Consider the following 56612-nt stretch of genomic DNA (forward strand, 5'->3'; position numbering starts at 1 on the left):
GGTGCGTGATGTTCAGGCCGTTGAAGCCGAGGTTCCTGGCACTGCGCAGCAGCTCTCCCACGGAGTCGCCGGGAAGGCCGAGTTCCACGAGGTCGATGGGCCGGTAGAGGTAGCGCAGGCCCTGGACATCCCCTTCGCGCTCGTGCATGGGCGGGGTGAGTGACGGCATCACACCATCGCCGACCAGTCCCACCAGGTAGGACTCAGTTCGATTACTCATCCGTGCAGCTCCTTTGGTACGGCACCGGGCAGGAGCAGTGCGCCAGGCGGGTGCTGCTGCTGCGGTGTTGAAAGTTACGGTACATCATTTGTTCTATCAGCGCACTCTTGTTCCACATACGAACAAATAGCCGAGTCAGCGTTGCGGCAGGCGGGCCGCAAGCTCGGCGGCCGCCTCCTGCAGCAGCGGGACGCACGCCGCCAGTTCCTCCAGGCCCATGCGGAAGACGGGGACCGCCGTTGCCAGGGAAGCGAAGGCGTGGCCCTGGGAGTTGAGAAGCGGAACGGCGACGGCACGCATGCCCATCTCGTTTTCCTCGTCCATCACGGCATATCCTTGGCGCCGGACCTTATCGATTTCCGCGCGGAAGGCGTCCAGATCCGTGATGGACTTTTCCGTGAGCTGCTCCAGCGGGAGATCCTCCAGCAGCCGTTCGCGGTCGGCGTCCTCCGCAAAGGCAACCAGCACTTTTCCGACGGCGGTAGTGGAGAGGGAGCCCAAGTGGCCGGGGTCGCTGGTCACCCGGAACATCTGCGGACCGTCCACCTTGTTGACCGTGAGGTGGTGGTGGCCGTCGCGGACGCTGAGGATGGTGGCCTCGCCCGTCTGTTCGGTGACCCGGCGGAGGACCGGCATGGCCGTGCCGGCGAAGCCGTGATGGTTGGAGACCCGCTGGCCCAGCTGGAAGATCCGCAGGCCCAGGTGGTAGCGGCGGCCGTCCGGTTCGTAGTCCACGAAGCCGTCGCGGGTCAGGGACCCCAGCAGGCGGTAGGTGGTACTGAAGGGCAGCTCGGCCCGTCGGGAGATCTCTGCGGCACTGGCCCCGCGCGGCTCATCGCCCAGAAGGACCAGGAGGCCCAGGGCCTTCCCCACCATGTCCGTGCGGTCCGCTTTGGCCGCCTTGGCCTCAGGAGGGGTGTCAGCAGTTACGTCGTTGTCCGCTGTGGCTTGGTTCACACTCATGGATCGATGCTCCCACATAGTGAGAGTTATTTCTAGATAGTGATTATTTTCTTGACAGGTGACCGCACTCACAGTCACTATTGCTGTATCGCACAAGTAGCTCCCACCATGTGGCTACTGCCCGGGTTATCCCGCACCAATGCCGAGCCGCGCCTCCACCTGAAGGCAGCGCCGGCCGCGAGCCCCCCTGATCCATCCGCGACAAAGTCGTCACATCTAAGGAACTCCATGAGCCAGACACTTCCGTCCGCCGAGCCAGGCATTGCCGCCCCGGCCGGGACGCCGAAGAAGGCAGCCCTCGCCAGCTTCCTGGGCAGCGCCGTCGAATATTACGATTTCTTCATTTTCGGATCCGCAGCAGCCCTGATCTTCCCCACGGTCTTCTTCCCCAATGCTGACGCGAACGCGGCCATCATGTCCTTCGCCACGTTCGGTTTCGCCTATGTGGCGCGCCCCGTGGGCGCCGTGATCCTGGGGCACTTCGGTGACAGGGTGGGCCGGCAGAAGGTCCTGATGTTCACCCTCCTCCTGATGGGTGCCTCCACCTTCCTCATCGGCTGCCTGCCGGACTTCAACACGGTTGGCTGGTGGGCTCCCGCCCTGCTGGTGCTGGCCCGGCTCTGCCAGGGCCTGTCCGCCGCCGGGGAACAGGCCGGAGCCTCCTCCATGACCCTTGAGCACGCCCCGGACAACCGGCGCTCCTTCTTCACCTCCTGGACCCTCACGGGCACCCAGGGCGGCCAGATCCTCGCAGCCCTGGTCTTCATCCCCGTCCTGGCCCTCCCGGACGAGATCAAGTACGGCATAGGCTGGCGCATCCCGTTCTGGCTGAGCGCCGTGGTGGTTGTTGTTGCCTTCTTCATCCGGCGCACCCTGCACGAGCCGCCGGCCTTCGAGGAAGCCCAGAAGACCGCCCAAATTTCCAAGCTCCCGGTTGCCGACCTGCTCAAGGCCCACTGGCGCGACGTCCTCCGCGTGATCTGCTGCGCCTTCATCGCCGCCGTCTCCACCGTGTTCGGCACCCTCGCCATCAGCTATGCCAAGACCGTGGCGGGCGTCGACGGCACCACCACCCTCTGGCTCGTGGTCGGCGCCAACTTCGTGGCCCTGGGCACCCAGCCGCTCTTCGGCATGCTGGCTGACAGGATCGGCCGCAAGCCCGTCTTCATTTACGGGGCTGTGGCCAGCGCCATCCTGACGCCCGTCTTCCTGCTCAGCCTGGAATCCGGCAGCGTGCCGCTGATGTTCCTGGCCGCCATCGGCTTCTTCTCCTGCGGCTACGCAGCCTCCAACGCCGTCTGGCCGTCCTTCTACGCCGAGATGTTCAGCACCAAGGTCCGCTTCTCCGGCCTGGCCATCGGCACCCAGCTGGGCTTCCTGATGGCAGGGTTCGCACCTGCAATCGTGGCGGCCATGGGCGGGATCAGGCCCGGCGGCTGGGTCCAGATCAGCATCTTCACCGCCGTGATCTGCGGCATCGCGGCCATCTCCGCCCTGACTGCCAAGGAGTCCTACAAGACCCCCACCACGCAGCTCGGCCTCAAGTAGAACCCCGCCCGGCTGGAAGTACCGTCCAGCCCGGTTTTGGAACCGGAAAGCCCGCCATTCCCCCCATATGGCGGGCTTTTCCCCGTTGAAAAATGGGCTGTTCCGGCGCCGCCCGGGGCAGCAGGCACGACGTCGGGTGGCCGGGGACGCCGGCGGCCTCCCCAAAACCTAGGGCCGGCCGGCCTCCAGCACCGACGCCAGGTCAAAACTGACCGGCTCCTCCAGCTGCGCGTACGTGCACGATTCCGGGTCCCGGTCCGGCCGCCAGCGGTTGAACTGGGCCGTGTGCCGGAACCGTTCCCCCTCCATGTGGTCGTACCGCACCTCCACCACCAGCTCCGGGCGGAGGGGTACGAAGGACAGGTCCTTGCCGGCGCTCCAGCGGCTGCCCTCGGCGTTGCGCGGCGTCCGTTCCCCCTCCTCCTGCTTGGCCCACGCCCACGGGTGGTCATCGAAGGTGGTTACCAGCGGCTGGAGCTGCTCGTACAGCTCCTTGCGCCGCTTCATGGGGAAGGCGCCGATCACGCCCACGCTGGCCAGGCCGCCGTCGTCCTTGTACAACCCCAGCAGCAGCGAGCCGACCACATCCGGCCCGCTCTTGTGCAGGCGGTAACCGGCCACCACGCAGTCAGCGGTGCGTTCATGCTTGGTCTTGAACATCACCCGCTTGTCCGGCTCGTACCGGCCGTCCAGGCGCTTGGCCACAACGCCGTCCAGCCCGGCGCCCTCGAACTGGCGGAACCACTGCTCCGCCGTATCCTTGTCCGTGGTGGCGGCGGTGAGGTGGACCGGGGCCTTGCTCGCCGCGAGCGCCTTTTCCAGGGCCGCACGCCGTTCGGTGAAGGGCCGGCCGGTGTAGTCGTCGTCACCGAGGGCCAGAAGATCGAACGCCACGAAGGAGGCCGGTGTCTGGGAAGCGAGCAGCTTGACCCGGCTGGCTGCGGGGTGGATGCGCTGCTGCAGGGCGTCGAAATCGAGGCGGTCGCCGGAGGAACCGACCAGGATGATCTCGCCGTCCACCACGCAGCGTGGCGGCAGGTTCTCCTTCAGCGCCTCAACAAGCTCGGGAAAATAGCGCGTCATGGGCTTCTCGTTGCGGCTGCCGATCTCCAGCTCATCGCCGTCCCGGAAGATGATGGACCGGAATCCGTCCCATTTCGGCTCATAGCTGAGGTCCCCGCCCCCTGCAACACCAGGAATGCCGCTGACGGCCTTGGCGAGCATGGGCGGGACGGGCGGCATCACGGGAAGTTCCATGCTGCCCATTCTTGCCCGGGGACGTGCCCCTGCGTAACCCCGCCCCGCGGGCTCACCCCGCCAGCAGCCACACGATGAGGATCAGGGACGGCGCCGCTGCCGCCGTTGACAGCAGGACCGTTTCGCGGGCCACTGCGACCCCGCGCCCGTACTTGCCGGCGAACAGGAACACGTTCTGGGCTGTGGGAAGGGCGGCCATCAGCACCACGCCCAGGAGCATGTGCTGGTCCAGGTTGAAGATAAAGCGTCCGACGGCGAACGCCACCGCGGGCATCACGGCGGACTTCAGCGCCGTGGCCGTCAGGATTTCGGCCGTGTGCCCGCCGCTGCGCAGCATCCGGGTGCCGTGCAGGGACATGCCGAAGGCGAGCAGCACCACCGGAACGGCAGCCCCGCCCAGGAGGGAGAGGGGTGCCATCACAGGTGGAGGAAGTTCCACCCGGAACGCGGCCAGGACCACGCCGAGCAGGGACGCGATGATCATCGGGTTGCGGAAGGGCTGGGAGAGCAGCAGCCTGGGCGACACCCGGCCGGCGGCGGAGAGGTCCAGCAGGGTGAGGACCACGGGCGCCAAGAGGAGGAGCTGGACCAGCAGGACCGGTGCCACCGGGGTGGCGTCGCCCAGGGCGTACAGCATGATGGGGATGCCGATATTGTTGGCGTTGACGTAGGAGCTGGCCATCGCGCCGACGGCGGTCTCAGCCAGCGGCCGCCGGAACCACAGCCTGCTGGCCAGCACGTACAGCAGCGCCGTGGCCGACGCCGTCAGAATGGCCAGCGGAACGTAGGCGGAGAAGACCACGGTGAGGTCCGATTCCAGGACCACCGTGAACAGCAGGACGGGGTTGGTGATGAAGAAGGCAGTCCGGGTGAGCGCCGAGACCGTGGGTTCCCCGCCCAGCCCGCAGCGAGCGGCAATGTAGCCCACGGCGATGACGGCGCCGATTACCGCCAGCCCCACCAGCACACCGCCCACGAGTGGTACGTCCTTCCAGCTCCGCCGCCTGCGCAGGAATTCCGGGATGCGCAGTAATACAGGCTTCAAACTTATCTGACAAGTGGCGCCGGGCAGGCCAGCCCTCGACACGGCACCCCTGCGGACGGTAGAGGTTAACGATGGTTACTGTCGGCTTCCACGCCTCACACGAACAGATCAGTCCCGCCCAGCTGCTCAAGGACGTCCAGCACGCGGAACAGGCAGGATTCGATGCCGCCATGTGCTCTGACCATATTGAGCCGTGGTCCGCCCGGCAGGGCCACTCCGGGTTCGCCTGGTCCTGGCTGGGCGCGGCGCTGGCCACCACCAGCCTGCGCTTCGGTGTGGTGACCGCCCCGGGCCAGCGGTACCACCCCGCCATCATCGCCCACGCCTCGGCCACCCTGGCCGGCATGTTTCCGGAACGGTTCTGGATGGCCACCGGGAGCGGCGAGAACATGAATGAGCACGTCACCGGTGACGCCTGGCCGCCGAAGGAAACACGGCAGCGCCGGCTGGAGGAGTGCGTTGAGGTGATCCGCCGGCTGCATCGCGGCGAGGAGGTCACCCACCACGGCCTTGTCACCGTTGAACAGGCCCGGATCTGGGACGTGCCGGACTCCCCGCCGCCGATTATCGCACCGGCCATCAGTGTGGAGACCGCCCGCCGCTCTGCAGCCTGGGCGGACGGCCTGGTCACCATCAACCAGCCGGCCGGCAAGCTCAAGGACATGCTGGCGGCATACCGGGACAACGGCGGCCGCGGCAGGACCGCGCTGCAGGTGCACCTGTCCTGGGCCCCCCGTGAACAGGACGCGGCAGCCATTGCGCTGGACCAGTGGCGGACCAACACCTTCGCCCCGCCGGTCCCGTGGGACCTTCCCACGGCCGGGCATTTCGACGGCGTGAGCGGGCATATCGGCGAGGACCAGGTCCGGAAGGCGGTCAACGTCTCGGCAAGCCTGGACCAGCACGCCGAGTGGCTGGGGGCGTACGCGGCCCTGGGCTTCGACGAGCTCTACCTGCACTTCGTGGGGCAGGAGCAGGCCCCGTTCATTGATGCGTTTGCGGCAGATGTCCTTCCGCAGCTGCAGGGCTCGAAGGTCCAGGCGCCGGCGCAGGCACCCGCATGAGGCTCGCCGAAACTTCGGACCTGTGGTGGAAGAACGCCGTGGTCTACTGCCTGGACGTGGAGACGTTCTTTGACGACGACGGCGATGGCACCGGCGATTTTGCCGGACTGACCCAGCGCGTGGACTACCTCGCCGCACTGGGCGTGACCTGTATCTGGCTCATGCCGTTCTACCCCTCCCCGGACCGCGACGACGGGTACGACGTGACGGACTTCTTCGCCGTGGATCCCCGGCTGGGCACCATGGGGGACGTTGTGGAGTTCATCCGGGCGGCCAAGGACCGTGGAATGCGCGTCATCGCCGACTTCGTGGTGAACCACACCTCGGACCAGCACCCCTGGTTTGTCGAGGCCAGGAAATCCAAGGACAACAAATACCGCGACTACTACGTGTGGCGGAGCGACACTCCCCCGGACACCTCCTCGGAGGTGGTGTTCCCTGGCGAGGAGGACTCGCTGTGGGAAAAGGATGAAGCCACCGGCGAGTGGTACCTGCACATGTTCGCCAAGCACCAGCCGGACCTGGATGTCACCAATCCCTCCGTCCGGAACGAGATTGCCAAGGCGATGGGCCTGTGGCTGGAACTGGGCCTGGACGGCTTCCGCCTGGACGCGGTGCCCTTCTTCCTGGAGACCCGCGGCCAGCCCAAGGACGAGGCCGCGAACCTGGATCCGCATGAGTACCTGGCCGCACTGCGCAGCTTCGTGAGCCGGCGCAACGGCAGCGCCATCCTCCTGGGCGAGGTGAACCTGCCGTACAAGGAGCAGCTTGAGTACTTCGGCGGTCCGGACGGGAACGAACTCAACATGCAGTTCGACTTCATGTCCATGCAGCACATCTATCTGTCGCTGGCACGCCAGGACGCCCGTCCACTGGCGGAGACGCTGAAGAGCAGGCCGCCGCTGCACCCGGACAACCAGTGGGCCATGTTCGTGCGGAACCACGACGAACTCACTCTGGACAAGCTCAGCGACGGTGAGCGGGAAGAGGTCTTTTCCGCGTTTGGGCCGGAGAAGAACATGCAGATCTATGGCCGCGGCCTGCGCCGCCGCCTTCCCCCGATGCTTGGCGGCGACGCAGGGCGCATCCGCATGGTGTACTCGCTGATGTTCGCCCTGCCGGGCACTCCGGTGCTCTTTTATGGGGAGGAGATCGGCATGGGAGAGGACCTCCGGCAGAAAGGCCGGGCTTCCGTGCGCACCCCCATGCAGTGGAACGGCGAAAAGAACGCCGGCTTCTCCACGGCCAAGGTATCGGACCTGGTGGCGCCGCTGGCCCGGGGAGAATACGGTCCCGGGCACGTCAACGCCGCGGCCGCGAAGAGGGATCCCGGCTCGCTGTTCAACTTCTTGGTCACGCTGATCCGCCGCTTCCGCGAATCGGCGGAGCTGGGCTGGGGCGAGTTCGCCATCATCGACCAGCCAGAGCCTGCAGTCCTTGCCCACACCTGCAGTTCGGACGGCGGCACACTGGTGCTGCTGCACAACTTCGGGGAGGCCCCCGTGAAGGTAAACGGCACAGTGGCCCCGGAGGACGGGCCAGCGAATGCGTTCCGGGACGCCACCCTGCTGGACCTGTTCGACGGCGACAACATCACCCTGGATCCCGACGGCGGCTTCACCGTTGAACTGGAACGTTACGGATACCGCTGGTACCGCCTCCACCGCAAAGGCGACAGGCTGGCACCATGAGGTGGGTGGTCCCGCTGCTCGTCGTGGTGCTCGGCGGGGCCGTCTTCGTGCTCGGCGGCGCCGATGATTCCCCGGGCCTGCAGGGCATCGGTGCGGTGCTCGTGGCCGGTGGGGTCACCCTCGGCGTCCGCGGCGTGCGCCGGGACCGCCGACGGTAGGCAGCAGTCTTGAAGCACCACGCAACTGTGCCGGAACCGCACCACGGCCAGGCGCCCGGACCGTAGACGGGACGCCGTCGCCGTCCGTGTGTGAAAAAATCAACCATGCGCCCCATGCAGCACTCCAGCAAGCTCCAAAACGTCCGGTACGAACTCCGCGGACCCATCCTCCAGGCCGCCAAGGCCATGGAGGCGGAAGGGCACCGGATCCTCAAGATGAACCTTGGGGACACCGCGCCGTTCGGCCTGGAAACGCCGGAGTCCGTGGTGGTGGACATGATCCACCACCTGAGGGGCGCCCAGGGATACAGCGACTCGAAGGGGATCTTCTCAGCGCGGACCGCCATCTCGCAGTACTACCAGACGCGCGGCCTGATGCAGATCGGGGTGGAGGACATCTTCATCGGCAACGGCGTCAGCGAACTCATTTCCATGTGCCTGCAGGCGTTTATGGAAAACGGCGACGAGATCCTGGTGCCGGCACCGGACTACCCGCTGTGGACCGCAGCGGTCACGCTGACAGGGGGCAAGCCGGTGCACTACCTCTGCGACGAAGGGGAGAACTGGTGGCCGGACATGGCCGACGTGGAGGCCAAGATCACCAGCCGCACCAAGGGGATTGTGATCATCAACCCCAACAACCCCACGGGCGCCGTCTATCCGCGGCACATCCTGGAGCAGTTCGCGGCCTTGGCCCGGAAACACCACCTGGTCCTGTTCTCGGACGAGATCTACGAGAAGGTGCTGTATGAGGAGGCCCAGCATATCCACACCGCGGCCGTGGCCGAGGACGTCTGCTGCCTGACGTTCAGCGGGCTGTCCAAGGCGTACCGCATGCCCGGCTACCGGGCAGGCTGGGTTGCCGTCACCGGGCCACTTGCCGCCACCGCCGCCTACCGGGAAGGACTGGAACTGCTGGCCTCCCTGCGGCTGTGCCCCAACGTTCCGGCCCAGCATGCCATCCAGACCTGCCTTGGCGGCTACCAGAGCATCGACGCCCTGGTGCGGCCCGGAGGCAGGCTCCGTGAACAGCGCGATCTCGCCTACCAGCTCCTGACCGAGATACCGGGCGTGACGTGTGTCCCCGCGGCGGGCGCCATGTACCTGTTCCCCCGCCTCGATCCGGAGCTCTACCCCATCAGCAGCGACGAACAGTTTGTCCTGGACCTGCTGAAGGACCAGAAGATCCTCGTCTCGCACGGTTCCGCGTTTAACTGGCCGACGCCGGACCACTTCCGGTTCGTGATCCTTCCGTCCGTCCTGGACATCCGGGAGGCTGTGCACCGCATCTCCACCTTCCTGGCGGCATACCGCGCCAGCGTGGAACTGCCGTAGGGCCCCTTAAGGCCGCACCGCCGTCGGGCCCTGCCCGCCTGTTCTGCCGTGGTGCCCGGGAAATTCGGTTCGGGAAACAGCTCCGGCGCGAAGAACTAACCCGCGCCTAACCGCGGGGAAACGCGGGCGCAACATTGCCCCGGCACACTGGATTCTGCAGGCAAGAGCCGGCACCAGCCCCAGCCAGGAGGCCCCGCCATGAAGCAGAAAGCGACACCACATGTGACACGAGTCCGCGCCCTGGACCAGCTCCACCGCGGCGACGAGATCGAAGCCCGCCTCTCCGTGGGCCCTTCCTACGACGACGTTGTGATCCGCCGCGGAAGTGTCCAGGAAACCGCGCCCGGCATCGGCGTGGTCTGGATCCTGGACCGGCTCACCGGCCTGCGCAAAGCGATCAATACGGACGAATGCAGCGTCTGGCGGCTCGCCTGAAACTGTCGGGATCCGCGGCCCGGGTGTAGCCAGCAAGGGCTGCCCGCCGCACCGGAACCTTCGGCACCATAGCCGTTCAACCCCCGGCTACCGACTGGATGACCAGTACTTCCTGGCCTGGAGCCACCTCGGTTTCCAGGCCCTGCAACCGCCGCACCTCGTCCCCGCCGACGTACACATTCACGAAGCGCCGCAGCGCGCCGGTCTCGTCACGGAGCCGCCGGGCCAGCACTGCGAAGTCCGAGGTCACCGCATCGAGGAGCTTTCCCACCGAAACCGGCCCGTCGGCGGGCGCAGTCAGGACGGACTGCCCGCCGGCCAGCGGCTGCAGAACGCTGGGAAGCACCACCCTGATTTCCCGCACGCTGCTGTCAGGCACCTGAGATCACGGCTGCCCGGACACAGAGCACATCCGGGAGATGGGACACAACCTCCCGGAATGTCGCCCCTTCGTCCGCACTCGCGTAGACCGAGCCGCCGCGCGTCCCAAAATAGACCCCGGCCGGCTCCGCTGTGTCCACCGAGGCAGCATCGCGCAGGACGCTGTTGTATTCCCCGGCGGGCAAGCCGTTGCTGAGCCTTTTCCAAGTGGACCCGGCGTCGTCCGTGCGGTGGACGGCCAGCTCGCCGTCCGGCGGAATGCGTTCGCCGTCCGCTTTCAGGGGGATGACCCACGCCGTGCCCTCCCGGCGGGGATGGGTGAGCATCACAAAGCCGAAATCCGCCGGCAGTCCCTCCGCGATGGAGTTCCAGCTGTCCGCGTTGTCATCCGTGCGGTAGACGCCGTGGTGGTTCTGGGCGTAGAGGCGGCCGTCGACGGCGGCATCCGCTGCGATCTTGTGGACGCACTGCCCGAACTCCGGGTTGGGGTCGGGCATGAAGTAGGCCGAAATGCCGCGGTTGCGCGGCTCCCAGGAGGTGCCGCCGTCGAGCGACCGGTAGACGCCTCCCGTGCTCATGGCCACGTGCACCGTCTCCCCGGCCGGATGGACCACGATGGAGTGCGCGGCGGCACCGCCGTAGCCCGCGCCCCACTCGCTGCGGTGGGGATGGTCCCACAGCCCGCGGTTCAGTTCAAAGTGTTCACCGCCGTCGGTGGATTTCCACACGGAAATGGGCTCCGCTCCCGCCCAGACGACGCCCGGACGTTCCTCCGCGTCCGGATAAATCTGCCAGATGCGCTCCAGCGCGGCACCCGTGTCCTCCGGAAACCTGACGGCGCCCTGCTCGGGCTCAGACCATGTGGCACCCAGGTCATCGGAGTGCGCAACGGTGGGCCCCCAATGCTCACTGCGGACGCCCACCATGATCCGGGTCCGGCCCTCCCGGGTGTCTATGCCGATGCTGGGGATCTCACTCATGAGGAAGTGCGGGCCAGTGAAAGACCATTGTTGCCTGTCACTGCTGGTGGCCAGCCAGAGGCCCTTTTTGGTCCCGATCGCTAAGACAAAACTCTCTGCGGTTGCCATGCCCACCATGCAACCACCGAGCACAGCAGCCCGCAATGGTTATTTTGTGTCACCGCGGGCCTGCCGAATCCTAGTCCACGAACTCCGACTGGGTTTCGATAAAGTCCCAGTCGGCCGGGGTCAGGACGGCCGCTGGATTGTCCGGATGGGGGCCGCCCGCTTCCGCAATCCCCTGGAGCACCGGAAGGGGCAACTCCTCGGCCCGAAGGTTTTCCCGCAGCCATTCCTTGCTTGCCAGGTCCAGGTCCAGCCACCACATGTAGATTTCCATGACTTCATGCACCTTTCGTATGTTCCAACGTTAGGCCCGGGCGGATGCGCGGACAAGATACACCCGCGGGAGGCAGGTAGCCAGTGCAGGGCGACCCCGATGATGCGGGTACCCGCAAGTAACCGCATCGTCCGGTCGCCGGAAAAGACGAGTACCCCCTACTCAGGACCGCCTCCAGCCCCCACCCCTAGCCTGAAAACTCAAGCAAGCTGACCGTGTTGCTGGGGCATTCGGCGCAAGTGCTGGCCTCCTCATCATGGTCCGTTTCACCATTCAAACCTGGGGAGAAAACAATGAAACGTACCTTTGTGACTGTGGGGGTCGTGGGACTGGGCCTGCTCAGCGTTACGGCACCGGCCATGGCAGCGCCTGAAAGAGTCATCGTCTGCCACAGCGACGGAAGCAGCTGGACGCCGCTGGAATTCAACATCAACGGCCTGAATGGCCACGACCAGCACCCGCTGGACATCATTCCGCCTACCTCCGAGTCGCCCGGCAAGAACTGGACCAACGCCGGAAAACTTCTCTACGTCGAGAAGTGCGCGGCGTTGCCGCCGGGCGAAACACTGCCGGAGGAGCCGGCTGAGGAGGAGCCGGTGGTGGAAACACCTGTTGTGGAGACGCCGGTGGTGGAAACACCTGTTGTAGAGACGCCGGTGGTGGAGACACCTGTTGTTCAAACACCCGCCGGGGAGGCGCCCGCGCTGACTCCTGCTGCCGAACAGTCCGTGGTGGTTCCGCCGGCAGCAGCGCCCGGTGCGGCTCCGCAGGCAGCGGCACCTGTTGCGCCTGCTCCGCGGGCAGCCGTCCAGCAGCCAACCGCTGTAACGGGGGCCACCAGCCTCGGTACCAACCAGGGGTACAACGCCCAGACCGCCGTCGGTGGTTCCGGCAGCATTCCGTCATGGCTGGCCGGGCTGGGAGCGTTGGCGGCAGCGGGAGCGGCAGTGGCTCTCCGCCGCCGGTCCCGTCCGTTCACCACGGCCGGCTGACACAGCCACACCGCAGCCCCCGGCTCGTGGCTCGGTGAGCACGGACCGGGCCGCGGCCCTTGACAGGGAAGGCGTCCCGCCAGTGCCCGGCGGGGCGCCTTCCCTCCTCTCGTCTATTCCTCCCTTCGTCAAAATATCGAGGAGCACCATGGCCAAGGTCCCCAGCCGGCACGCAGTGGGCGCGAAGCGCGCACCGCGGCGCTGGAACCGTGGGGACCTGGCCATTCTCATGTGCGGCATCCTGGCGTTCCTGTCCATCAGCTTCGGCGCACCGCTCCTGACGCACTCAGCCCCTGGTGGCAGCGCGCAGGGGTCCATAACGGCGGCGAAGCCAACCGCCGCCGGCGTCCCGGCCACGGACCCGGCGCCCATCGCGGTTACGGGTCCAGCGGAAGGAACCGCCGCGCCTTTCGACTCCACCGCCAGTCCTGCCCCGGCCCCCCTGCTGCCCGAAGCCGCCGAGCCGCTCCGTATCCGGTACCCGTCCGCCGGCTTCGACGTCCCTGTCCACCGCCTGGACCTGGACAGCGACGCCCGGGCCAAACAGACCGTTGTGCCGCCCGAAACCAAGGACGGCTACTGGCTGGCGCCCTTCGGCACCCCCGGCCACGGTTCGGCCAACACCACCTACGTCATCGGACACAGCTGGGACGGCGCGGAGGCACCCTTCAACCACCTGAGTTCAGCGGCAGCAGTGGGTGACCGGTTTGAGGTGGACACGGCTGCCGGCACCATCGCCTACCAGGTGGACACCGTCACCACGTACCTCAAGGCCACCCTCAAGGACAGCCCCGTTTGGGAGATCGTGCCGAACCGGCTGGTCCTGATCAGCTGCTACACGGAGGACCCGTGGGGAAAAAACGTGGTTGTCACGGCCTCGCCCGCCATTCCCTGACGGCCCGAAAGGCACGCGCTCTCCACCCGCCCTATCCAAGAGCATTCAAGGAGGCTGAAAATAAGCTATGAGCCCGGAACAGATGAACAGCAACCCTCCCCTGGTGGTGGGCATCGCACCCGGACAGCACGTTGAGGTCCTGCAGACCGCCGTCTCACTCGCCGCCCGCCTGGGGACGCGGTTGCTCTGCGCCTATGTGGACGAGGCCAGCTTCCTGGTGGACTGGGACCCTGCGCGGCCCGCCCACCGGCTCTCCCTGCACCCCGACACGGACGACGCAAACATCGGTGCCGTGGCGCTGGAACTCAAGTCCGCAATCGAAGCGGCGGTGGCCGGCGTCCCGCCCGGTACTGCGGCGGCGGAATGGACCCTGCAGACCCTCGCCGGGGATCCCGCCCGCGCCCTCGCCCGGCTCGCAGCCGAAAACGACGCGCCGATGATCATCGTGGGAACCTCTGAGCGTGGCTTCTCCCATCGCCTGGCAGAAGCCCTCAGCGGGTCCGTGGGTGCCTGGCTCACGCACCACCAGAGCAGGCCTGTCCTCATAGTTCCCTACCGGATGCCTGCCCACGACGACCGGCCGTGAAACTAAAGCGAAAGTACTTATTCGGGGTGCTGGCGGACCGGACTACCAGCCAGTAAGCTGATTCAAGCAAGACGGGTTCCAGCAGGATGGAACCCGGGTATTGCCCAAAAGCTGCTCCGGAGTGCGTATCCCCCAATAACGCACTCCGGAGCTTTTTTGTGCCCGGGTTGGGAAGACGCCCCGAGTACTATATACCCCCCAGGGGTACTTGTGGGTATACCCCAAGGGGGTATATGGTGTGGTCATGAGCGGAATCGAAGAAGCAGTCAGCGGACACACTGCGGACCTGCAGCCGCCGCACGGCTATACGGGCAACAAGGAGGCCTACCTCCGCCGGCTCAAGCGCATCGAGGGCCAGGTCCGCGGGATCGCGCGCATGGTGGATGAGGACAAGTACTGCATTGACATCCTCACCCAGGTTGCGGCCGTCACCAAGGCCCTGCACGCCGTCAGCCTTGGCCTGGTGGAAGAGCACATCGGCCACTGCGTAGTGGGCGCGGCTTCCGAACCGGACCCGGCAGCCCGTGCCGACGCTATCGACGCCAAGGTCAAGGAAGCCGCCGACGCCATCGGCCGGCTGCTCCGCTGACAAAGAACCTACCCAACAAGCGCCGGTTACCGCCGGCAAACCTGAAGGAGCAGCCATGAGCACCACCTCCCCCACCACCACACGGGTCAGCGTCTCGGGAATGACCTGCGGCCACTGCGTTTCGGCGGTCAGCGAAGAACTCGAAGCGCTGGCCGGCGTCGAAGAGGTGTCGGTGGAACTGAACGCCGGAGGCATCTCCACAGTGACCATCACCTCCAGCTCGGAGCTGTCCCCTTCAGAGATCGGGGAAGCGGTCGCCGAAGCCGGCTACCTCGTCGTCGCCAACGAAGCCTAAGAACGCCACTGAAGCAGGGAACCCCATGAGCAACCAGGAACTCCTCCGCCGGCCCGCCACCCGGGTGGTGGAACTCGACATCGAGGGCATGACCTGCGCCTCCTGCGTCAACCGGGTGGAGAAGAAACTTGGCAAGCTCGACGGCGTGCAGGCCTCGGTCAACCTGCCCCTGGAATCAGCCCACGTGACGGTTCCGGCAGGCATCACTGACGAGCAGATCACGGCAACAGTGGAAGCCGCGGGGTACAAGGCAACCGTCCGCCAGCCACTCAAGCAGGGCCAAGGCCCTGCAGGTGAAACCGGGGACCTGTCCGCAGCGAAGCTTCGCCCCCGCCTGATCCTTGCCGCGGTTCTGACAGTCCCCGTTTTCGTCATCTCGATGGTGCCGGCAGCCCAGTTCCCGCACTGGGGCTGGGTGGCAGCCCTCCTGGCCCTGCCTGTGGTGACGTGGGCAGCGTGGCCGTTCCACCGGGCCGCGGCGGTCAACGCCCGCCACCTCGCGTCCACCATGGACACGCTGGTGTCCATCGGTGTGACGGCGGCGTACCTGTTCTCCGCGTGGCAGCTGTTTGCGGATCCCCGCATGACTGAACATCCGGGGATGGAAGGCATGGAAACCGGCGGCCTCTACTTTGAGGTGGCCGCCGTCGTCACCACGTTCCTGCTCCTGGGCCGCTTCCTTGAGGCCAATGCCAAGCAAAAGGCCGGCGATGCCCTGCATGCACTCCTGAACCTGGGCGCCAAGGATGCCACCGTCCTCCGTGACGGCAAGGAACAGCGCATCCGGGCCGACCTCCTGCAGGTGGATGATGTCCTGGTGGTCCGCCCCGGCGAAAAGATCGCCACCGACGGCGTGGTGACGGATGGGGACTCGGCCGTGGACGCTTCACTGGTGACCGGCGAATCGGTGCCCGTGGAGGTAGGCCCGGGAAGCCGTGTCACGGGCGCCACCATCAACACCTCGGGCCGCCTGCTGGTGCGTGCAACCCGCGTTGGCTCCGAGACGACCCTTGCCCAAATGGCACGGCTCGTGTCGCAGGCGCAGACCGGCAAGGCACCCATCGCCCGCCTCGCTGACCGCATCAGTTCAGTCTTTGTTCCGGTGGTCCTGGCCATTGCCGCGCTCACGTTCGTCCTCTGGCTCCTCTTCACGGGACCGGACGTGGGCAGCGACGACCTCCGCTCGGCGTTCACCGCCGCCGTCGCCGTCCTGGTGATTGCCTGCCCGTGCGCGCTGGGCCTCGCCACCCCGGTTGGCCTGCTGACGGGAACGGGGCGCGGCGCCCAGCTGGGAATCCTCATCAAAGGGCCGCAGGTTCTGGAGGACACCCGCACCGTTGACACCATTTTGCTGGACAAGACCGGGACCGTGACCACCGGCGTTCTCGCCGTGGACGCGACGGTTGCCTTCGGGAACTTCGGGGAAGGCGAGGTGCTGCGCCTGGCGGGGGCCGTGGAGGCAGCGTCGGAGCACCCGGTGGCCAGGGCCATCACTGCCGCGGCCCGTGCGGATACCACGGGATTGCCCACAGCGGACGACGACGGCACCCTCCCTGCCGTGGAAGGCTTCCGTTCCGCGCCCGGCGGCGGCGTTACCGGCACCGTCGAGGGCAGGGTGGTCCTGGCGGGCCGGACAGGCTGGCTGGAGCAGAACAACATCACCATCCCGCAGGAGCAGCAGGCCTCACTGGCAGCTGCGGAAGCCTCCGGCGCCACCGCTATCTGGGTTGCCGTGGACGGCCTTGTTGCCGGCATCATCAGCCTCCGGGACACCCTCAAGGACGGTTCCGCCGCCGCCATTGCGCACCTGAAGCGGCTGGGCCTGCGCCCCATCCTGCTCACCGGTGACAACGCGGCCGTTGCAGCCCAGGTGGCGGCCGCCGTCGGCATAGCCAAGGAAGACGTCTACGCGGGGGTCCTGCCCGAAGGGAAAGTGGAGGCGGTGCGCAGGCTCCAGGCCGGCGGTGCCACCGTGGCCATGGCCGGAGACGGCGTGAATGACGCTGCCGCACTGGCCCAGGCTGACCTGGGTATTGCGATGGGTTCCGGCACGGACGTGGCCATCGAAGCCGCGGACCTGACGGTGATGGGCAATAACCTTGCCCAGGTGGCGCAGGCCATCGAACTCTCCCGCAGGACCCTGGCCACCATCAAGACCAACCTCTTCTGGGCATTCTTCTACAACGCCGTGGGCATCCCGGTGGCTGCCCTGGGCCTGCTCAACCCGATGATCGCCGGGGCCGCCATGGCCGCCAGCTCGGTCCTGGTGGTGGCCAACTCGCTGCGCCTGCGAAGCTTCGGCAAGCAGCCGCCGGCCAGCTAGACCGGGCGACGCAGCCTCTGCGCTCAGGCGGCGCCGTAGCGTACGGCTGCCCGCGCCCTGGCCTTGGCTGCCTCGGCTTCCCGGTCCTTGGGCGGCGCCTGCGAAACCAGGGCGTCCAGGAGGTGCTGGGTGATGTGGGCGATCTCGTGGACGGCCTCATCAAAGGCTTCCTGGTTGGCCTTGGACGGCTTGGTGCTGCCGCTGATCTTGCGCACGTACTGCAGGGCGGCGGCGTGCACTTCCTCCGAAGTGGCGTGCGGTTCGAAGTTGTGGAGGGTTCGGATATTCCGGCACATACAGCCATGCTAGGCTCTGGAACGCCTGGGATCGACCCCCTTCGGAGCGGTTCGCGCAAGCACCGGCCATGGGGAGCCCGGCATGGGCAGGGCTGCCCATCGACGCTGCCTCAGCGGCCGGGGTAGGTTTTAGGCAATGGATCTTCCGGATGAGCCGGGGGGCCGAGGGGGATGCCGACCTGGTTCGGATCCACGATTCTATGAGGAGAAACTGATGGCTATTTGGGGTGCAGACGTTCAGCAGCTTCGTCAGCTGGGCAGCAAGCTTCAGGCAGGTGCAACCGAGATCGACAACCAGAAGTCCAATCTCAACAGCCTTCTGCAGAGCACCAACTGGAAGGGCCCGGACGCGGACAAGTTCCGTGACGAATGGTCCGGTACCCACACCACCATGCTGACCAAGGTTGCCGACGCGCTCAGGGAAGCCGGCACCAAGGCCAAGCGCAACGCCGAACAGCAGGAGCAGGCCTCCAACTAGTCCCTGCGCACTGCGCACGGTCCGTCAGGCGGGTCCGGACACCCAGGGGGTGTCCGGACCCGCCGCGTTTAAGGTCCTGTCCGCCCGGTGCCGTACACGCTAAGGAACGGGTTCGACGTCGTTCGCGTGTTCCAGCGGCGACGCTGCCCTGGGCAGTTCCTGGCCGGGCGGCTCCTCCCCGCGTGTTGCGCGGCCGGCCCCCGGACCGCGCAGCTCATCGACCCGGACCAGGACTACGCCTCCAACGATCAGGACGCCGCCCAGGAGTTGGATGGCCCCGGGCAGTTCGCCGAGCAGCAGCCACGCCCACACGACGGCGAAGAGGACCTCGGTCAGCGACACGAACGACGCCACCTTGGAGCCCAGCGCCCGTGCGGCCATGATGCCGGAGACGTAGGCCAGCACTGTTGCCAGGACCACGAGCCCCGCCAGTGACACCCACCAGGGCGTGATCCAGGGTCCCAGCCTGGTGTCGGCCGTGCTGAATGCCATGGGCAGCAGGCCGGTGGCAGCCGCAAGCCACATCACGGCGGCACCGACAAACAGCCCGCCCGAGGCCAGCACGATGGGCGGGAGTGTGTCATTCTCCTTTGCGGTGATGAAGAAGTAGATGGCAAGGCACACGGCAGCGGCCATGCCCCAAAGGACGCCAACAACGTCAATCTTGACGGCCCCGGTCAGGTCCAGGACCAGGACCAGGCCGGCGAGGGACAGCAGCGTCCCGCCAAAGGTCAGCAGCCGCGGCCGCTTCCGGCTGGCGGCCCAGAGCCAGAGCACAATGATCACCGGGGCAAGGTATTCGAGGAGCAGCGCCACGCCTACCGACAGCCTCGCGACTGCGTTGAAGTAGAAAAGCTGGCAGGCTGCGACGCCGATCAGCCCGAACAGCGCGATGGTCACCCAGTTGTCCCGCAGTTGATGCCAGCGGCCCCTCAGAGCGGGGATGGCGGGCACGGCGAGGATCAGGGCTGCGCCGGTGAGCCGTGCCGTAACGGCCGCCCCCGGAGTCCATCCCGATTCCAGGAGGGCCTTGGCGAAGGACCCGGAAAGGCCGAAGACCGCGGATGAAAAGAGTGCGATGCCCAAGCCGGAGGCGAGGAAGCCGCGCCTGGCCACGGGCAGACGGCCGGGCGCGCTGCGTGCAGCGGACATTGATCGGCTCCTGTCAGGAGTAAAATGGGTTATGGTCATGACAGTACGGGACGGCGCTGTAAGGAGTCAAGATGGTTTTTGCCCCTGACACTGAGGTGGCGCTGCGGACCGTGGTGAACCTGGTCAATTCAGCTGCGAACGGGAGCGAGGGCCTTGCCACCCAGGCGGACCTGGACCGGTTCCTGGCAGCCGAGGGCTTCAGCGGGTCCCGCACCCGGGACGGGGATGAGCTGGAAAGCGTCCGCCGCCTGCGCCACGAGCTTTCTGAGCTGTGGACGGCAGACGAAGATGCCGCGGTGGAGACGGTAAACCGCCTCTTGCGGGAGGCACGCGCCTTGCCCCAGCTGGTCAAGCACGACGACTGGGACTGGCACCTGCACGCCACCACGCCGGAGGCTCCGCTGGTGTACAGGATGAGCACCGAGGCCGCAATGGCCCTGGCGGACGTCATCCGCGGCAAGGAGATGGACCGGATGCGGACCTGCGAGGCGGAGGATTGTGATGCTGCCGTCCTGGACCTCAGCCGGAACAGGTCGAAGCGCTACTGCGATACCGGCAACTGCGCCAACCGCGCGCACGTCGCCGCCTACCGGGCGCGGCAGGCGGCCACCGGCTAGTGGCTGCCCCGGGTGTCCGTGCCGTCGGCCGGCGGGTCCTGCGGGCCCGGAGCTGCGCCGAAGCCGTGGGACGGCTTCCGGGCTGAACTGAGGTTCACGCCGGAGCCTTTGCCCAGATGCTCCGCATTCTCCTTGTGGCTCATGGCGAGCATCGCCGCCACCACCAGCGTGACGATGAATGCGATGCCGGCCGCAGTGAAGGCCAGGTCAAAGCGGGGGGCACGGGCGCTGCCGCCGGAAGCGAAGATGACAACGGCAAGGAAAGCGATCACGGCCCAGAACGCGGAGAACATCAGCGGGCCCCTCACCGAGGTCCGCAGCCTGCGCGGTTTTCCTGGATGCTGGTCTGCCACGGTGGTTCCTCCCTGCAGGCGGCACGCCGGCCGGCCTGGTTTAAGTGTTGCGGTGGTTTGCCCGGCAATTTTTTCTACAAGAAGTAGAACCGCGCTTTCCTAGTTTACGGGTTACCGGCGGCGCTGCGGGCATCGTGCCGGAGGGTCAGGCCTGACAGGACCCACAGGACACCCGAAATGATGGCTCCTCCGCCGGCCACTCCCAGCAGCGCGTGGGCGCCCAGCCCGATAAAGAACGGCAGGAGGGCTGCGGTGCCGAGGCCAATAATTCCTGAAGTGATCCAGTCGCGGGCCAGGACATGGCGGCCGCGGAGCGTCAGCCCGATGGCCAGCTCAAGCGCTCCAGCCAGGCCCAGGCCGACGGCAGCGACCACGCCAAACAGCAGGTCCCCATGCATCAGCACCAGGGAAAATCCCGCGCCGGCCATCACCGCACCCGCGGCCGCGAGCATCTTGCCCGGCGCGGCTCCCTGGGGCAGCCCGGCGGCGGGAACAGTACGGAGCAGCAGCACGCCGGTGGCCAGAAGGTACAGCCCTCCGGCCCATCCCATGACCTCGATGGAGGGCGCCGCCCAAAAGATGGTGAGGGCACCGAACACCAGGGCGGCCGCCGAGCGGAGCAGGACCGGCTGCCAAAGGCCGGGCCTGGCGTCGTTTCCGGAAGTGGTGCCTGCGGGTGTCCTTGGTTGCGTCACCGGTCCAGTTTAGTGGCGGCGCGCCACCGGCCGAACTTTGGGGATCCCGGGGCACTCATGCGGACCCGAGCACCATCCAGCGGTCCGACCGGGCACGCAGGCCGAGCGTCACGGCGCGGGCCGCCATGTAGCCGAGGGCAAAGGCGGCCCACAGCCAGGCCAGGCCCGCGCCGCCCCCGGCTCCCAGCAATGCAACGGCCGCAAGCATCGGCACGTAGGCGGCGAGATTCATGACGCCGGCCAGGGCAAGGTACCTGGCGTCCCCGGCACCGATCAGCACCCCGTCCAGGACGAAGACATAGCCGGCGAGGGGCTGGCCCGCGGCGAGGACCCACAGGGCGAGGGCCAGTGCCGACCTCACCTGGGGATCGGAGGTGAAGAGGGCACCGGCCCACGGGGCCGCCACCGCCAGAAGAAGTCCCGTCACTGCGCCAAAGCCAAGGCCCCAACGGACCATGGTTCCGGTGAGGAGCCGTGCCTTGCCGGCATTCGAGGCCCCCAGCTCCTTGCCGATCAGTGCCTGGGCGGCAATGGCCAGCGCATCCAGGGCAAACGCCAGGAAGGAAAATATGGTCATTGCCAGCTGGTGGGCGGCAAGGTTGACAGCGCCCTGCGAGGTAACCACAACCACCGTCGCCAGGATGGCGATCCTGAGGCTCAGGGTGCGCAGCATCAGCCAGGATCCCACGCGCGCCATGCTGCGGATGCCCCGCCAGCTGGGCAGCAGGCCCACCCCGCTGCGTACGGCATTCCGTCGGACGATGAGAAGGTAGACACCGGCCATGGCCCACTGCGCCACGCTGGTACCCACCGCCGAGCCGGTCACGGACCAGCCCAGCCCGTACACGAGCCACAGGTTCAGCACGATGTTCAGGGCGAACCCGGCAGTGGCCACCACCAGCGGCGTCCGGGTGTCCTGCAGTCCGCGGAGGAGGCCCGTGCCGGCAAAGATGAGCAGCATTGCCACCAGCCCCGGCATGGACCAGCGCAGGTAATCGACGGCGAAGGCGCGCACCTCGCCGTCCGCCCCCAGGAGTCCGACCAGCGGATCCGCTGCCAGGAAGCCGGCCACGGCGAGGACCACGCCGAGCAGCAGCGCCAGCCACACGCCGTCGCGCCCGGCCGCCAGGGCTTTCCCCAGCTGGCCGTCGCCGATGGCACGCGCCACGGCGGGAGTGGTCGAGTAGGCCAGGAAAACCATCAGGCCCACTGCGGTATGCAGCACCGCCGATGCCAATCCGACCCCGGCCAGCTGCGCCACTCCAAGGTGGCCAATGATGGCGGAATCGGCAAGCAGGAACAGGGGTTCCGCCACCAGCGCGCCGAACGCCGGAACAGCCAGCCTAAGGATGTCGCGGGCCTGCCCCTTGCGCGGCGCAGCGGTGGCGGAGGCAGGCAGGTATGGCACGCTGCCAGCCTAATCGGCCAGCCGCAGGCAGTCAGACTTGCATGACAAGGAACACATTATGACGTGAATAGTTGACTCTTCAACTATTCACGATGGACACTGGAGCCATGAATCAGTCACGACTCACCACTACCGCCATCACTGCCCTCCGGATTGTCCTGGGCTTCCTTTTTGCAGCCCACGGGTGGCAGAAGTTCAACGAATGGACCATCGCAGGAACGCAGGCCTCGTTCGCCAAGATGGGCGTTCCGGCAGCGGAAATTGCCGCACCGGCCGTTGCCGTCCTGGAGTTTGCAGGCGGCATTGCCCTGGTCCTGGGCATCCTCACCCGCGTGGTGGCCGCCCTGCTGGCCCTGAACATGCTTGGCGCCCTCTTCCTGGTGCATGCCCCGGCCGGAGTTTTTGCCGCCAACGGCGGGTATGAGCTGGTGCTTCTCCTCGCAGCTGGAGCTTTTGCCCTGGCCCTGACCGGCGCAGGCCGCGCGTCGCTGGACCGCGCCCTCTTCGGCCGGAGCAACTCAAAGCTTGCCGTCCTGGCCTGACCCACCGCCTCCGGCTCGGATCCGGAAAGGCGCGACGGCGGATGGGCACCCTGGTGCGCGTCCGCCGTCGGCCGTTAACCCGCCACCAGCCCCGCAACCGCCCCGGTCACCTGCGACCCCCGGGTGTGGCTGATGTTGCCTCAACAGCTTTGTGGGAGTCACCGACCGGTGGGTAACACCGGCCGTCAGTATGATCACAGCATGACCGAGACGCCTGCCTCCAACTCAGTGACACTCCGCTTTCTGGCCGCTCCCACGGATGTGGGCCACAGCGGCTCCGTGGATGCCGGAACTGTCCTGGAGTGGGTGGACAAGGCAGCATATGCCGCAGCCGTGGGATGGGCGAAGTCCTACTGCGTCACCGCCTACGTGGGAAACATCCACTTCGCTGATCCCGTCAACAGCGGTGACATGGTGGAGGTCGAGGCCACCATCGTCTACACCGGACGGTCGTCGATGCACATCCGAACCGTGGTTTCCTCCGGGGATCCCAAGGGCGGTCCGGCCACCATGCGAAGCCAGTGCATGGTGATTTTCGTTGCTGTGGGCGAGGACGGAAAACCGATCCCGGTACAGCAGTTCCAACCCGTCACCGCCGAGGAGATCGAACAGCGGGACCACGCCCTGGCACGCATCAAGGTGCGTGAACAGATCGTCGAAGCCATGAACCGTCAGGAATATACGGATGCGGGAACGGCCGAACGGGTGACCTTACGGTTCATGGCCGCACCCACCGACGTGAACTGGGGCGGCAAGGTCCACGGCGGGATCGTCATGAAGTGGATCGACGAGGCCGCCTACGTGTGCGCCTCCCGGTACTGCGGCATGGACACCGTGGCGGTCTTCTCAGGCGGCGTCCGGTTCTACCGTCCGCTGTTGATTGGCCACGTGGTGGAGGTGGAGGCGCGGCTCGTGTACACCGGCACCAAGGGTATGCATATTGCCGTACATGTCCGTTCAGGCGATCCCAAGAGCCGCGAGATGAACCTCACCACGTACTGCCTGACGGTGATGGTGGCGCGCGACGCGGACGGCAACTCGGTCCCCGTACGCCCCTGGGTGCCGGTCAGCGAAGAGGACAAGAGACTGCACGCCCATGCCCGCGAACTGCTGGAAATCCGGGGAACTGCACCGGGAAACCGGCTGCCCAACCACCTGCTGGCCCAAGGCTAGGCCCGGGGCACCAGGCGGAGGATGATCCTAGAAGCCCCCGCCGCCGGCGTCGGCTGCCATGTTGGCGAACCGGGAGTAGTGGCCCTGGAAGGCAACCACGATGTCCTTGGTGGGGCCGTTACGGTGCTTGGCCACAAGGATGTCAGCTTCCCCGGCGCGGGGGGATTCCTTGTCGTAGACGTCCTCACGGTGAAGCAGGATCACCATGTCGGCGTCCTGCTCGATGGAACCCGATTCGCGAAGGTCGGAGACCATGGGCCGCTTGTCCTGGCGCTGCTCAGAGCCACGGTTGAGCTGTGACAGCGCGATCACGGGGACCTGGAGCTCCTTGGCCAGGAGCTTCAGTGCACGTGAGAACTCGGAGACCTCCTGCTGGCGGGACTCGACCTTCTTGCCAGAGCTCATCAGCTGCAGGTAGTCGAGGATCACCAGTTTGAGATCGTGCTGCTGCTTCAGGCGCCGGCACTTTGCCCGGATCTCCATCAGCGACATGTTGGGGCTGTCATCGATGAAGAGCGGGGCATCATTCATCCGGCCCATGGTGGTGGCGATCTTGGACCACTGCTCGTCCTTGATGGTGCCCTTGCGAAGGTCCTGCAGCCCGATCGTGGCTTCGGCGGACAGGAGGCGCATGGCGATCTCGTTCCGGCCCATTTCGAGAGAGAACATCACTGTGGCCAGGTTGTTCTTGATGGCTGCCGAGCGGGCGAAGTCCAGCGCGAAGGTGGATTTACCCACAGCCGGGCGGGCCGCAATCACAATCATCTGGCCTGGGTGCAGGCCGTGGGTGAGCTCATCGAGTTCGTAGAAGCCCGTGGGCACGCCGGTCATGCCCTCCCCGCGGTGGCCGGAGGCTTCAATCTCGTCCACCGTGGACTCCATAACGTCCTTCAGGACGACGTAGTCCTCGGCAGTGCGGCGCTCTGCCACCGCGTACACCTCGGCCTGGGCCTGGTTCACCAGGTCCTCCACCTCGCCGTCGGAGCCGTAACCCAGCTGGACGATCTTGGTGCCGGCATTCACGAGCCGCCGGAGCACGGCCCGCTCAGCCACGATCTCGGCGTAGTAGCCGGCGTTGGCAGCGGTGGGCACGGTCTGGATCAGCTCGTGCAGGTAGGCAGGGCCGCCGATCCTGTTGATCTCTGCGCGCTTGGTGAGCTCATCGGAGACGGTCACGGCGTCCGCGGGCTCACCGCGGCCATAGAGGTCGATGATGGCCTCGTAAATGGTTTCGTGCGCCGGGCGGTAGAAGTCCTGGCCGCGAAGAATTTCCACGACGTCGGCGATGGCATCCTTGGACAGCATCATGCCGCCCAGCACGGACTGCTCGGCGGGGATGTCCTGCGGCGGCTTGCGGCTGGCTTCAGATCCGCGGGTCGTCTCTACCGGATCCAGGTGCGCGATTGACAAAGCTGCCGTCCTCCATGTGAGCCGGGGCCTTGGTGGCACCGGTGGTTAACCGTCCTGCTGGGGCGTTGCCCGAAAGCCGGGATCCGCTACCCGTCCAGGTGTACCAGCGGGGTCTGACACTTGCTGGGCATCCAGCCCTGCCGCCGCGGATTTCGAGAGTTATCCCCATATCCACAGGTTTTCCACAATGGGCTTCTTCTTTGGGCTCCAGAGGTTCTACGGCTGCTGTTGTCGGCATCCATCCGGAACCACAGGAGCCCTGAAAAACAGGTACCCCGCTACGCTAGTCCCCCGTGCCGCAGGGGCAAAGTCAACAGCCGCCAGCCCCTGTGGAAAACCTGTGCACTAAGGGCCATAGCTTGTGCACAGCCTGTGGGAAAGGCTGTGGACAGGAAAAAAGTTTTGCGGCCTCAGCGCCCCTGACCTGCGGAAACACCCCCGCTGGCATGTGGAGCAAATATTTCTTCCGGGTTATTTCATCCACAGCCCGTGGCGCGGCCAGTCAAGGAAAACCGCTCCTCCCGGGTCCGTGATGTACTTCATGCCCGGCCGCAGCCGGCAGGTGCCACCTGCGTCCCCGCGTGACGGCTCAGTGAACCGTGCAGTATGCGCAGAGGTGAATACTGCTGTGGATAAACCGGATCTGGCATAAGCTCTATACATGGGCGAACTACTGCTGGTACTGCTGCCGGCGATTGTGTTGGTGGCGCTCATTTGGGGTCTTGCCACGGCCCTCAGTCCGCGGGACACGGGCTTGTCCGATGCCGAGAAATACCAGCGTGACCTGGCCGAGCGGTCAGCGCAACACTATGCTGCCCAGGTCCAGGCCGCCACGGCGGCCCGGGCACGCCTGGAGTCCATCACGCGGCCAAGCCAAAATACCCAGGCGATGCATTCAGATCTGGCCCCTGCCAGGAAGTACACAGAACGGCGTTAGAAAATGGAATCGCTTGTGGTCCCTGTCCTCATCCTCCTGGCCGTGGCTGCCGGAGTCACGTTGGCGGCCCGCGCCATCAGCAGGCGGAAGGCCTCCGCGGGCGCCCAGCCGCAGGCACCCGCAGCCACCGCGGCCGACCTGGCCCGCACAGCGTCTGCCAAACTTTCCGAGGACGAACACCGGCGGCTCTACGCCCTGATCGCACAGGGCCAGGCCATGGCCGCCATCAAGCTGTACTACGAAGCCACCGGCGACGGACTGCGCGCCTCACGCGATGCCGTTGGAGCGCTGGCAGCGCACCCGCAACCATACCGGGGCGCGGAGGCGTCCCCTGCCGAGACTGAAGACGACGATGACGAGCCGCAGCGGTTCCCCTACCGCTACCGGGCCATTGCCAGCAAGGGTGACGTGACCCGCGAGGTCAGCAGCAACATGCTTAACGACGAAATCTATGGCCGGATCCGCACCCTCGCCCGCAACGGCGACACGGAGGCTGCCGCCTCGGCGCTCACGCGACACTCCGATATTTCCATGAAGCAGGCCCGGGAGTTCATCGAACTGCTGGACGACTAAGGCAGGCCCAACGCCTACGCCCTGGGGCGGCGGACCGTCACCCGTTTCCGGAGATGCCGGCCAGCAGCTGCTCGAAAGGGAGGGACTCCATCGGAGCGGGATTCCGGCCCGGCTGGGGCCCCTCGAGGAGCCGCGCAAACTCCCCTGCTGCCCGGTCGATGCGGTCCGAAAGTGAAGAGCCGCCGTCGTCCGTGGTGCCCCAGTCCTGCGGACCCGCAAAGACACCCGTGGCAACAATCCTGGTGCGCAGGTAGCTGAACAGCGGGCGCAGGGCGTAATCCAGGACCATCTGGTGGCGGTCCGTGCCGCCGGTAGCGCCCAGCAGAACGGCCTTTCCGTCCAGTGACTTGGGGTCAAGGACGTCGATGAAGGATTTGAACAGGCCGCTGTAGGACGCGCTGAACACCGGCGTCACCGCGATGATCCCGTCCGAGGCTTCCACGTCTGCTATCACCTCGGCCAGCCGGGGCGCGGCGTAACCAGTGACGAGATTGTTGGCGATGTCCACGGCCAGGTCGCGGAGCTCGACGACGTCCACCCGCACGCTGAGGCCGGCGCCGGTCAGGTGCCGCTCGGCTGCGGCGGCCAGCTGGTCTGCCAGCAGCCTGCTCGACGACGGTACGCCGAGTCCGGCGGAAAGGACTGTGATGCGGCGGGTCTCCATGGCATTCTCCTGTTGCTCGATCATTCCAGCATATATGCATATGCATCTACATGGTGAACAGCAGGAGGCAACGGGGTATTCCCGCTAGAGAAGCACTAACCCCCGGATGCAGGTGGTGGAGTGTCCACCCACCCAAATGCCGCCGTCGTCCGCTTTGATATGGACGCGGCCTGCGCGGCCCAGGGCTGTCCCCTGGGCCGCCACGTACTCACGCGGAGCCCTGTTGCTGCCGATCAGCCACTGCGCCGCACCCGCATTAAAACTGCCGGTGACGGGATCCTCCACCATGGCGTCGCCCGGGATGAACGTGCGGACTTCGAAGTCTGCGCCGCCATCCGCCCGCCCCGGACCGATAATCCCGATCTTGAGATTGCCCAGGGCCGCGAGGTCAGGCCTCACAGCCCTGACATGCTCCGCGGAACCCAGCAGCACACCGATCCACTCCGGGCCATTCACCAGCCACGACGCATCCACCACATCGGTTTCAGGCAGGCGGAGCCCCGCAGCGATCCGGCTCCGGATGGCCCCGTCCACCGGACCACAACGGGTCAAGGGGGGAGCTGCGAAGGCGAGTCCCCCGTCGTCGCGCTTGACGCGGACCAGCCCCGCACCGCACTCCTGGACCACGAAGTCCTCCGATTGCGGCGTTCCCCCACACTCAAGCCACGTGTGGGCAGACCCCAGCGTGGGGTGACCGGCGAAGGGGAATTCCTCACTTCCGGTAAAGATCCGCACCCGGTAGTCCGCACGCGGATCGGTGGGGGGCAACAGGAACGTGGTCTCCGCCAGGTTGGTCCAGTTGGCGAACTGCTGCATCCGCTGCGGCGTCAGCCCCTCTGCATCAGCGACGACGGCGAGCGGGTTTCCGCGGTAGGCCTCGCTGGAGAAGACGTCGACCTGGTGGAACGGGCGGCTGCGGGCTGGAATTTCGGTGCTGTTCACCGTACGAAGCTATCAAGCAAAAGACCCCCGCCGCCGGAATCCGGCAGCGGGGGTCTTTCCAGCAGTCAGGGACTACTTGCCAGCCACGACATCGAGTTCGATGACAGCGGCAACATCCTCGTGCAGACGGACGTTGGCCTGGTAGGAACCTACCGACTTGATGTGCACGGGCAGTTCAACCTTGCGCTTGTCGATGCTGCCGAGGCCAGCGGCCTCGACGGCGTCAGCGACGTCGCCCTGCTTGACGGTGCCGAACAGGCGTCCGGTTTCGCCGGCCTTGACGACGAGCTTGACCGGCTTGGAGGACAGTGCAGCAGCCTGCTTCTGAGCATCTTCCAGGGAAGCGTGCTCGCGGGCAGCGCGGGCAGCCTTGATGGACTCAACCTGCTTTTCGCCACCCTTCGACCAGGTCAGGGCGAAGTTGCGCGGCAGCAGGTAGTTACGTGCGTAACCGTCCTTGACCTCGACAACGTCGCCAGCAGCACCGAGACCGGTTACTTCGTGGGTCAGAATGAGCTTTGCCATGTTAGTTAATCCCTTCCTTAGCCGCGGCCAGCGCCGGAGTAAGGCAGCAGAGCAACTTCGCGGGCGTTCTTGATTGCCTGAGCGATCTTGCGCTGTTCCTGCACCGTGACGCCAGTGACGCGACGGGCGCGGATCTTTCCGCGGTCGGAGATGAACTTGCGCAGCAATGCTACGTCCTTGTAGTCGATGACAGTGATGTCAGCGGCCTTCAAGGGGTTGGACTTTGGTTTGGGCTTACGGAGTTCAGCCTTAGCCATCGTGGAGCTCCTATTCTAGGGAGCCCGTGGATGTTGATCCACGGGATGGTGGTGGTCCGACGGCGGCAGTCACCTCGGTGCCTGGAGGCACTTTCGGCTGTCCCGGCGTCGGGCCTTAATGGGGTGTTTAGAAGGGAGGTTCGGAATCGGGGCCGTTGCCCCAGCCGCCTGCGTTGGAGACGCCGGGCGTTGCCCAGGGGTCGTCCTGCGCAGCCTGCTGGTTGCCGCCGCCCCAGCCTCCACCGGAGTTGCCGCCCTGGTTTCCACCAGAGTTGCCGCCTCCGAAGCCGCCGCCGCTGTTGCCGCCGCCGAAGCCACCCTGGGCGCCGCTTCCGGCACCCCCAGCGCCGGAGCGCTGGGTGCGGTTGACCTTTGCATTGGCGTAGCGCAGGCTGGGGCCGATTTCGTCGACCTCAAGCTCGATAACGGTGCGCTTTTCGCCTTCTTTTGTTTCGTAGGAACGGCTCTTCAGGCGGCCGGTCACAATCACACGCATGCCCTTGGTCAGGGACTCGGCGACGTTCTCGGCTGCTTCACGCCAGACAGCGGCGCGGAGGAACAGGGTTTCCCCGTCCTTCCACTCGTTGGACTGGCGATCAAAGGTACGCGGGGTGGAAGCGATGGTGAAGTTCGCTACTGCTGAACCGGACGGTGTGAACCGCAATTCCGGATCATTGGTGAGATTACCGATGACCGTAATGGTGGTCTCGCCTGCCATCTACTGCCTCCTTGTTGATCCTGGGTGAAGGGTGCGTTCCTGCGGTAAAGAATGAAGAATCGGTGCTGAAATTACTCAGCAACAACCTTCTGCTCTTCGGGGCGGGTGATCTTGGTGCGCATGATGGTCTCGTTAAGAGACAGCTGGCGGTCAAGTTCCTTGGCGGTGTCCGGCTTGGCGGTGAAGTTCACCACGGCGTAGATACCTTCAGACTTCTTCTTGATGTCGTAAGCCAGACGGCGACGGCCCCAGATGTCAACCTTTTCGATGGTTCCACCATCGTTGGTGATGACGTTCAGGAACTTCTGAAGCGACGGCTCAACGGTACGCTCTTCGACCTCGGGGTCGATGATTACCATCAATTCGTAAGGACGCATATGTGAACCCACCTCCTTTGGGCTAAGCGGTTACGGCATTTCCGTAACAGGAGGTTCATTTGCGATGCCATGCAAGGCCCCGCCGCCGGAAGGGAGGCAGGACGCAGCACAGACTTCAATATCTTAGTGCATCTGGACCGGATAGGCGATTCGCGCTTGACTCAAGGTTATGGCCGTGCTGGCGAAGGTTGCAGCATCCACGGCTCCTATGTGGAAAACGTGCAGCCGGCATCCTTCCTGCATAAAGAAACCGCCCGCACCGGCGAGCCAGGTGCGGCTGCGGGTGCGGGCGGTTCAATGCCAGGCGGACAAGCAAAGAAATTACGACGCCGAAGTGGACTCCACTGCCGGCTCGCGGGTTGGGCGATCCCGCAGATCCCCGCCACCCGGACGCGTACCGGACTTGCGGTAGCGCCACACGCCGACGGACACCACAACAGCCGCCAGCGCCACCGACAGCAGCAGGGACTCCCGGGTGGATTCCAGGATGACCATACCGATCAGCAGTGCCACGATGCTGACGATGGAAAGCCACGTCAGGTAGGGAAAGAGCCACATCTTCAGCTCCAGATCCTTGCCTGCGGCACCCATGCGCTTGCGGAGGATCAGTTGGGAGGACGCGATGACCAGCCACACGAACAGGGCGATGGCACCTGAGGTGTTGACCAGGAAGAGGAATACCGTGTCGGGTGCAATGTAGTTCAGGCCTACCGTCACAAAACCCACCACGGTGGAGGCGAGCACGGCAGCGCCCGGGACGCCCCGCGGGGAGATTCTGGTCCAGGCGGCCGGAGCGTCTCCCCGCTTGGACAGCGAGAAGAGCATGCGGCTGGCGGTGTACAGGCCGGAGTTGAGGCAGGACAGGACGGACGTGAGGACCACGATGTCCATGATGGTGCCGGCTCCCGGGATTCCGAACAGTTCAATGACTGCAACGTAGGGGCTCTTGGCAACGCTGGCGTCATTCCAGGGCAGCAGGGTGACAACGATGGCGATGGATCCGATGTAGAAGACCAGGATGCGCCAGACGGTGGACTTGACGGCCTTCTTGACGGCGTCCACCGGGTTCTCCGATTCACCTGCGGCGATGGTGGCGATCTCCGCACCGAAGAAGGAGAAGACCACCACCAGGATGCCGGCCAGCACAGCGCCCGGTCCGTTCGGAAGGAACCCGCCGTTGTCGATCAGGTTGCTGAGCCCCGGAGCCGGGACGCCGGGGACGAACCCCAGGATGGCGGCGGCGCCGAACAGCAGGAAAAGCACGATTGCGGCGACCTTGATGGAAGCGAACCAGAACTCGAATTCACCGTAGGACTTAACGGATCCAAGGTTGGTCAGCGTCAGCAGGACCATCAGGATGAGCGCCCAGATCCACTGGTCGATCCCGGGTACCCAGCGGTGCATAATGGCCGCGCCGGCCGTTGCTTCGATGCCCAGCACGATGATCCAGAACCAGGCGTACAGCCATCCGATGCTGAAGCCGGCCCAGCGGCCCAGCGCTTTGTCGGCGTAGGTGGAAAACGAGCCCGTCTCCGGGTTGGCCGCGGCCATTTCACCGAGCATGCGCATCACCAGGATCACCACGACGCCGGCGGCCATGTAGGCGAGCAGGATCCCCGGTCCCGCCTGCTGGATGGCGGCGCCGGAGCCGACAAACAGGCCGGCGCCAATGACGCCCGCAATCGCGATCATGGACAGGTGCCGCGGCTTAAGCGACTTGGCTAATTGCTGGTCAGCGGGCATGGGAGCGCCGTCCTTCGTGGGTGTGCAGATGGTATTGGCAGGCAGGGGCTTGCCGGCGAGATTGAGGACCGCTCCGCTCAGTGGGGCCGGTCACACCTTTCTCTCACTGTAAATGGCGCGGAGAAGTGGATGCGCTGTGCATCGGCACAGCCTTGGGCCACCCAATTTTGGCCATGGCCCAAGTGCGAGTACCCACAGGAATCAGAAGAAGCCCTCCAGACAACAAGGAAACACGAAGGAAATAGTCCCCAGCCCCGTATCCCCTAGTGACTTTCCGCACGGTTTCCCCCATTGCCCCCGGCAAATTTGGAGGTCTACATTGGCTTCCACCCGCACTCAAGCGGGACGCCAGAGCAGCGGTACGCCGTCGAGGACTACCTGCGCCACCAAGGACCTGAATATGCACACAGCAATAGTTCGCCATCCCGTTCCGCAAGCCCTGGCCTTGGCCGTTGCCCTTGTCCTGGGCCTTATGGCGGCTGGCGGCACAGCCCAGGCGGCAGAGAATTACGGCTACCAGAGCATCAGTTACTCGGGGGTGGCCAACACGCCGACCTCCGACAAGCCGCAGAGCAAGCTGTGGTGGAACGACGGATCCTGGTGGGCCGATATGTGGACCACGGGAACCGGCTGGCAAATCTACCGGCTCGACAGGGCAACCAAGACGTGGGTGAGCACCGGGGTTACCAACGACACCAGGAGCAGCACGCTGTCCGACACGTTGTGGGACGGCAACAAACTGTACATCGCCTCCCATGTGGCAACCATCTCCGGGGACTCCGGCTCAAAGGCGTCACTCACAGGGCAGCCTGCCAAGCTGTACCGATACAGCTACGCTGCCGGCAAATACACGCTGGACTCCGGTTTTCCCAGCAACATCAATAACAACAGCAGCGAATCCATGACCATCGACAAGGACACTACAGGTGCTGTGTGGGCCACATGGACGCAGGTGTCGGGGAGCTCAACTTCCGGGTTCACCAGCAGCGTTTATGTCAATTCGTTGAACCCTGGCACAACAACCTGGGGGACACCGTTTGTCCTGCCGGTCGCCGATCCGAACCCGGCTCCGGATGACATTTCGGCCATCGTCGCCTTTGGAAACAACAAGATCGGTGTGATGTGGAGCGATGCTCCCGCTGGAACCGTGTACTGGGCCACCCGCACGGATGGAACCTCTCCTTCCGCAGCATCATCATGGAAGGTGCAGCCCGCGGTACAGGGCAAAGGCCAGGCCGACGATCATTTGAATATCAAGGCACTCCTGGCTGACTCGGCAGGACGTGTGTACGCGGCGGTGAAGACGAGCCTGGATTCTTCGACTGACAAGACGCTTCCGCAATTGCAGCTGTTGGTCTTCCGGCCGGGAACCGGCTCCTTCACGCGATCCACCATCGCCACTCTTGCCGATTGCGTGACCCGTCCCCAGATCCTGCTGGATACAACCAACAACGTGGTGCGGGCCTTCCACACTGCACCATCCACGTCGGTTTCGGGATGCGCATACTCAGGAGTCCCCGGCAGTATCTACGAGAAGACTGCATCCATGGACAATCCCGTTTTTGGCAGCGGCCGCGGCACCCCCGTGATTCAGGACGGGGCATCTGCGAACATCAACGACGTCACCACCACCAAGCAGGGCGTCAACGCCACCACAGGCGTCGTCGTGATGGCGAGCAACAAAGCCACCCAGCGCTACTGGTTCTCGGACCGGTCGCTTGGAACGGCCCCTCCGCCGGGTGATACGACGGCTCCGGTGGTGTCTGGCACGTCCCCGGCAGATGGTGCTACCGGCGTGGCGGTGTCCACAAACGTGACTGCCACGTTCTCCGAAGCGATGAACGCATCAACCATTACCTCGAGCACGTTCACCCTCAAGACAGGGACGACGACGGTGACGGCCGCGGTGAGCTACAACAGCACAGGCAACACCGCAACGCTGAACCCAGGCGCGGACCTGGCAGCCGACACCACCTACACGGCAACCATCAAGGGCGGCTCCACCGGGGCGAAGGATGCCGCCGGCAACGCGCTGGCCTCAGACAAGACCTGGACCTTCACCACAGCCGCCGCCGGCGGTGGCGGCGGCACACCGGAAACCGTCACCCTCACCGCCACGGCGGACAGCTGGGTCGCGGGCGGAGCGGCAGCAACGAACTACGGCACCAGTACCTCGCTGAGCGTAGACAACAGCCCGGTGGAGGTCACCTACCTGAAATTCGACCTCTCAGCCTACGCGGGCCGGACCGTGGAGAGCGCAACACTGCAACTGCGCAGCGCCGGCAGCGGGTCCATAGGCAAACAGAACATCAAACTCGTCACCGATGACAGCTGGACCGAAGGCGGAATCACCTACAACAACCGCCCCGCGCCCGGCACCAGCATCGGCACGCTCGGCCCCACAGCAGCCAACAGCAACTACAGCGTTCCACTCACTGCCGGCGCCCTGGCCAGCGACCTCGGCCAACAACTCTCCCTCGCCCTGGACTCCACCAGCACCGACGGCCTGGACCTCAACTCCAAGGAAGCCGGCAGCACCACCGCACCCAAACTCGTCCTCACCCTGTCCGGGAGCGGCAGTGGTGGCGGTGGTGGCGGTGATACGACGGCTCCGGTGGTGTCGGGCACGTCCCCGGCAGATGGTGCTACCGGCGTGGCGGTGTCCACAAACGTGACTGCCACGTTCTCCGAAGCGATGAACGCATCAACCATTACCTCGAGCACGTTCACCCTCAAGACAGGGACGACGACGGTGACGGCCGCGGTGAGCTACAACAGCACAGGCAACACCGCAACGCTGAACCCAGGCGCGGACCTGGCAGCCGACACCACCTACACGGCAACCATCAAGGGCGGCTCCACCGGGGCGAAGGATGCCGCCGGCAACGCGCTGGCCTCAGACAAGACCTGGACCTTCACCACGGCCACCGCCGGCGGCGGGGGCGGCACACCGGAAACCGTCACCCTCACCGCCACGGCGGACAGCTGGGTCGCGGGCGGAGCGGCAGCAACGAACTACGGCACGAGTACCTCGCTGAGCGTAGACAACAGCCCGGTGGAGGTCACCTACCTGAAATTCGACCTCTCAGCCTACGCGGGCCGGACCGTGGAGAGCGCAACACTGCAACTGCGCAGCGCCGGCAGCGGGTCCATAGGCAAACAGAACATCAAACTCGTCACCGATGACAGCTGGACCGAAGGCGGAATCACCTACAACAACCGCCCCGCGCCCGGCACCAGCATCGGCACGCTCGGCCCCACAGCAGCCAACAGCAACTACAGCGTCCCGCTCACCGCCAACGCCCTGACCGGCGACCTCGGCCAACAACTCTCCCTCGCCCTGGACTCCACCAGCACCGACGGCCTGGACCTCACCTCCAAGGAAGCCGGCAGCACCACCGCACCCAAACTCGTCCTCACCCTGAGCTAGGCCAGGGTGAGGCGGCCCGGCTGCAGGTAACCGCAATTTCCACATTCTTACCCCCGGGCAGCCACAAGCCCCCTGTTTTATCGGACCGCGGCATCCGGCCCCGTACTAGCTTTGCAACACGCCAAAGCGGCACAGAGACACAGGAAACCCGCCGGAAAAGGGGCAATCATGGCAGAAGAAAAGGTCTTTCGAATCGACCCGGCCGCACCAGGCCCTTCCGTCGCACCTGCCCATTCAGCACGTCAACCTGCAGGAGGGATCGGATCCTTGAGTAATCAGGATATTAGCGGCAGCGACGTACCAGCCGCCGGAATGGGACTGAGGGACTACGCCCGCGTCGCGAGGACGTACTGGAAGCACATTGCGGTTGTGACCCTGATCGTCACCCTGCTGGCCACGGCGTGGAGCACGTTTCGCCCCCGCATCTATGCCGCCGAAGCCAGCGCAGTTGTTATTGCGGTGGGAACCGACAACGTCAGCAGCCTGCTGGCCGGCGACACCCTGGCCAAAGCAAGGGCAAAGAACTACAAGTCATTGGCTGAATCCCGGCTCGTGGCGGACAACGTGCGCCTCTCCACTGGCCTGAACATGTCCAGCGACGCCCTGCTGGGTGCCATCTCTGTTACCGTTCCCCGCGACACAGCCGAAGTCCGGATCACTGCCGAGTCTCCGGATCCGACGATTGCCCAACGAGTTGCAGATGCGTGGATCATCGAACTGAGCAAGCAGGTCCAGGAAAGGGAGAAGGCCGCCACAGCTGCGTCAGGCCAGCCCCTCGAAGCAGTCACGCCGCCGCTCTCCCTTGTACCGCTGGATCCAGCGGCCTTGCCAACCACACCCGTCTCTCCCGGCGTCGCAATGACAGCTGTGTACGGGGCAGCATTGGGCCTCCTTCTGGCCTACGCTTCCGCACTCCTTCGCGACCGCCTCGACCGCCGCCTGCATTCCGCGGCTGAAGTGGAACACCTCTTCTCCGTACCGGTCATAGGCGCCCTGCCGGTCGACCTCCGGCTGACGGGGGAGAACAAGGTCCTGGGAGGCGTCCCAGCCGCTCCCACACCCGGTTCACGGGCACAGAGCCCTGCTTTCGCCGAGGCGCTCCGGGAACTCCGCACCAACCTGACTTTCCTTGACGTGGACAACCCGCCCCGGATCATCGTCGTCACGAGCTCGGTGAGCGGGGAAGGCAAGTCAACTATTGCAGCCAACCTGGCCTCCGCGATGTCGGCCGGAGGGGAACAGGTCATCGTTGTCGACGGCGACCTGCGGCACCCCAGCATGGCCAAGATCTTTGACGTAATTCCCGGAATAGGCATTACCGACGTCCTTACCGGAAAAGCAGAGGTAGATGACGTTCTCCAGCAACGGAGCGATCTGCCCAACCTGTCGATTTTGGGCTCCGGCCGGATCCCGCCCAATCCCACCGAGCTCCTCGGCTCACATGCCATGAAACAGCTGATCGAATCCCTGTCCGAAAAAGGCATCGTGATCATTGACGCTCCGCCGCTGCTGCCGGTGACTGATGCCGTGCTCCTTGCCAGGATCGCGGACGGCGCCATTGTGGTTGTAAAGGCTGGCCGGACAACCAAGGATCAGCTGACAAAGTCGCTGGGGAACATCCGGAAGGTGCATGGAGCCGTACTTGGAACCCTTCTGAACTGCGTGCCCGCAAAGGAGTTTGACGGCTACTCGTACTACACCTCGGATCCTGATTCCGCGGACAGCGACCCGTCCGGGGACGACGCGGACGACTCACCTGTAGTGATTGAGCCCGAAAGCCCCCCTGCGTTCCGTGGTTCCAGCAGGGAACAGACTTCGCGGAGCGTCACGTCCTACTAGGCACCATCCACCGCCTGCAGCTGCCCCGTGCGCCCTATCCGAGCCAACCCGGTCACGCGCGCACGGGCCGACACACTCATCTAGGAGAACCCATGTCCAAGTCTGTCGTCGTCATCGGGACACGCGGCTACCCAAGTTACTATGGCGGCTTTGAGACTGCAGTCCGGCGCCTGGCACCATTCCTCGCCGATGCCGGCTGGGACGTCAACGTCTACTGCCGGGCAGGCCAAACCAAGGACGACGACGAGGCACGCGACCCCCGCATCCGAACCACCAGGACAGTGGGGCTTGAGAGCAAGTCGCTGAGCACCCTCTCCTTCGGGCTGTCTTCGGTCCTCCACGCCCTGTGGCACAAGCCCCAGGTGGCACTCGTCATGAACGTTGCCAACGGCTTTTTCCTGCCGCTGCTGAAGCTTCGCGGGATACCAACCGTGGTGAACGTGGACGGAATCGAGTGGGAACGCGCCAAGTGGAACCGCTTCGCCAAGTTCGTCTTCCGGCTGGGCGCCCGGCTGACGGCCCGTTACGGCACCATCCTGATCAGCGACTCCCTGGAGATCCAGCGCCGCTGGAAGCGGGACTTCGGGCGCAAGAGCGTCTTCATTCCTTACGGCGCCAACCTCGCCAGCCCCAGCGAGGTTGTTCCTGGCCTCGAACCGGAATCCTATGTGCTCATGGTGGCCCGGTTTGTTCCCGAGAACACGGTGTCTGAGTTTTTCCAGGCAGCTGAACGCCTGGCGGAGCAACATCCTGTGGTGATCGTGGGATCCAGCGGATATGGCGGGCCGCTGGATGAGGCCGCCCAGCGGCTGGGTGAACATCCCAACGTCCAGTGGCTCGGCCACGTCAGTGATGACAAGAAGCTCCTCTCACTCTGGCATCATGCCGGAGCGTATTTCCACGGCCACAGCGTAGGCGGGACCAATCCAGCCCTGGTCCAGGCGATGGCCTGCGGAGCACCGGTCGTTGCCCGGCAGACGCCATACAACGCCGAGGTCCTGCGGGCGGATGAGCACCTGGTGGCACCGGATCCGCTTGCCATCGAGAGCGCATTGCGGCGCATGCTGACTGACCACGATCTGCGGGCGAAGGCCCGGGCAGCAAACCAGGCCCGCGCAGCCACCCATTATGACTGGGACGATGTGTGCCGGAGATATGAACTGACACTCCAGGAAGCGGTCCTGGGGGAGAAAGCGGCCAAGATCGGCAGCGAGGTGCGTCAATGACCTTTGGATTACGCCCGAGCGCACCTGAATCAGCCGGACAAATATGCAGCGGAACCCCCCGAATACTGGTCTTGAATCCCCTGGGAGTGGCCTTAAGCCATTACACCGAGGCACTTTTGCATCAATTAGCCGATGCCGGAATAGAAACAGAATTGTTTTCCATTACCGAACCTTCCCAGTCCGGTAAAAGCCGCTTTCAGTGGCTCGGCGCATATACCGCAATGCTTTATGCTGCGGGACGGCGGACACGAAAAAGGAATTCACCTGAAAGGGTGCTCCTCACGTGGCCGGTTCTGGGGTTCCTGGACCTCCTGATGATGAAAGTCCTTTGCGGCGACTCAGGGGTTGTTATTTACCACGATCCACAACCGCTCGTCCGGTCCGTGGGCAGCAGCCCCCTGGTGGCGGGCCTCGTTCGACGGGTGAAGAAGCGGCCCGGAACGGTGGTACACAGCGATGAAGCTGCCCAGGCCATGGACGCCGTCGGACTCACCGGGGGCCTGGCGCAGGTGCCCCATCCAATGCTTCCCCCGGCCGGAGCAGCCAAGGACGCCGCCTTTGGCGGGCAGTCCGGGAAAAGGCCGCGGGTTCGCGTGCTGGGCCAGTACAAGGCCGACCGGGACATTGACCTCCTGAAATCACTGGCCGGCAGGCTTGGCCCGAAATGCGACCTCGACATAGTGGGCCGTGGCTGGCCTCCCGTCGAGGGTTGGCATGTCGATGCCCGCTTCGTCCCGGAGGACGAGCTGGAGGAACTGATCGTCTCCAGCGACACCATAGTCATCCCGTATAAGCGCTTCTACCAAAGCGGCATAGCCATGCGCGCTCTTGAACACGGCGTTCCGATTGTCGGTCGCGTCGGGACGAGCCTTGAGAAACTGTACGGACCGCAATCACGGCTCCTGGTCGCGGCGGACCACGTGGTGCCCGGCCAGGAGGTCGAGGCGTGGGCAGCCGCCATCGAGTATGCAATGGGCCAAGGAAGAACCGAAACGGTCCTCGCGGCCAAACTCTTTCATGAGGAGGCGTCCGAGAGCTGGCGCGCCTTCGGCCGCCGCATGCTGGCCGAAGGATTTGCCAGGGGCTGACCCGGCCTTCCTGCAGGAGAATACCCGCATGACGAAGTTCCTGATCTCGTTCCCCAGTGACGCCATGGTGGTCCCCGCCGAGGACTGAGAACGTGGCACCCGTGCGCGTGGCCGGTGACGGCACCGTCACAGAGGGCACGTACCCAGGCCATGCAGTACCCGACGGCGGCTACACGGTCCTCGAGCTGCCCTCCAGGGAAGCGGCCTTTGAATGGGCTGCCAAGATCGCCGTCGCCTGCCGCTGCCCCCAGGAGGTCCGGCAGTTCCAGTACGACCCCGAGAGCTGACGGAGGCTCCCCTGCACTGCGGGGCCGCCGACGCTGGTGCAGCGGTATGCCGCGCTCCAGCCTCGGAGCCTTACCGGGCTCTTCGCGGTTGATGGGGAATTGAGTTCGTGTCGTTGAAGACAAAGGGGCCCGTGGCCCTGTTGGGATGAGTGTGTCTAAGCATTCAACCTGGAACAGGACCACGAGCCTTGAACGAGCCTACCGGGGTCGCAGCCGATGCTGCCACCATCCTCTTCAACCTGCCCGACTACCGTGTCATCTCCACGACCATGTCCGCTGGCCGCCGTCAGGTCATCGTCGAAACTGATGCGCTACCGGGCTGCCCGAGCTGTGGGGTCATTGCCTCCCGGCGGAAGGAACGCCGCCTTCAACGGCTCCGCGATATTCCCGTCGCCGGGCCGGTGGACGTGCTCTGGTCCAAGTACCGCTGGTACTGCGAAGAGTCAGCGTGCGACCGGCTCTCGTTCTTCGAATCCACGCCGCAAGTGCCGCGCCGTGCCCGGTCGACGAGCCGGCTGCGGGACCAGCTCGTGGACGCGGTCATTCGCTCCGGCAGGGCTTTCTCGGAGACAGCTGCCGGCTTCGCCGTGTCCTGGTGGATGGTCCGGGCTGCGGTGACCGAGGCCTGCCTGCTGCGGCTGCCCGACGTGGACAAGCTCAGTCCGCGGATGCTGGGCATTGATGAACACCGGTTCCGGTCCGTGCGCTACTTCCAGGACCCGACCACGAAGGCGTGGACACGGTTCGAGCCGTGGATGACAACCATCGTGGATCTGGACACCGGCCAAGTCCTCGGCGTGGTCGACGGCCGAGACCACAAGGGCGTCGGGGACTGGCTGTTCGCCCGGCCCCTGCAGTGGCGGCTGGCCGTGCAGGTCGTCGCAATCGACCCCTCCGCGGCGTTCCGCAAAGCCTTACGGATGTGGCTTCCCCGCACTGCTGTCGCCGTCGATCACTTCCACCTGATCTCGCTGGCCAACCAGGCAATGACTGAGACCAGGCAGAACCTCTCCCAACAGGTCAAGGGCCGCCGCGGCAGGGCCATCGACAAGGCCTGGGCCCACCGCATGCTCCTGCTGCGCGGCGGTGACACCCTCACGTGTAGGGCCGCCCTCCGACTCGAGGAAGTGTTCGCCCTGGACGATCCAACCGGCACCCTCCAGGCCGTCTGGAAGGTCAAGGAACAACTCCGCGCCCTGTTGCGCACCGGCTCCCTGGAGGACGCCGCGGCGGCCAAGCAGGTACTCGAGGAGCTGGTCAAGGAAGCCGCACGGCCGGAGACGAACAGGCTGTACCGTACAGTCTGCCGGTGGTGGAAGGAGATCGAGGTGCTGATCATTACCGGCGCCACGACAGGCAAGGTCGAGGCGAACAACACCGCAATCAAGAACATCAAACGAACCGCCCGCGGGTACCGCAACGCCGCCAACTACAAATCGGTTATTCTCTTGAGAAGTGCCGTCAGGACGGCGGCATGACGCTCATTCCAGGGATCCATTTCCCCACGAACCGCGAAGAGCCCCTTACCGCCGCGCCGTCGACCGCTGCCGGGACACGAAGCGCGGACCCATGACCGCAGGCACGGACCTCACTTGCGGCCTCAGGGGTACCGTCATGGCCACCACCGATCCCACTGTCAACCAGAGGACGGGGGTGGATGCCATGGAGGAGGCGGACTCCGAAGAAGCGACAGTAAGCAGGAAGCCCACGGCCAGCCACACAGGCAGGCTCTGCGTCCGCGGAACCCGGCGGAGGAGCTTTCCGAGGTGGATCAGAAGCAGGAGGGCGGCAGCAATCATGGGCCAGCCGATCCACGCGAAATACAGCCCCAGCAGGCTCTCACTGCCCACACCAGTGGATGCGCCTTCAAGCGCGGCCTGGTAGCCGGTTGTGCCGAAGCCCAGGCCTGCCGGCGACTGCAGGCCAAGCATGAAACCGGACAACAGGCCATCCGAATGGCTGGCGGTGTTGCCCTGTTCAATGAAGGTGCTGAACAAGTACCCCCCAAGGCCGAGGCCTACAAGAATGCCCGCGTACTTCCCCACCTTGGTCCAGATGAAGTAGATCACGGTGACCACAAGGAAAATCAATATGCCTGCCCGGGCATATGCAAAGAACAGGGTGGCGCCGATGGCAGCAAGCATTGCAAGCCGCGCGAAACTCCTGAGCCTTGCGACGGCAGCAAAGGCACCGAGCCCAAGCAGGAAGCCCATGACGGGAGGGTTCATGAAGGGACCGCCAGGACGGAAGGTGAGGTCACCGTTGGACACTCCGTCCGCGAAGTAAGCCGGCGGCAAACCCATGCGCATACTGCGGGGGTTCCCGCCCACAACGTTGACGTGGTACCAGGACGGGTCAAGGAGGGGCGCCTGCATGACTTCCTCAGCCAGGGCCCAAGCCACGGTCAACCCGGCTAACAGCAGCAGGTAGGCGCTGATCTTCCGCCATTTGATGTCGTCCCGGTAGACGAAACCGGCGAACACCAGGCCAAGCGGCATGAGTACCTGTCGCGCCTGAGCAATGCCGATGTCCGCATCCGGTGATCGGATGAATCCGATACCCACCAGGATGACCAGCAGCAGCATCATCCCAAGCGCCTTGTGCAGGCGCTTGTCCTGGGAGCTGAAGGCCCTGATAACGGCGGCTGCAACAAGAACCGCCGCAGGCACGTCATCCAGGTACTGGAAGGCATCAGACCTGGTGAGGGTGATGAGCGGCGCCTGCGACCAGCCGGCCGCAATGACCAGCAGGATCAGTACATGGTAGGAGCGCCCAAGGATCAGTACCAGACTGATCACGGCGGAAGCGGTAACAACGAAAGGCAGTAGCACGAGTTGGTCGTCCCTCTCGAGATTGCTGCAACGCCTCCAGAATCGCTGCAATGCAGGGTCAAGCCCCGGAATCATCCGGACAGGTTTCAATACCCGCAGTATCGCAAGCATCGCGTGTGACGGAATCCGTCGTTCCTCACGCTAGGCCGACCAGCATCTCCCAACAAGTGCCAGGCCGCGAGTATGTGGATACCCACAACCGGCTGTGCGTCATGAACCTCCCCCGATGACCGCCTCTCTCCAGCAGGCCAGGTACGGCGCGGCAGCCAACGCGACAGTCCGCCCGGTCTGCAGCGCCGTTATCTGGCGGTCGAGGCGTTCCAGCTCGGTCGAATCGGTGATGGTCCTGTGGGCAGCCTCTGCCAGTTCCCGGACGGAGGCGGGAACCACGATCAGCCCGCCGGCCTTGGATGCTTCCCCCAGCGTTCCGGAGTCGAATCCGATCACGGGGGTGCGGTAGGCGAAGGCCCTTGAGGCCACTCCGGAGGCAGGCAGGATATTGCCGTAAAAGCGGCTCGTCTTGTCATAGGGCAGGAGGATGGCCCTCACGGATTCAAAGAAGGCGTCCTCCTGCCGCCCCTCGACCGCTCCCAGGATGGTGACTCCGGGGATCGGTGGCAGCTGTTCGGTTCCCCTGCCGGCCACGCGGATTTCGACGTCCGGCGGGAGTTCGCGACGAAGCTCGACCAGCCTGTCGAAGCCTTTGCCTTTGGAGGCGTGGCCGTAGAGTCCTACCGCCAGAGGACGCTGGGAAGCAGGCTTCAGGGCAGGCCTGGGCGGCACGAAGTGCCAGGTGCTGAGCACCCGGCAAGCGGGAAAAGTTTGCCGAAGCGCTGCCGCGCCGGCTTCACTGAGCGCAAACAGGGTGGTGTCCCGCAACAGCCACCGTTCCAGCCGGGCACTGACAGGGCGCAGCGGGAGATGGATGCCGTGGTGCAGCAGCTTGCTCCGGGCCACCCACTTGAAGCGGAAAGGCCACCACGCGGCCAGCGGGGGGTCATGCACGGTGGCCGTTGTGGCGACGTCCCGCGAGCGGCCTGCCAGAAGCCAAAAGGGACCCAGCGACGCCGCTGACAACTCGAAGTGAACCACCACCCGGCCGGCGGCGAGTGATTCCTTCACGGCCACGGAGAGCCTGCGCCGGTCACGGAACACGTCAAGGAGCCCTACGTTGCCCGGTCCCGCAGTCCTGATTTCGCGGAATGCCGAAAAGTTGGGCACAGCCGCGGCGATGAACTCTTCCGCATAGTCGCCGACTCCACCCGAACTTATACGGGGTGCCACCAGAATGAGTGTGGCGGGAATTGGAGAAGTATTAGATACAGGCACTGCGTCTGAATTAGCCACGTTACTCCGCTTTTGCACCAAAGGGACGAAAAACTATTCGGCATGGACCCTGGAAATTATCACTAAGGATGCGTCCGGCCTTCACTACAGTATGCACCAGCACCCAGGGGACAAACCGGAAAATTGAGCAAACAATTCGTTTTCCCCCTTCCGTCCACCCGGATCGCCGGAAGACCGGTCTCCCGATGCCCGGAAACAATATTTAGCTCAATAACTGCTCAATTACGGTGAATTCCTCCCACCGGTCCGCACCCAGACAGTAAACTTCTGCAAAGAGGCCACAGGAAGGCTCCAACCCATGACGAACGTTGCTGGTGGACTTGCCCGTGTCGGTTTCCGGGGCGCGGTGTGGCAGGGGCTTGCCCTGGTGGGCGGGAAGGCGATCGTCCTCATAACGACGATCGTGCTGGCACGCCTCCTGTCGCCTGAACAGTATGGCCTCGTGGCCGCGGCACTGGTCCTCATGGCCTACGTCGAGACCGTTGCCGATGCCGGCGTCGCTCAGGCCCTGGTCTATCTGCCTGCCTCCGGCGTCGCGGCCCGCTCGGCGCTGCTGGTTTCAGTGGTTCTTGGTTCATCCCTGGCCCTCCTGACGTTCTTCTCGGCGCCATGGATCGCCGGGCTTTTCCAGCTGCCGGACGTGGGCCCCCTGGTACAGGTGCTGTCCATCGCAGTCCTGGCAACGTCGCTGGGTGCGGTTCCAGAAGCCCTGCTGCGACGCGACCTTCTGTTCAGGCGGCTGGCGGTTGCCCCGATTGTCCGGGCGCTCGTCACGGGAGTACTGAGCCTGGTCCTCGCCTTCGCAGGGTACGGTGCCTTCTCGCTCGCGGCGGGCACCGCGGCAGGGGCGGTTGCGTACGCAGCCACGTGCTGGTGGCTTGTCCGCAAGGGCGCTCCCTGGCAGATCTGGCGCGTGGCCAAAGACGCCCTCCGGGCAAACCTCAAATTCGGCGTTCCCGTGGCAGGCAGCAATCTCCTGGCACGGCTGATCTTCGACATCGACTATGTGATCATCGGCGTGATCCTTGGCGCCCAGGCCCTTGGTTATTACACGCTGGCCTTCAGGCTGCCCGAAGCCCTGATCATCAACGTCTTCTTTGTGCTCTCCACGGTCCTGTTCCCGCTTTACACCCAGGTGCAGCACCAGCCGGAACGGCTGCGGGACGGCTACCTGAAGGGTGTCCGTGTGCAGTCCCTGTACGGCATGACGGCGGGGGTGGGCCTGGCGGTACTGGCGCCGATTCTCGTTCCCCTGGTCTTTGGCGGCCAATGGTCCGAGTCGGTCATTCCGCTTGTCTTCCTGGCCCTGTATGCGGCAGCACGCTCCCTGGGAGCGGGCGCGAACGACGTCTACAAGGCCATCGGCCGGCCCGGCATTTCGATCACGTTCTCACTCATTCGGTTGGCAGTGCTGGTGCCGGTCCTGCTGGTGGCTGCCCAATGGGGGATCATCGCCGTTGCGTGCGCCCAGATGGCTACAGCACTTCTTTTCGCCATCGGAATGCAGACGGTGGCTGCCAAAGTGATCCACATCGGCCCAAAAGCAATGCTGCGCGCTGTTTTGCCGGCCTTCGCCTGCAGCATCGCCGTGGCGGCGGCTGGAACAATCATGTTCCTGCAACCCTACTTGGGGGCTCCCCTGACAGCGGCGCTGGTATTTGTGACTGCCATAGCCGCCGTGTACGGCGTCCTCCGGTGGGGATTCCCAACCCTGCACCATGAGCTGCTGCACCTCGTTCGCCGCCGGCAGGACGCCCCGGCTGAATAGGAGGGCTCGGGCAATCGTCCCCGCGCAGGCGGGGATGCGGCCCGGGCCGGCGTGTCCGGGCAGGCCGGTGTCGACGATCAGCTGCCGCCGGCATCACCACGGCGGAGACGGCGGCAGGCGGGCAGGTACCTAGCCCCGATTTTTCATGAGGGCAGGTGATGACTGCGGATTGCGTCAGGCCGGTGGCTGGTGGTTGTTTGCTGTTTTCGGGCGCGGTGGTTTGGCCTGTTGGGTCGCCTGGCTTGGCGCCGGTTCCACTTCCGGTGATGGGTCTGCTCGTCGGGGTTGGGTCAGTGACTGCTCAGCCTGAGCCGGCCAGCAGGAGTTGTCGAAGGTGCCTGGTATTCTCCAGAAGCAGGTTTATAAGGGCCTTCTCGGGTGCTCTTTCCGGCAGGAGGAGCTGGCTATGGCGGGCGCGGGTGATGATTTTCCCTGCGGTCGCGAAGAGCCGGTAGCGCCAGCGTTTGATGTCCCAGGCCTTGGCCTGGTGGCCGTCCGGGAGGGCGGCGAGCTGGATCCAGGAGACCAGGTTGAAGGCCAGCGCGGCGATGTTCGCCCAGGCCTGGTTCGCGGCGAAATCGAAGAACGGGAGTTTGCCAAGGCCGGTGTTTTTCAGGGTTTTAATCCGGTTCTCGCACCGGCCCCGGGCACGGTGCCTGGCATCCAGATACGGGCCGTGCCAGCGGGAGGAGTTGGTCAGGAACGCGGTAATCCGGTGCCCGTCGGTGTCAAGCAGGGTTGGTTGCGCGCCGGGGTGCAGCGGCTCTGCGCGCAGGAACAGTTGCGTGCCCGGCGGGTAGTCCGTGAGCGTGAGGACGTCGGTGGCGTTGATGACCCAGGCATTGGTGCGGTCGTTTCCGGTCTGGTCCAGGGCCGGCTGCCAGTACTGTTTGTCGCTGATCCAGTCGACCATGTGGGCCTTGCCGAAAGGGATGGTGTAGCTGGTGGTGAACTGCACGCCCAGGCCGTGCAGGTGCCAGAGGAATTTCCGGGAGGCCCCGGCACTGTCGGTGCGGACCAGGATCTTCTCCCCGGCCAAGGCCCCGGCCTCGGTAAAGAAGCTCTCCGGCAGTTGGGCTGTGGCGGTGTGGAAGACCCGGATGTGGTCATCAGCGCTGTTCGCCCCGGCGTTCCCCGGGCGCAGCACGGCGGCGAGAATTTCCCCGGAACCATTGCCGGCCCCGTAATCACAGGAGGCGATGAAGGGGGCGAAGCCGTAGCCGCGTTTGTAGGTTCCGGCGACGTTTTCCTTGTCGGAGTGGGAGGTCACCAGGGTCGCGTCGATGTCGATGATCAGCGGGTCCAAGGCTGTTGCGGTCAGGGCCGGGTTCCTTGCTCCGGCGGCGTTCCAGGCCCGGGTTCGCAGTTCCCGGGTGAGGGTCTCAAAGCCGTAGCGAAACAACTCGGGGTTCGTGACGGTTCGTTCGAAGAACCGGGACACCGTCGCGTTGGAGGGCAGCTGACCGAAGACTCCAGGTGAGGACCGCAGAATGTCCAGATCCGAAGCGTGTTCACCGCCGGCGGCGAGCATCGCGGCAAGGGATCCAACCAGCCGTCCCGGCCGGTGCTTCGCTCCGGAAGGGACAAACTGGCCCAGCCGGTCCTCGCACAGCCTGCCGAAACCGAGGGCGTCCATGAAGCCGGTGAGCACCGAAACTCCGGCGTGGGAGATCAGCGACTGGCCGGTGAAACTAACCGGCAGGGACGGGAAAACGAAGGTAGACTTTTGCATCGAAAGGGTGCTCCCTCGCTCGGCAAATAACGGTCTCGACAACCACTATTTTCCCAGCTCAGAGCACCCTTTCCCTGCTTAAACACGCCCCGCACCCGGCGCCCCATGAAAACCCCGGGCTAGAGCCGGGGCGTCAGATGTCGCTGCCGGTGTCGACGAGCGCCACAGCGCGACGGCGGGTTCCGGCCAGGAAGGCAGCCTGACCCGCCAGGACCTGCTTGGACCGGAGGTGCCCTGCCGACCCACGTCCTTTACAAACCACGTCCCTTACAAAGCAGGTCCGTGCAAACCAGGTCCCTTACAAGGGGGATGCCTCCCTGCGCGGGACAGCAGGCACGGCATCCGGCTCCTGTTGCGCCGCAAGGTCCGAGCCGATGACCAGGCCGAGAATGATGAAGTAGGGTGCCGCGGAGTTGGGGCTGAGCGCTACTTCATTAAAGGCGGCATTCAAGAGGAACCCGCCCAGGAGGCCTGCCGCCAACGTCCTATCGCGGAGGTCTTTGATTCGTAGGACGTGTTTGGACAGCTGGACAAAAAACACCAGGTACACGGCCAGTCCGACTATTCCGAGTTGACCGATGACCATGCCCAGTCCGCTCTCCGTCACAGCAGACGTGGACTCGGACCCTTCCGAAAATAGACCAGCGAGGACTCCGGAACTGCCCAGTCCACGCCCGAGTGGATGGTGCGGGAACTCCACAAAGGCAGCGGTGAACCCGTCAATGTGTGCCGCAGTACTGCCCGTCGAACTGGACACGGTAAACAAATAGAAGTTGTAGGCCCCGGCAGCCAGCAGCAACAGCGCAATGATGTGGCTGGTTCTGGATGCGTAGAAGCGGGTCCAGAATGCCAGGAACACGATCAGGCCAAGGAGTGCACCCTTGCTGACGGCCAAAACCATCGCCGCCACCGTTGCGATCTGGCAGAGCAGCCCGCGGAGATACCAAGCCGCCATGAACACGGCGAAGAGGAAGGTTCCGAAATTAACCGGGTCCGCGAAGGGGCCCGCCATGCGCCTGAGGAACTCGCCCGGAACCACCTGCTCCGAAGCAAAGAAGTTCTTGGGCAGGCCGGAGTCCTGCTGGACAGAAATTCCCTTCTTCTCCCACAGGTCCCGGAGGTTGAGTGTCTGCCAGAAATCAGGGGTGTTCGCTTCAATGAAGCCGAAGACAATCGCCACGAAGCCCAGCATCACCAGGTAGCGGAGGTATACGGCATGCTTGGCCCAGGCGCTGGCATGCAGGCCGATAAGGAGGAACAGGAAAGGAGCCACGATGTTCCTTGAGGAGGCGGCTGCTGCTGCCAGGTCATGTTGGAACAACACAACGGTTGCAGCACCGTAGAGAACAAGGATGGCCAGGCAGGTTGTCACTGCCTTGATCAGCTTCCGAAGGGCTTTCCCTTCCGGAGCCGGCTTTTTTGCCGAGATCAAAACCAGATACAGGGCAACCGAGAAGAGGAAATTCAGGATGATGGCAAACTGGAGCCGTCCGCTGTCCATGGCATCGGCGACAGTGGTCAGATAGACGTTCTGCGTCGCTGACATGATCGTCGGGATGATGAGGAAGAACGAAATTTCGGCCTTTCGCTCAGCCAGCCGGTGAATCAATTGCGCGGTGACAGAAAAAAAGACCACTGCCGCCACTGCGGCAAGAATGGCGATGGAGCCGAGGCTGGCGGCGACGGTGATGAGTACCAGCCCGCCGCCGAACAGCAGGAAGGGGACGATGTCGACCCTGGGCGAGAACTCGGAGGCCGTTTTCTTGGTGTACATCTTCTCCCCATACTGTCGAGCGTGCAGCCAATCAGCGGCTGATCGTACCTAGGCAGGAACCGCTGCCCAGTCGGTGACCGCATGGCGCCAGAGCCAGAAGTCGCGGTCAGCTGTCACTGCGGCCTGGACATGGCCGGTATCCCCTTCATGTACGGCCTGGCCTGCCAGGCGGTAAGTCATGGTGGCTGCTGAACGAGCCCATGTTGCGATGACCAGGTAGGGAAGCAGTTCCGGTTCCACACTTCGCAGCCGCAGGTGTTGCGCCAGGGGTTTCAAGGCCCATCCACCGGGACTGAAGGCATTCTCGAAGGCCCGGAGCTGGAGCCGGCGGGAGGACAACGCATCTTCCTGGGACTGGCCGATGTACTGCAGGTAGAAAATCAGGTCATGGGCGGGCAGGCCATCAAGGCGCGAGCGTTCCCAGTCCACCACCTGGAGCCGGCCGTTGGGCTGCAGGAAGAGATTCTGGTAGCTGAGGTCTCCGTGTTCCACAACTGCCGGAAGCTGCTCCGCGCGCATTGGCGCCAGCACCTCGTGGGTGCGCTCGATCAGCCGGGCCACTTCCGTGTCAGCCGGCAGCAAGGATGCGAGTTCGTCCAAGGGGCCGGCGATGGTCCGCTGGTACCAGTCGGCGTTTTCCCGTACCGGCCTGGTGCAGGGCAGCGCAGCGACGAAGTTCAGGCCTGCGTCCAAGGCTCGGGGAAAGTCCTGCACAACGAGGTGGGGCTCCAGCAGGCTGCCCACCACGGCAGTCTCAATGAGCACCGTCTGCCCCCCGACGTCCAGTACTCCCACAACCTCCGGCGCACCCTCTTCGGAGCCGACTCCCAACGACTTGAGCTGGAGCAGGACATCGGCTTCCTTGCGCACGCTTTCGTTGTCTCCGGGCTGGCGGGGGATCTTGACCACGAGCCGGGGAACCTGGGCGTCTGTGGAAAAAATGAGGGCCACCACGTGCCGCGACGTGACAAACTGCGGCGTCAGCAGAAGTGTGTCCCATTGGCCGGTGAGTCCGAACTTCCTAAGCTCGAGCGTCCGGTAGTTATCGCGGAGGATCTGGTCAATGTATTTCACGGCAACTCCTGCCGCCCGGGCTCCGGCGCCCGTCGGCCCACCACGGTTCCTTCTGCGGCGGCCACGTTGAACAGGCCCAGGTTCAACGCAAGCCTCCCGATCGCAGCCTTGGCTTTTCCAAAGCGTACGCCCGAATAATGCGCGAGGGTATCCTGGACCGCGGTCCTCGATGCCGTGGGGACAAAGCGTGCCGGCCGTTCGAGTGTCGGCACATGCCAGTAGACCGCCACGTCATCGAAGCCTGACCTCTCCAGCGCCCGCTTCCAGCCTGCGAGGGTGTGCGGGCCCGGACGGGTACCCAATGAGCGCCTGACCTGCAGGCAGATCCAGCCGCCCGGCCGGAGTGACGCGGCAGCGCTGGCAAACAGGGGCGCGTCCGGTTCGGAGAGCAGGGCGACGTCGAAGTCGTTCGCCGGGGCGGGCGCGGGAGATGCCTGGATACGGCGGGCGGACGGGTCCAGCAGGCTGATCGCCGCCACCGCGTCGTTGCTCAGCCCGCCCCCATAGCCGAGCTTCTCCGGTTGGCTTACGGGAAGCAGGAAGCGCCAATCAAGCAGCGTCCACAGATGCAGGGGTAGCGATTCCGTGCCGGCGTGCCCGTCCACTCCTTTGGGCGCCGCGACCTTCCACAAGAGCCCGCTGGCCTTTGCGCGGACCTGGGACTCTGACTGGCTGGCGTCCAGGACGTGCGCTGAGGGAATTTCCTCGGCCAGCTCCAGATAGGCCTTTCGCCATTCCTCCAGTTTCTGGGGAGTATGTTCACCCTTCCTGGCAAACATGACCTCGCCGGGGACGTCAAGGACCAGGACGAGGTCAGGGTGTGGCTGGAACCGGAGGGCCAGCGCGTCCGTCAACGCAGCCAGGCGGCTGTCCGCCTTCGAGCCGGGGAGCAGGACATCGAAGGCGAGGCGGTCCATCAGCACCACCCTGCCCCGGAGGGAGTAGTACCGGGCGGCAAGTCCGGCGCGCAAGATGCGGAATACCTTCCTGACCAGGAACCCGCCGCGGATCTTTTGGAGCCACCTGTCCACGGGACTGCTGGACCACAGTCCCATGTAGACGTAGGCAGAAGGCAGGGGACAGCTGGAACGGAGGCCGTGGAGCAGGGTGGTCTTGCCTGCCCCGTCGGGGGCCAGCACTCCTGCCACGGGCCCGCGGCCCTTGAGCCTGGGGCCCACCCGCCGCAGCGCCCTGTTGCCAGAGCTCGTAAGCCACGGCGGAACCCTGGTGCCGGTCCATCGGCTTTTCAGGCCAGCCGCGGCGGCAGGGACGTCCTCGAAATTTTCGGACCGCAGCAGGTTGAGCAGCTTTCCCGCTGTTCCGGTCCCGAATTTCCGGTCCAGGAACAGGGCGATGGGGTTTTCGACAGTCGCCACGGCAGCTGCGGACCGGGCCGCCGGGGCTTTGGCGGGAGTAATTTCACCCTTGTCGAGCACCAAATGCAGGATGTGGAGCCAGGCCTGGTCCTGGATTTCCGGCAGCCACAACGGCCCCAGGGCCACGCGCCGCCGAAGGCAGCCAGCGGCCAGGGCGGTCCCGAGCTCCTGGAACTTCCCAAAACGAATGTCCGAGACCACGTCCAGTTTGATCCAGAGATCCTCTTCGGCGAGGTAGCGGAAGTAGAAGCGGTGGCTCCCGTGGCCCAGCGCTGCCACGCGCCGGAACCCTGCACTGGCAAGATGGCGGTCCAGGCCGGGCACCAGCTCAGCGGAAACAAGCAGGTCAACATCGCCCGCCGGCCGCACCAGGTCGTCCTCGCCCCTCAGCAGAGCCCATGGCAGCCCGGAGTTGTCGAGTTCCCGGAACACCGTAATCAGCGCCGAATTAACCTTTAGAATGACGCCTGCATTATTGCCGTGTGGATATTTGCTGGCAAATTCCGACTCAGAATAGGAAACCGGAAGTTGGGGGGAATTCGACAATTCGCTCACCACTTCTTGATAGTTTGGAATCTAGGTGCCCCGCCCCCTGCACGCCGGCAGGGCACCGCTGATCCGATGGCAGTCCCGAGAGCCTACCCCCTACCTAATGGGGTGGCACGAGTAGTGGGTACTCACATTTTTGGGCCCGTGCCCCCTGAACTACGTAGGTAAAGGGCATGTTGCTGCCGCCTGCAGCGGGAATAGGTAGCAGGCCCGCTGTCGTCGACATTAGGTAGGGGAGGTAGTGGACTGCGGGCCATTAGGTAGGTAGGGCATCCGCTCCCCTCTTGAGGAAAAGGAGGGGTGATCTTGAGCAAATACTAAGTGAACGATATATGGCGCTTTGCACAAATTCAGGGCTATATTCGCTTAACGGCTGGGAACCGTGCTGGAGGTGCAAACCGACAGCCTGCCTACCAATGGTTATATCCATAACCGGATGGCGGCATGCAGTATCCGAACAACTACTAACGAAAGAATGTGGTCTCCTTCTTCGAGGATTGGGGACCCATGTCATTGTTAGGGCGAAACAAGGAGTTGGACAGGCTTCTTTCGGTGATCCGCGGCCCCAAGGACACGGCCCTGGCGGTGATCGGCGGCCACGGGGTTGGAAAGTCGGCCTTGCTTTCGGAGATCCCCACGCTTTCGGACTACAAGACCGTCTTCCTCGGAGCAAGCGCGTTCGAATCCGACTGGCCTTTGTCCGGTGTCACGGCCCTCCTCAACGCCATGGATGATCCCGTACTCAACAGAATCGCTGATGAGCTCCTGCGCGATACTGCCGGATCCCTGGACGTGCCGGCCATTTCCTCAATGCTCCTCAACGGCCTGCACCAGCGTGCATCCTCCCGGACCGTCATCGTCATCGACGACGCAGACCAGCTGGATCCCGGCAGCCAGGCTGTTATTGGCTTCCTGGCCCGCCGCTTGTCCGGCACGGACATTGCCATGTTCGTCTGCCTGCGCGACGAAGCACCTGACAGCCCTTTCAGCGGGCTGGCCGTGCTGCACCTCCAGGCGCTGAGCTACAGCGATACCGTGAGGATGCTTGAAGCAATCCCCGCACGGCACACCACGACGGCGGCCGCCCACGCGGTTGCCGCAGCAACCCGCGGAAACCCCCTTGCCGCCGTCGAACTTTATGCCCGGTTGCTGGAACGGCATGCGGAGGGAAAGTTCGCCCTCCCGGTTCCCCTGCCCGGCAACGGCAGTTTCGAGGCTGAATTCGCCCTGGTGGTGGGCGGACTGACCGCGCCCGCACGGAACGTACTGGATCTCCTGTCCCTCTCGTGCCGAAGCGACATCACCACGCTGGAAAAGATCAGCAAGGACGTGTGGACCGGCGTGGACGAACTGCTGGCCTGCGGAATCGTGCACCGCACCGGCCCGCACCTTGCAATCCGGGACCAGCTGCTTCGCGGGTACGTCTTTGGCGCCATGACGCCGGCGGTCCGCACGGCCAACCACCGGGCATTGGCGGACGCGTGCCAGGACACTGACCCGTACGCCCGCAGGTGGCATCTGAGCTTCACGGCGCTGGAACGGCAGACCCCGTTCGGTTTGCTCCGCCACGCCGTCGACCTGATCCGGGGCGGGGAGCTGTCCTTCGCCGTGGAGTATGTTGAGCGCGCCCTGACCATCAACCCCTGGGAGGCGGAAACGGCGGCACGCCTGGCGGCGATCGCTGAACTCCTCTTCAACCGGGGTGAGTTCGTTTACGCCCGGCGCTACCTGGAGTGGGCACAGCGGGTGACCCGGAATCCGGCCCTGATCCTGCGGCTTACAGGGCTCTCCTTCGAAATCGACTTCATCCAGGGGGGAGCAGTCCGGTCCAGCATGGTGCTGCGCCTGGTGAAGGAATTCGGCCAGCACGATCCTGCCTTTGCCGCCAATCTCCTCGCCGTCGCCGCTGTGTACTACGCGGAACGCTGGGAATTCCAGGACGCGTGCGAGCTTCTCCAGTACGCCGGAAATTTCCAGGAAGCCGCATCAGCCGAATGCCTTGAACTCACGGAACGTGCCAGGCTGCTGACCGAGTCCACCGGCGGCGACGGAGTCCAGCCCGGACGCAAGTACACCCTTGAGGGCTGCTCCGTGGCAGGCCTGCTGATCCAGGGCCGCGCCTTCAGCTACGCGGAGCGCTATGACCAGGCGCAGGAGCTCTTTGCCATGGTGCGGACCTCTACACGGGACGCCCACGTGAACTGGCGGGAAACGGCCTTGTTCCTGGCTGTGGACAACGAGATCAGGGCAGGAAACGTCCGGACGGCGAGCAAGCTGATGGACGACCTTGAACTTTTTGAACCTGAGTTCAAGTACCACCGCGGCCTCCGGCACGTTTTCCGGGTCTGGCGCGCCCACGCACTGGGGGATGAGACCCTCGCCCAAAGTTACGCGGCTGAGGCGCAACGGTTCGCCGGCGCCGAAAGCCACCCGGCCATCACCGCCCAGCTTGCCGCGTGGCAGGGCCACTTCGCACTGCTTCGGGGTGACCTGGCGGAATCCCTCGCCCAGCTCTCACGCGCGGCCGAGATTGGCACGGGCTTCACCAATCCCACTTTGCTCCGGTGCGATGCGGACCTCGTGGAGGTACTGGTCCGGCTGGGACGCCACCGGGAAGCCACCCAGGCACTCCTCAGCCTGGAGAGCCGTTCCGTCGGGTTGCGCTCACCGTGGCTGATGATGGCGGTTGCCCGGAGCCGGGCCATCCTTGCGGACGGCGAGCAGTCGTTGCAGCTGTTCGGCCAGGCCCTGGACAGCAGGAACTCGCGGGATTCGCTGCTTGAACGGGCACGGACCATGCTGTGTTATGCAGAACGGCTGAAGGCGCTCGGCCGCTTGCGGGATGCCCGCGACGGCCTTCTGCGGGCCAAGGTCATGTTCGACGAGGTTGGCGCCAACGCGTGGATCCAGCACGTGGATGCGCTCCTGCTGGACGAACGGGTGGAAGCACCAGGCCCCCAGGGAAACCCGGCCATGCTGCTGCTCGCCGACCACGAACGCGTGCTGGCAAGAATGGTCGCCCGGGGCATGCGCAACAAGGAGATCGCCTCCACCCTCTTCGTTTCCGTGAGGACCGTCGAGGTGAGGCTGACCGCCATCTACCGCAAACTCGGGGTTGAGTCACGCGCCCAGCTGACGGCCCTGGCTGCCAGCAAGGAAAAGGCAGCTCCGGAGCCGTACATCCTGCCGGTCCTCTAGTGCCGGCTGCAGCTGCTGCAGCTACCCGCATTATCCACAATATTCCTTCGCGGGACCCACAAAGGGCCCGCGCAAACCCTCCGCACGTGGCTTTCCGTGACTAATTTTGCTTCACGGCAAGAGCACAAGCGGACAAACCGGAAGGGGTCACCATGGCAGAAGCACCCGTCACCGGACAGCGGCGTCCCACGTTTTACGGGTCCAAACGCTCAGCGCTCACCGGCAGCCTGGCAGGCGAGCGGCCTGCCCTGGCGGGCGACGGTCCTGCCCAGGGAGTATCCCCCGGCTACCGCCCGGCAGTCAGCCTCGTCCCCCGGGAGCTGGGCCGTAAGGCGTCCTCCGCGGACTGGATCTCAGTCCACATCAACCTGTTGCGTGTCACGGACTCGCTGCTGATCGCCGGGGCAGTCGCTCTCGGCTACCACCTTGCCAGTCCCGGGCTTTTGAGCAGGACATCAACGGCGGCCGGAATCGCGGCCAGCGTTGCGCTGGCACTGATCTGGATTGCTGCACTGGAGATTTACAGGACACGCGATCCCAAAGTCCTGGGCGTGGGTGCAGACGAGTACAAACGGGTCATATCTGCCACCTTCCGGCTCTTTGGATTAATTGCCATCGCGTCCGTCGTTTTCTCTATCCAGAGCGGTGCCACCATGTTCGCCGTTGCCCTGCCGGTGGGCACCGTGTCCCTGACGGCGAACCGCTGGCTTTTCCGGCGCCGGCTGGCGACTGAGAAAGCCAAGGGACGGCACCTGTCACGGGCCATCGTTGTCGGCGAACCCGAGGACGTCCGCTACGTGGTCCAGCAGATCGAGAAGAAGTCCGGCCCCGTCTACAAGATCCTCGGTGTGTGCCTTCCCGGTTCGCGCCGGGGGGCCAGGCTGCGCGTGGGCGAGCAGCTGGTGCCCGTCCTTTCTTCCACGGATGACATTTCCCGGACGGCACGCCTCGCGCAGGCCGATGCCGTGATTGTTGCCGGGCCCCTCCCGGGCGGAAACAAGTTCATCCGGGAACTGGGGTGGAGGCTGGAGGAGTGCTCTGCCGAGATGGTGCTGGCAGCGACCCTCACGAACGTCGCGGGGCCCCGTATCCACTGG

Annotated in this window: 53 protein-coding genes (2 of these 53 cut by a window edge); 27 read left to right on the forward strand and 26 right to left on the reverse strand. The window is 65.0% G+C overall.

The genetic code is table 11. The features are described 5' to 3' along the window. Together AC4BCK_RS20460 and AC4BCK_RS20465 are read right to left on the reverse strand one after the other, a co-directional pair. Positions 1 to 220, reverse strand: the beginning of a protein-coding gene (locus tag AC4BCK_RS20460) for a shikimate dehydrogenase (RefSeq protein ID WP_174177767.1). Its footprint begins 662 nt before the window's first position; only the first 220 of its 882 coding nucleotides appear in the window; its start codon is at positions 218 to 220; the stop codon falls past the left edge of the window. Between the two features lie 135 nt (positions 221 to 355). Beyond that, entirely contained in the window at positions 356 to 1183 is an 828-nt protein-coding gene (locus AC4BCK_RS20465) for an IclR family transcriptional regulator (protein WP_490566417.1), read from the reverse strand. 228 nt (positions 1184 to 1411) lie between these two features. Here AC4BCK_RS20465 and AC4BCK_RS20470 point away from each other — a divergent pair, with 228 nt between their 5' ends. Then, positions 1412 to 2731, forward strand: a complete 1320-nt coding sequence (locus tag AC4BCK_RS20470; protein WP_310113062.1) for an MFS transporter — start codon at positions 1412 to 1414, stop codon at positions 2729 to 2731. Positions 2732 to 2899: 168 nt separating this feature from the next. On the opposite strand, the gene AC4BCK_RS20475 is transcribed toward AC4BCK_RS20470, so the two are convergent. Together AC4BCK_RS20475 and AC4BCK_RS20480 are read right to left on the reverse strand one after the other, a co-directional pair. Continuing rightward, entirely contained in the window at positions 2900 to 3988 is a 1089-nt protein-coding gene (locus tag AC4BCK_RS20475) for an ATP-dependent DNA ligase (RefSeq protein WP_363958637.1), read from the reverse strand. Between the two features lie 52 nt (positions 3989 to 4040). After that, the gene (locus AC4BCK_RS20480; RefSeq protein ID WP_251424497.1) at positions 4041 to 4964 is read right to left on the reverse strand and encodes an AEC family transporter; all 924 of its coding nucleotides are present in this window, start codon (positions 4962 to 4964) and stop codon (positions 4041 to 4043) included. Positions 4965 to 5104: 140 nt separating this feature from the next. Here AC4BCK_RS20480 and AC4BCK_RS20485 point away from each other — a divergent pair, with 140 nt between their 5' ends. From AC4BCK_RS20485 to AC4BCK_RS20505, 5 genes are all read left to right on the forward strand, one after another. After that, positions 5105 to 6097 carry a TIGR03885 family FMN-dependent LLM class oxidoreductase gene (locus AC4BCK_RS20485; protein ID WP_363937452.1) on the forward strand — a complete coding sequence of 331 codons (993 nt, stop codon included), beginning with the start codon at positions 5105 to 5107 and terminating at the stop codon, positions 6095 to 6097. Then, complete coding sequence (locus tag AC4BCK_RS20490; RefSeq protein ID WP_490566418.1) at positions 6094 to 7788, forward strand: alpha-amylase family protein; 1695 nt, start codon at positions 6094 to 6096, stop codon at positions 7786 to 7788. The genes AC4BCK_RS20485 and AC4BCK_RS20490 overlap by 4 nt, the downstream gene beginning before the upstream one ends. After that, complete coding sequence (locus AC4BCK_RS20495) at positions 7785 to 7946, forward strand: hypothetical protein (RefSeq protein ID WP_251424454.1); 162 nt, start codon at positions 7785 to 7787, stop codon at positions 7944 to 7946. Before AC4BCK_RS20490 ends, AC4BCK_RS20495 begins: the two co-directional genes overlap by 4 nt. Positions 7947 to 8051: 105 nt before the next feature. Continuing rightward, positions 8052 to 9281 (forward strand): pyridoxal phosphate-dependent aminotransferase, encoded by a 1230-nt coding sequence (locus AC4BCK_RS20500; RefSeq protein ID WP_066272546.1) that lies wholly within the window; start codon positions 8052 to 8054, stop codon positions 9279 to 9281. 198 nt (positions 9282 to 9479) lie between these two features. Next, on the forward strand, positions 9480 to 9716 hold the full coding sequence (locus AC4BCK_RS20505) for a hypothetical protein (RefSeq protein ID WP_066272548.1): 237 nt from the start codon (positions 9480 to 9482) through the stop codon (positions 9714 to 9716). 76 nt (positions 9717 to 9792) lie between these two features. Here the strand turns inward: AC4BCK_RS20505 and AC4BCK_RS20510 are convergent, their stop codons facing one another. The 3 genes from AC4BCK_RS20510 to AC4BCK_RS20520 form a co-directional block, all read right to left on the reverse strand. Continuing rightward, on the reverse strand, positions 9793 to 10080 hold the full coding sequence (locus AC4BCK_RS20510) for a MoaD/ThiS family protein (RefSeq protein ID WP_174177838.1): 288 nt from the start codon (positions 10078 to 10080) through the stop codon (positions 9793 to 9795). Between the two features lie 7 nt (positions 10081 to 10087). Next, on the reverse strand, positions 10088 to 11194 hold the full coding sequence (locus AC4BCK_RS20515) for a WD40/YVTN/BNR-like repeat-containing protein (RefSeq protein ID WP_174177783.1): 1107 nt from the start codon (positions 11192 to 11194) through the stop codon (positions 10088 to 10090). A 61-nt stretch (positions 11195 to 11255) separates the two neighbouring features. Beyond that, a complete protein-coding gene (locus tag AC4BCK_RS20520) occupies positions 11256 to 11456 on the reverse strand; it encodes a hypothetical protein (protein ID WP_066280037.1) in 201 nt (66 codons plus the stop codon). 293 nt (positions 11457 to 11749) lie between these two features. On the opposite strand from AC4BCK_RS20520, the gene AC4BCK_RS20525 reads away from it, so the two are divergent. From AC4BCK_RS20525 to AC4BCK_RS20550, 6 genes are all read left to right on the forward strand, one after another. Continuing rightward, on the forward strand, positions 11750 to 12448 hold the full coding sequence (locus AC4BCK_RS20525) for a hypothetical protein (RefSeq protein ID WP_490566419.1): 699 nt from the start codon (positions 11750 to 11752) through the stop codon (positions 12446 to 12448). 148 nt (positions 12449 to 12596) lie between these two features. Then, positions 12597 to 13343, forward strand: coding sequence for a class F sortase (locus AC4BCK_RS20530; RefSeq protein ID WP_174177788.1), 747 nt, complete (start codon positions 12597 to 12599; stop codon positions 13341 to 13343). A gap of 67 nt (positions 13344 to 13410) precedes the next feature. Further along, positions 13411 to 13929, forward strand: a complete 519-nt coding sequence (locus tag AC4BCK_RS20535; RefSeq protein ID WP_174177790.1) for a universal stress protein — start codon at positions 13411 to 13413, stop codon at positions 13927 to 13929. A 244-nt stretch (positions 13930 to 14173) separates the two neighbouring features. After that, positions 14174 to 14518, forward strand: a complete 345-nt coding sequence (locus AC4BCK_RS20540; RefSeq protein WP_174177792.1) for a metal-sensitive transcriptional regulator — start codon at positions 14174 to 14176, stop codon at positions 14516 to 14518. A 55-nt stretch (positions 14519 to 14573) separates the two neighbouring features. Next, positions 14574 to 14813 carry a heavy-metal-associated domain-containing protein gene (locus AC4BCK_RS20545; protein WP_174177794.1) on the forward strand — a complete coding sequence of 80 codons (240 nt, stop codon included), beginning with the start codon at positions 14574 to 14576 and terminating at the stop codon, positions 14811 to 14813. 25 nt (positions 14814 to 14838) lie between these two features. Continuing rightward, entirely contained in the window at positions 14839 to 17136 is a 2298-nt protein-coding gene (locus AC4BCK_RS20550) for a heavy metal translocating P-type ATPase (RefSeq protein WP_490566420.1), read from the forward strand. Between the two features lie 23 nt (positions 17137 to 17159). Here AC4BCK_RS20550 and AC4BCK_RS20555 read toward each other — a convergent pair whose 3' ends face one another. Next, complete coding sequence (locus AC4BCK_RS20555; protein WP_174177798.1) at positions 17160 to 17432, reverse strand: DUF2277 domain-containing protein; 273 nt, start codon at positions 17430 to 17432, stop codon at positions 17160 to 17162. 214 nt (positions 17433 to 17646) lie between these two features. Here AC4BCK_RS20555 and AC4BCK_RS20560 point away from each other — a divergent pair, with 214 nt between their 5' ends. After that, entirely contained in the window at positions 17647 to 17910 is a 264-nt protein-coding gene (locus AC4BCK_RS20560; protein WP_104186801.1) for a WXG100 family type VII secretion target, read from the forward strand. 99 nt (positions 17911 to 18009) lie between these two features. On the opposite strand, the gene AC4BCK_RS20565 is transcribed toward AC4BCK_RS20560, so the two are convergent. Next, positions 18010 to 19062, reverse strand: a complete 1053-nt coding sequence (locus AC4BCK_RS20565; RefSeq protein ID WP_251424464.1) for an EamA family transporter — start codon at positions 19060 to 19062, stop codon at positions 18010 to 18012. A 71-nt stretch (positions 19063 to 19133) separates the two neighbouring features. Between AC4BCK_RS20565 and AC4BCK_RS20570 the strand changes: the two genes are divergently transcribed. Then, the gene (locus AC4BCK_RS20570; RefSeq protein WP_104186797.1) at positions 19134 to 19679 is read left to right on the forward strand and encodes a CGNR zinc finger domain-containing protein; all 546 of its coding nucleotides are present in this window, start codon (positions 19134 to 19136) and stop codon (positions 19677 to 19679) included. Here the strand turns inward: AC4BCK_RS20570 and AC4BCK_RS20575 are convergent. From AC4BCK_RS20575 to AC4BCK_RS20585, 3 genes are all read right to left on the reverse strand, one after another. Then, positions 19676 to 20032, reverse strand: coding sequence for a hypothetical protein (locus tag AC4BCK_RS20575; protein ID WP_174177806.1), 357 nt, complete (start codon positions 20030 to 20032; stop codon positions 19676 to 19678). The genes AC4BCK_RS20570 and AC4BCK_RS20575 overlap by 4 nt on opposite strands. Positions 20033 to 20136: 104 nt before the next feature. Then, entirely contained in the window at positions 20137 to 20727 is a 591-nt protein-coding gene (locus tag AC4BCK_RS20580) for a hypothetical protein (RefSeq protein ID WP_490566421.1), read from the reverse strand. A gap of 55 nt (positions 20728 to 20782) precedes the next feature. After that, positions 20783 to 22135, reverse strand: coding sequence for an MATE family efflux transporter (locus AC4BCK_RS20585; RefSeq protein ID WP_174177810.1), 1353 nt, complete (start codon positions 22133 to 22135; stop codon positions 20783 to 20785). A 107-nt stretch (positions 22136 to 22242) separates the two neighbouring features. On the opposite strand from AC4BCK_RS20585, the gene AC4BCK_RS20590 reads away from it, so the two are divergent. Continuing rightward, positions 22243 to 22677: a DoxX family protein gene (locus AC4BCK_RS20590; protein WP_251424472.1), complete on the forward strand. Its 435-nt coding sequence runs from the start codon at positions 22243 to 22245 to the stop codon at positions 22675 to 22677. 201 nt (positions 22678 to 22878) lie between these two features. Then, positions 22879 to 23850 (forward strand): acyl-CoA thioesterase, encoded by a 972-nt coding sequence (locus AC4BCK_RS20595; RefSeq protein WP_490566422.1) that lies wholly within the window; start codon positions 22879 to 22881, stop codon positions 23848 to 23850. A gap of 27 nt (positions 23851 to 23877) precedes the next feature. On the opposite strand, the gene dnaB is transcribed toward AC4BCK_RS20595, so the two are convergent. Then, complete coding sequence (dnaB, locus tag AC4BCK_RS20600; RefSeq protein WP_066272593.1) at positions 23878 to 25260, reverse strand: replicative DNA helicase; 1383 nt, start codon at positions 25258 to 25260, stop codon at positions 23878 to 23880. Positions 25261 to 25921: 661 nt separating this feature from the next. Here dnaB and AC4BCK_RS20605 point away from each other — a divergent pair. Then, entirely contained in the window at positions 25922 to 26197 is a 276-nt protein-coding gene (locus tag AC4BCK_RS20605) for a hypothetical protein (RefSeq protein ID WP_066272598.1), read from the forward strand. A 3-nt stretch (positions 26198 to 26200) separates the two neighbouring features. After that, positions 26201 to 26770: a hypothetical protein gene (locus tag AC4BCK_RS20610; protein WP_174177817.1), complete on the forward strand. Its 570-nt coding sequence runs from the start codon at positions 26201 to 26203 to the stop codon at positions 26768 to 26770. A 37-nt stretch (positions 26771 to 26807) separates the two neighbouring features. Here the strand turns inward: AC4BCK_RS20610 and AC4BCK_RS20615 are convergent, their stop codons facing one another. The 7 genes from AC4BCK_RS20615 to AC4BCK_RS20645 form a co-directional block, all read right to left on the reverse strand. After that, complete coding sequence (locus tag AC4BCK_RS20615; RefSeq protein WP_490566939.1) at positions 26808 to 27434, reverse strand: FMN reductase; 627 nt, start codon at positions 27432 to 27434, stop codon at positions 26808 to 26810. A gap of 84 nt (positions 27435 to 27518) precedes the next feature. Continuing rightward, a complete protein-coding gene (locus AC4BCK_RS20620) occupies positions 27519 to 28376 on the reverse strand; it encodes a PhzF family phenazine biosynthesis protein (protein ID WP_400640779.1) in 858 nt (285 codons plus the stop codon). A gap of 72 nt (positions 28377 to 28448) precedes the next feature. Next, positions 28449 to 28901 (reverse strand): 50S ribosomal protein L9, encoded by a 453-nt coding sequence (gene rplI, locus AC4BCK_RS20625; protein ID WP_104186774.1) that lies wholly within the window; start codon positions 28899 to 28901, stop codon positions 28449 to 28451. Positions 28902 to 28918: 17 nt separating this feature from the next. Beyond that, positions 28919 to 29158, reverse strand: a complete 240-nt coding sequence (gene rpsR / locus AC4BCK_RS20630; protein ID WP_003800144.1) for a 30S ribosomal protein S18 — start codon at positions 29156 to 29158, stop codon at positions 28919 to 28921. A gap of 127 nt (positions 29159 to 29285) precedes the next feature. Further along, on the reverse strand, positions 29286 to 29876 hold the full coding sequence (locus tag AC4BCK_RS20635; RefSeq protein WP_066272611.1) for a single-stranded DNA-binding protein: 591 nt from the start codon (positions 29874 to 29876) through the stop codon (positions 29286 to 29288). Positions 29877 to 29947: 71 nt separating this feature from the next. After that, positions 29948 to 30253, reverse strand: coding sequence for a 30S ribosomal protein S6 (rpsF, locus tag AC4BCK_RS20640; protein ID WP_050683795.1), 306 nt, complete (start codon positions 30251 to 30253; stop codon positions 29948 to 29950). A gap of 321 nt (positions 30254 to 30574) precedes the next feature. Then, positions 30575 to 31996 (reverse strand): amino acid permease, encoded by a 1422-nt coding sequence (locus AC4BCK_RS20645; protein WP_400640781.1) that lies wholly within the window; start codon positions 31994 to 31996, stop codon positions 30575 to 30577. A gap of 400 nt (positions 31997 to 32396) precedes the next feature. Between AC4BCK_RS20645 and AC4BCK_RS20650 the strand changes: the two genes are divergently transcribed. From AC4BCK_RS20650 to AC4BCK_RS20675, 6 genes are all read left to right on the forward strand, one after another. Then, entirely contained in the window at positions 32397 to 35426 is a 3030-nt protein-coding gene (locus tag AC4BCK_RS20650) for a CBM96 family carbohydrate-binding protein (RefSeq protein ID WP_400639691.1), read from the forward strand. A gap of 267 nt (positions 35427 to 35693) precedes the next feature. Then, positions 35694 to 37265, forward strand: coding sequence for a tyrosine-protein kinase domain-containing protein (locus AC4BCK_RS20655; protein ID WP_251424485.1), 1572 nt, complete (start codon positions 35694 to 35696; stop codon positions 37263 to 37265). 92 nt (positions 37266 to 37357) lie between these two features. After that, positions 37358 to 38491 carry a glycosyltransferase gene (locus AC4BCK_RS20660; protein WP_174178462.1) on the forward strand — a complete coding sequence of 378 codons (1134 nt, stop codon included), beginning with the start codon at positions 37358 to 37360 and terminating at the stop codon, positions 38489 to 38491. A 272-nt stretch (positions 38492 to 38763) separates the two neighbouring features. After that, positions 38764 to 39579, forward strand: coding sequence for a glycosyltransferase (locus AC4BCK_RS20665; protein ID WP_174178464.1), 816 nt, complete (start codon positions 38764 to 38766; stop codon positions 39577 to 39579). Between the two features lie 92 nt (positions 39580 to 39671). After that, the gene (locus AC4BCK_RS20670) at positions 39672 to 39866 is read left to right on the forward strand and encodes a YciI family protein (RefSeq protein WP_490566423.1); all 195 of its coding nucleotides are present in this window, start codon (positions 39672 to 39674) and stop codon (positions 39864 to 39866) included. 188 nt (positions 39867 to 40054) lie between these two features. After that, positions 40055 to 41344 (forward strand): ISL3 family transposase, encoded by a 1290-nt coding sequence (locus AC4BCK_RS20675; RefSeq protein WP_310258686.1) that lies wholly within the window; start codon positions 40055 to 40057, stop codon positions 41342 to 41344. 45 nt (positions 41345 to 41389) lie between these two features. Here AC4BCK_RS20675 and AC4BCK_RS20680 read toward each other — a convergent pair whose 3' ends face one another. Next, complete coding sequence (locus AC4BCK_RS20680) at positions 41390 to 42664, reverse strand: hypothetical protein (RefSeq protein ID WP_490566424.1); 1275 nt, start codon at positions 42662 to 42664, stop codon at positions 41390 to 41392. A 243-nt stretch (positions 42665 to 42907) separates the two neighbouring features. After that, positions 42908 to 43981, reverse strand: a complete 1074-nt coding sequence (locus AC4BCK_RS20685; protein ID WP_490566425.1) for a glycosyltransferase — start codon at positions 43979 to 43981, stop codon at positions 42908 to 42910. A 361-nt stretch (positions 43982 to 44342) separates the two neighbouring features. Between AC4BCK_RS20685 and AC4BCK_RS20690 the strand changes: the two genes are divergently transcribed. Then, positions 44343 to 45812 (forward strand): lipopolysaccharide biosynthesis protein, encoded by a 1470-nt coding sequence (locus AC4BCK_RS20690; RefSeq protein ID WP_174178472.1) that lies wholly within the window; start codon positions 44343 to 44345, stop codon positions 45810 to 45812. A 301-nt stretch (positions 45813 to 46113) separates the two neighbouring features. Here AC4BCK_RS20690 and AC4BCK_RS20695 read toward each other — a convergent pair whose 3' ends face one another. From AC4BCK_RS20695 to AC4BCK_RS20710, 4 genes are all read right to left on the reverse strand, one after another. Beyond that, positions 46114 to 47544: an IS1380 family transposase gene (locus AC4BCK_RS20695; protein WP_490566426.1), complete on the reverse strand. Its 1431-nt coding sequence runs from the start codon at positions 47542 to 47544 to the stop codon at positions 46114 to 46116. A gap of 298 nt (positions 47545 to 47842) precedes the next feature. Continuing rightward, the gene (locus AC4BCK_RS20700) at positions 47843 to 49318 is read right to left on the reverse strand and encodes an O-antigen ligase family protein (protein ID WP_377085094.1); all 1476 of its coding nucleotides are present in this window, start codon (positions 49316 to 49318) and stop codon (positions 47843 to 47845) included. Positions 49319 to 49366: 48 nt separating this feature from the next. Beyond that, positions 49367 to 50392, reverse strand: coding sequence for a phosphotransferase (locus AC4BCK_RS20705; RefSeq protein ID WP_174178476.1), 1026 nt, complete (start codon positions 50390 to 50392; stop codon positions 49367 to 49369). Then, positions 50389 to 52200, reverse strand: coding sequence for a hypothetical protein (locus AC4BCK_RS20710; RefSeq protein ID WP_490566427.1), 1812 nt, complete (start codon positions 52198 to 52200; stop codon positions 50389 to 50391). Before AC4BCK_RS20710 ends, AC4BCK_RS20705 begins: the two co-directional genes overlap by 4 nt. A 624-nt stretch (positions 52201 to 52824) precedes the next feature. Between AC4BCK_RS20710 and AC4BCK_RS20715 the strand changes: the two genes are divergently transcribed. Both AC4BCK_RS20715 and AC4BCK_RS20720 read left to right on the forward strand, forming a co-directional pair. Next, entirely contained in the window at positions 52825 to 55515 is a 2691-nt protein-coding gene (locus AC4BCK_RS20715; protein WP_174178480.1) for a LuxR family transcriptional regulator, read from the forward strand. 152 nt (positions 55516 to 55667) lie between these two features. Next, positions 55668 to 56612, forward strand: partial view of a sugar transferase gene (locus AC4BCK_RS20720; protein WP_251421544.1) — the 5' portion only. The gene runs 654 nt beyond the window's last position; 945 of the gene's 1599 nt are visible here — the first part of the coding sequence; it begins with the start codon at positions 55668 to 55670; its stop codon lies beyond the right edge, outside the window.

It is taken from the genome of Pseudarthrobacter sp. As-47 (assembly GCF_058215595.1).

What these genes read in the sequence shown, in the direction of transcription:
- AC4BCK_RS20555 (WP_174177798.1), bottom strand. Translation starts at nt 17,432, where the DNA reads ATGTGCCGGAATATCCGAACCCTCCACAACTTCGAACCGCACGCCACT.
- AC4BCK_RS20535 (WP_174177790.1), top strand. Translation starts at nt 13,411, where the DNA reads ATGAGCCCGGAACAGATGAACAGCAACCCTCCCCTGGTGGTGGGCATC.
- AC4BCK_RS20650 (WP_400639691.1), top strand. Translation starts at nt 32,397, where the DNA reads ATGCACACAGCAATAGTTCGCCATCCCGTTCCGCAAGCCCTGGCCTTG.
- AC4BCK_RS20615 (WP_490566939.1), bottom strand. Translation starts at nt 27,434, where the DNA reads ATGGAGACCCGCCGCATCACAGTCCTTTCCGCCGGACTCGGCGTACCG.
- AC4BCK_RS20505 (WP_066272548.1), top strand. Translation starts at nt 9,480, where the DNA reads ATGAAGCAGAAAGCGACACCACATGTGACACGAGTCCGCGCCCTGGAC.
- AC4BCK_RS20470 (WP_310113062.1), top strand. Translation starts at nt 1,412, where the DNA reads ATGAGCCAGACACTTCCGTCCGCCGAGCCAGGCATTGCCGCCCCGGCC.
- rpsR (WP_003800144.1), bottom strand. Translation starts at nt 29,158, where the DNA reads ATGGCTAAGGCTGAACTCCGTAAGCCCAAACCAAAGTCCAACCCCTTG.
- AC4BCK_RS20570 (WP_104186797.1), top strand. Translation starts at nt 19,134, where the DNA reads ATGGTTTTTGCCCCTGACACTGAGGTGGCGCTGCGGACCGTGGTGAAC.
- AC4BCK_RS20485 (WP_363937452.1), top strand. Translation starts at nt 5,105, where the DNA reads ATGGTTACTGTCGGCTTCCACGCCTCACACGAACAGATCAGTCCCGCC.
- AC4BCK_RS20540 (WP_174177792.1), top strand. Translation starts at nt 14,174, where the DNA reads ATGAGCGGAATCGAAGAAGCAGTCAGCGGACACACTGCGGACCTGCAG.
- AC4BCK_RS20695 (WP_490566426.1), bottom strand. Translation starts at nt 47,544, where the DNA reads ATGCAAAAGTCTACCTTCGTTTTCCCGTCCCTGCCGGTTAGTTTCACC.
- AC4BCK_RS20520 (WP_066280037.1), bottom strand. Translation starts at nt 11,456, where the DNA reads ATGGAAATCTACATGTGGTGGCTGGACCTGGACCTGGCAAGCAAGGAA.
- AC4BCK_RS20525 (WP_490566419.1), top strand. Translation starts at nt 11,750, where the DNA reads ATGAAACGTACCTTTGTGACTGTGGGGGTCGTGGGACTGGGCCTGCTC.
- AC4BCK_RS20610 (WP_174177817.1), top strand. Translation starts at nt 26,201, where the DNA reads ATGGAATCGCTTGTGGTCCCTGTCCTCATCCTCCTGGCCGTGGCTGCC.
- AC4BCK_RS20560 (WP_104186801.1), top strand. Translation starts at nt 17,647, where the DNA reads ATGGCTATTTGGGGTGCAGACGTTCAGCAGCTTCGTCAGCTGGGCAGC.
- AC4BCK_RS20700 (WP_377085094.1), bottom strand. Translation starts at nt 49,318, where the DNA reads ATGTACACCAAGAAAACGGCCTCCGAGTTCTCGCCCAGGGTCGACATC.
- rpsF (WP_050683795.1), bottom strand. Translation starts at nt 30,253, where the DNA reads ATGCGTCCTTACGAATTGATGGTAATCATCGACCCCGAGGTCGAAGAG.
- AC4BCK_RS20590 (WP_251424472.1), top strand. Translation starts at nt 22,243, where the DNA reads ATGAATCAGTCACGACTCACCACTACCGCCATCACTGCCCTCCGGATT.
- AC4BCK_RS20500 (WP_066272546.1), top strand. Translation starts at nt 8,052, where the DNA reads ATGCGCCCCATGCAGCACTCCAGCAAGCTCCAAAACGTCCGGTACGAA.
- AC4BCK_RS20530 (WP_174177788.1), top strand. Translation starts at nt 12,597, where the DNA reads ATGGCCAAGGTCCCCAGCCGGCACGCAGTGGGCGCGAAGCGCGCACCG.
- AC4BCK_RS20690 (WP_174178472.1), top strand. Translation starts at nt 44,343, where the DNA reads ATGACGAACGTTGCTGGTGGACTTGCCCGTGTCGGTTTCCGGGGCGCG.
- AC4BCK_RS20660 (WP_174178462.1), top strand. Translation starts at nt 37,358, where the DNA reads ATGTCCAAGTCTGTCGTCGTCATCGGGACACGCGGCTACCCAAGTTAC.
- AC4BCK_RS20605 (WP_066272598.1), top strand. Translation starts at nt 25,922, where the DNA reads ATGGGCGAACTACTGCTGGTACTGCTGCCGGCGATTGTGTTGGTGGCG.
- AC4BCK_RS20475 (WP_363958637.1), bottom strand. Translation starts at nt 3,988, where the DNA reads ATGGAACTTCCCGTGATGCCGCCCGTCCCGCCCATGCTCGCCAAGGCC.
- AC4BCK_RS20550 (WP_490566420.1), top strand. Translation starts at nt 14,839, where the DNA reads ATGAGCAACCAGGAACTCCTCCGCCGGCCCGCCACCCGGGTGGTGGAA.
- AC4BCK_RS20545 (WP_174177794.1), top strand. Translation starts at nt 14,574, where the DNA reads ATGAGCACCACCTCCCCCACCACCACACGGGTCAGCGTCTCGGGAATG.
- AC4BCK_RS20495 (WP_251424454.1), top strand. Translation starts at nt 7,785, where the DNA reads ATGAGGTGGGTGGTCCCGCTGCTCGTCGTGGTGCTCGGCGGGGCCGTC.
- AC4BCK_RS20595 (WP_490566422.1), top strand. Translation starts at nt 22,879, where the DNA reads ATGACCGAGACGCCTGCCTCCAACTCAGTGACACTCCGCTTTCTGGCC.
- rplI (WP_104186774.1), bottom strand. Translation starts at nt 28,901, where the DNA reads ATGGCAAAGCTCATTCTGACCCACGAAGTAACCGGTCTCGGTGCTGCT.
- AC4BCK_RS20715 (WP_174178480.1), top strand. Translation starts at nt 52,825, where the DNA reads ATGTCATTGTTAGGGCGAAACAAGGAGTTGGACAGGCTTCTTTCGGTG.
- AC4BCK_RS20635 (WP_066272611.1), bottom strand. Translation starts at nt 29,876, where the DNA reads ATGGCAGGCGAGACCACCATTACGGTCATCGGTAATCTCACCAATGAT.
- AC4BCK_RS20565 (WP_251424464.1), bottom strand. Translation starts at nt 19,062, where the DNA reads ATGTCCGCTGCACGCAGCGCGCCCGGCCGTCTGCCCGTGGCCAGGCGC.
- AC4BCK_RS20645 (WP_400640781.1), bottom strand. Translation starts at nt 31,996, where the DNA reads ATGCCCGCTGACCAGCAATTAGCCAAGTCGCTTAAGCCGCGGCACCTG.
- AC4BCK_RS20490 (WP_490566418.1), top strand. Translation starts at nt 6,094, where the DNA reads ATGAGGCTCGCCGAAACTTCGGACCTGTGGTGGAAGAACGCCGTGGTC.
- AC4BCK_RS20465 (WP_490566417.1), bottom strand. Translation starts at nt 1,183, where the DNA reads ATGAGTGTGAACCAAGCCACAGCGGACAACGACGTAACTGCTGACACC.
- AC4BCK_RS20515 (WP_174177783.1), bottom strand. Translation starts at nt 11,194, where the DNA reads ATGGTGGGCATGGCAACCGCAGAGAGTTTTGTCTTAGCGATCGGGACC.